Genomic DNA, 56,650 nt, shown 5'->3' on the forward strand with positions numbered 1-56,650 from the left:
ATTGGGGAAAACGGCCCCTTTCTATCCCGGCGGGCCGGCGCTTCAATCAAGTGACAAACAGTCCGTCGAGAGCCGACACAAGATCGGCCAAGGGAACGACGGCCGTGACCATCGCGAAATGCCGGCAAAACGAAATGCCAGCACAAGGCACCAAGGTGGCACGAGGGAACGGAGGAAGCGGATGTCGGTCTGGGAACGGCCGGGATCACGCCAAAGGGGGGAATAAAAATGAGCATTGCGCCACGACGCGCAACGGTTCGTGCCTGCGCGCCCGCGTCTCGCACGGTCTTCGGTCAATTCGCTCTGCGTCTCGGTACCGCTTCCGCGGTCGCGGCTCTCGTCACCGGGATCGGCGCCACGGCCTATGCCTATGATTTCGACGTCACGGACGAGATCAGCGGCTCCATCATCGTCTCGCTGTCGACCGGGGCGCAGATTCGCATGGCGGATCGCGATCCCCGGAATTACGGCTATTACAACCGTCCCGAAGCCGATCAGGGCACGACCGGCGGCCTGATTTCCGCCGGCAATGACGACGGCAACCTGAACTTCGACAAATACGACGTGATCAGCCAGATCAGCCAGGCCTCCGCCGAGCTGAGCCTGAAGTGGAAGAATTTCTTCCTCTTCACCCGCGGCGTCGCCTTCTACGATTCGATCGCCGCCAACAACGATCTCGCCGACTGGATGCCCGAGCAGCGGCGCTATACCTCGGGCCGTTATCCCGACGGCGCCGACAACAAGGCGGATTGGGACGCCAAGATCCTCGACTATTACATCGGCGGCAATTTCGATGTCTTCGACCGCAATCTGTCGGTGAAGGTCGGCAGCCAGATCCTGAACTGGGGCGAGGCGCTGTTCACCATCAACGGCATCTCGGTCATCAATCCGATCGACGCCAGCAAGATCCGCACCCCCGGCGCCGAGCTGAAGGACGCGCTGATCCCGGTGCCGATGATCTCGGCCAGTTACGAACTGGCCAGCGGCCTCTCGCTCGAAGGCTTCTACCAGCTCGACTTCGAGCCCTATCGGCTCGACGCCTGCGGCAGCTTCTTTTCCTTCACCGACAATTTCTGCGACGGGGTGAAATATTCCTCGAGCTTCACCGACCCGCAGGACAGCCGTTCCTATACCTCGGGCACGGGCATGAACCCGCGGGATTACGACGATCCCAACAGCGTGATGCTGGCCGCGAACGGCCCGATCCAGGTGCTCGACGATCCGGATGTGAACGACTGGGGCCTTGCCCTTCGCTACTTCTCGCCCGAGCTGAACAATACGGAATTCCAGCTCTATTACGTCAACTACACCTCGCGCCTGCCCTCGCTGAGGGCCGAGGCGCCGCAGCAATATGCCGACGGCACCGGCCAGCTCAATCTGGCGGCGCTGCCCGCCCCCCTGGTCGACGACCTGCTCGACAAGGTGGCGCAGGGCCAGCTGGACGCCCTCAGCTCGGCGATTTCGGCGCTGCTCGGCGGGCCGATCACCGATCTCGGCGGGGCGCTGACGGGACCGATCACGTCGCAGCTGGTCGACCCGCCCTATGGCACCGCGCCGCGTTCCGTCGTCCTCGAGAATCTCGAGCGCGGCAATCTCTACATGTATTATCCCGAAGACATCGACATGGTGGGCTTCGCGTTCAACACGACCTATGACCCGCTCGCCGTCGCGATCAATGCGGAAGTCAGCTACAAGCACGACGCGCCGGTGTGGATTTCGGAACCGGCCTTCCTCGCCGGGGTTTACGACGGCGCGGGCGGCGTGCCGATCGACCAGGCGACCAAGGCGCCGACCCCGCTCGGCATCCGCAATCCGGGCATCGCGCCGCTGCTCGACACCGATTTCCAGCAGTTCGACAATGATTTCCGCTCGGGACGCACCCTGAACCTCGACGAGCGTCACGACGTCTGGCAGGCGGCGATCCGCTTCACCCAGATCCGCGGCGGCACGGATTTCATCACCAGCCTGCTCGGTGCCAACCAGCTCTTCGCTCTCGTCGAATTCGGCGCGCTCTACATCGACCTGAACAAGGGCACGCAATATGCGTCCTATGGCCAGAACGGCTTCTCGGGCTTCCGCACCCGCTCGCTGTCGCTCGGTCCGGCCTCGGTCATCGACCCGATCGACGCCACCTCCCTCGGGCCCATGTTCCCGGAAACCGGCAAGGGCCCGACGCGCTGGTCCGGCGGCGTGCAGGGCCTGTTCTTCTGGGACTATCCCGACATCATGAGCGGCGTGACCATGACGCCGTCGATCGGCTTCTCGCACGGTCTGTTCGGCACCACCCCGGCGCCCAATCCGGGCTTCACCAAGTCGGTGACCTCGATGAACTTCGGCCTGAAGTTCGATTATCTGAACAGCTGGGCGCTCAACGTGAATTACTTCAAGAGCTGGGGCGGCGGCGGCGGCCCGGGCGGCGCCCGCAACGCCTATATCGACCGCGACTTCGTCGGTTTCAGCGTTTCCTACATCTTCTGATGGCGGGGCCGGCCGCGGTTTCATGGCGGCCGGCCTTTTCGCGCGGCGGTGTTTCGTTGAATTATCTGTCAGTTCGCGCTAGAAGCCAGAGACCAAAAGAAAAGATCAAGTCTGGGGAGAGCCTGATGTCCGATTCTCGCGTCCTGTTGCGCCGTCTGGTCGCGCCGGCTTTCCTGTTGGCGTCGCTCACGGGCGCGCCGGCCTTCGCGCAGGACAGCGCGGCCGGTGGGGACAATCTCGCGCCTTTCCCGGCGAAGATGGAGCCGATGGCCGCGGACACGCTGATCAATGCCGTGACCCCGGTCGGCGGCAAACTGGTCGCGGTCGGCGCCTGGGGCCATGTGCTGATCTCGGAAGACCAGGGCAAGACCTGGGTCCAGATGCAGACCCCGGTCAACGTCACCCTGACGTCGGTGCGTTTCGTCGATGACAAGCTCGGTTTCGCGACGGGTCATGACGCGGTCATCCTGCGCACGGAAGACGGCGGCAAGACCTGGGCCATCGTGCAATATGATCCGGCGGCGGAAACGCCCCTGTTCGACATTCACATGACCGACGCGCAGAACGGCTTCGCCGTCGGCGCCTATGCCCTGATGATGACCACCAGCGATGGTGGCAAGACCTGGGTGAAGAAGCCGCTCGGCGATCTCGATTTCCATCTGAACGCCATCGCCGCGGCCAAGGACGGCAAGCTCTGGATTTCGGGCGAGGCCGGCCATGTCTTCGTCACCGACGCGGCGCTGAGCCAGATTCAGGATATCGAGACCCCCTATTCGGGTTCGTTCTGGAACGTGCTGCCGCTGTCCGACGGCTCGGTCATCGCCATGGGGCTGCGCGGCAACATCTGGCGCACCACCGATCAGGGCGCGACCTGGACTCAGGCCGCGGTCGATACCATCGCCTCGATCCAGTCGGGCATCGAACTGAAGGACGGGCGCGTGGTCCTCGTCGGCCTCGAGGGCACGGTCCTCGTCTCCGCCGACAAGGGGGCCAGCTTCAAGCCGCTGAAGCGCGGCGAGCGCACGGCCCTGACCGCCGCCCTGCAGCTGGCCGACGGCAATGTCCTGCTGTTCGGTGAAAGCGGCGCCGACGGCAGCCTGTCGCTCGAAGCCCTGACCAACTGATCGGCCGGCCGGGTTCGCGCCCGGCCGCTAGACCCGCCGCATGGTGGCGTGGGTGATCAGCACTGACGCCCCGCCCTCGCCATAGAGCTTGTCGGTCGCCTTCTGCAGCAGACGGGTCAGGCGTGGCACGTCCAGCGATGACTTCATGTCCAGCTGATCGACATAGGGGTCGAGGCAGCGCAGGTAGGAATCCCGGACCAGGGGAATTTCCCGCGCGATCCGTTCGCGCAGCATCGCATCGCCGACATCGAGATTGGCGACCACGGTCATGATCGCCCGGACCTTGCCACGGCGCACGACGCTGAGATTGAATGGCGCCAAGATCACGACGTTGCCGATGACATCGACGCCGTCACGCGCCGCTTCGGCCCGCGCATGGCCACGTGCGATGACGGCGAAGGCGGCACCGAGGGCAAGGGAAAGGACGTGGCGGCGATGAAGGGGGCAGGACATGGCGGCCAGTATGGCGGGCGAAGGTTAACGGCTTCCTTGTGTGTCGCGGCGTTTCTGCCGCTGTCCGGTGCCGCCGCCAGCGAGGTCGGGGCGACCCTGTCCGTCGATCCGGCCCGCCTGCCGCTGCCCTATGCGACGCCCAGTGCCTATAACGCCCCGCGCGAGGTGGATTTGCCGGCGGGGGCCTTGCCGCAGGTGCCGCCCGGTTTTGTCGTCTCGGTCTTCGCGGATGGCTTCGACCATGCACGCGCGCTCGTCGTCGCGCCGGATGGTGCCGTGCTGCTGGCCCAGTCGCGGCCCGGTGTCGTCACCCGCCTCGTCGATGGCGACAAGGATGGCCGAGCCGAGGCACGGGGCGATATCGTCACCGGCCTCGACCTGCCTCATGGCCTTGCTTTCCAGGGCGACCAGCTCTTCGTGGGCGATGCCTATGGCGTCTGGCAGCTCGATTATGCCGGCGGGGCCGGAGGCAAGCCGCGGCGCATCACGGCGGAGGGCGCCTTCGGCGAGACCGGTGGCCACTGGACCCGCAACATCGCCTTTTCGGCCGATGGCGCCGATCTCTTCGTCGCCATCGGCAGCGAGAGCAATATCGCCGAAGAAGCGCCGCCCCGCGCCACCATCCAGCGTTTCGCCGCGCGGGGCGGCGCCGGCACGACCTTCGCCACGGGCCTGCGCAATCCGGTCGGTCTCGCGGTCAATCCGGTGACCGGCGTCCTGTGGACCGTGGTGAACGAGCGCGATGGCCTGGGCGACGAACTGGCGCCCGACTATCTCGCCTCGGTGGTCGAGGGCGGCTTCTACGGCTGGCCCTATGCCTATGTCGGCATTCCCGATCCCCGTTTTGGCGACCGGAGGCCCGATCTTGTCGCCGCCAGCCGGCTGCCCGAAGTCCTGTTCCGCAGCCATTCGGCGCCCCTCGGCCTCGTCTTCTACACCGGCACGGCCTTTCCGCCCGAATATCGGGGCGATGCCTTTATTGCCCTGCACGGCAGCTGGAACGCGGGCAGCCCACGCGGCTACCAGGTGGCGCGGGTCGATTTCGACAAGGGCGTGCCGGTCGCCAATGAATATCAGGTCTTCGTCGACGGTTTCCGCGGCGATACGGGCGAGGGCAAGCGGGCGGAAGTCTGGGGCCGGCCGGCGGGACTCGCCGTCGCCGCCGACGGCGCCCTTCTGGTCGCCGACGACGTCGCCAACGTCATCTGGCGCATCGCTTACGAGGGCAAGCCATGACGCCGTGGAAGCGCCTTGCCCGGCGCACGGTCTACGAGCGCCGGCCCTGGCTCGCGGTCCATGTCGACCGGCTGGAATTGCCCGGCGGCCGCATCGTCGAGGAATTCCACCAGGTCGAGGTCGCGCCCTATGTGATCGTCCTCGCCGAGACCCCGGCGGGCGAACTCGTGATGATGGAGCAATATCGCCATGGCGTCGGCGGCCTGTGCCTGTCGCTGCCCGGCGGCATGATCGACCCGGGCGAGGAGCCGGAGGTCGCCGCCCGCCGCGAGCTGCTGGAAGAAACCGGCTACCGCGCCGAGCACTTCCGCCTGGTGCAGACCTATGTCGCCATGGCCAACATGGGCGGCTGCACCGCCCATCTGTTCCACGCCGCCAACGCCGTGCCGGTGACGGCGCCCGATTCCGGCGATCTCGAGGAAGCGGAACTCCTCACCCTGTCGCGGGGGGACGTCCGGGCGGCGATCCAGGCCGGGCGCCTGCCCATCGCCAACATCCTGATGGCCGCCGGCCTGTGGCTGGCCGGGTTCTGAGACCCGTCACTTCATGAAGACGTGATTGCCGATCCGTACCGTCTTGTCGAGGTTCTTCGCCCAGCGCGGTTTCTTGCGGTACTGGAGAACGGAGTAGAAGGAATGGGCGCCGCCGGTCGGGTCCTTCACCGTGTCGGTCAGGACCGCTTCGGCCATGATGGCGGCGTTCTGCCAGCGCTGGGTGGTGCCGATCACGGTCGCGACATCCTTGCGGGCGACCTTGCGGGTCCAGCCGAACTGGCTCTTCTCATAGACGACGTCGCAGATGGTGGTGCCCGGCGGCCGGTCGTCCAGCCGGTTCAGGACGACATGGCCGACAGCGGCCAGGCCCTCGGCGCCTTCACCGCCCGCCTCATAGAACATGGCGGCGATCAGGCAGGCGCGGTCGTCGGAGGCGACGGCGGGGGCAAGCGTTGGCGGGGGCGGGACTTCGGCCACCACGGCGACGGGCGGCACATGGGCGGCGTCAGGCGCGGCGACGCAGCCGGCGACCGCCATGGCGGCGGCGATGATGACGATATGGCGCATTCCGGCCCTCCCTGTCGGCTTTACTGACAGGGAGGGGGGAGGGACGTCAACTGCTCAAAGCTTGGAGACGTCGCGGACGGCGCCCCGGGCGGCGCTGGTCACCATGGCGGCATAGGCCTTCAGCGCGGGCGTGACCTTGCGGGCGCGGGGGGCGGCCGGCTTCCAGGCGGCCGTGCCCTTCGCGTCCATGGCGGCGCGGCGGGCGGCCATCACCTCGTCCGACACGTCGACCCGGATGATCCGGTTCGGAATGTCGATGACGATGGTGTCGTCTTCCTCGATCAGGCCGATGGCGCCGCCTTCCGCCGCTTCCGGGCTGGCGTGGCCGATGGACAGGCCCGAGGTCCCGCCCGAGAAGCGGCCGTCGGTCAGCAGGGCGCAGGCCTTGCCGAGGCCCTTCGACTTCAGGAAGGTGGTCGGGTAGAGCATTTCCTGCATCCCCGGGCCACCGCGCGGGCCTTCATAGCGCACGATGACGACATCGCCCGCCTTCACCCTGTCGCCGAGAATGCCTTCGACCGCCGCGTCCTGGCTCTCGAAGATGCGGGCCGGGCCGGAGAAGGTCAGGATCGAGGCATCGACGCCCGCCGTCTTCACGATGCAGCCGTCGAGCGCGATGTTGCCATAGAGCACGGCAAGGCCGCCGTCCTTGGAGAAGGCATGGCCGACGTCGCGGATGACACCCGCCTCGCGGTCGAGATCGAGGTCGGGGAAGCGTTTGTCCTGGCTGAAGGCGACCTGGGTCGGCACGCCGCCGGGCGCCGCGCTGAACAGGGTGAGCACGTCTTCGGACGGCTGGCGCTTCACGTCCCATTTGTCGAGCGCCTTGCCGAGGCTGGAGGCATGGACGGTGCCGACGTCGCGGTGGATGAGGCCGCCGCGATCGAGTTCGCCCAGGATGCCCATGATGCCGCCGGCGCGGTGCACGTCCTCGATATGGACGTCCTGCTTGGCCGGGGCGACCTTGCAGATGTTGGGCACCTTGCGCGACAGGCGGTCGATGTCGAGCATGGTGAAATCGACCTCGGCTTCCTGCGCCGCGGCGAGGAGATGCAGCACGGTATTGGTCGAGCCGCCCATGGCGATGTCGAGGGTCATGGCGTTCTCGAACGCCTTGAAGGTCGCGATGGAGCGTGGCAGCACACGCTCGTCCTCGCCCTCGTAATAGGAGCGGGCGAGATCGACCACCAGCCGGCCGGCCCAGAGGAACAGCTCGCGCCGGTCGGCGTGGGTGGCGACGATGGTGCCGTTGCCGGGCAGCGACAGGCCGAGCGCCTCGGTCAGGCAGTTCATCGAATTGGCGGTGAACATGCCCGAGCAGGAGCCGCAGGTCGGGCAGGCCGAACGTTCCATCTCGAGGGACTCGGCGTCGGACACGGTGGGGTCGGCACCGGCGATCATGGCGTCGATCAGGTCGACCGCCAGCTCCTTGCCCTTCCACTTCACCTTGCCGGCCTCCATCGGCCCGCCCGAGACGAAGATGGTCGGGATGTTCAGGCGCATGGCGGCCATCAACATGCCCGGCGTGATCTTGTCGCAGTTGGAGATGCAGACGAGGGCGTCGGCGCAATGGGCGTTGACCATGTATTCGACCGAATCCGCGATGATGTCGCGCGACGGCAGGCTGTAGAGCATACCGTCGTGGCCCATGGCGATGCCGTCGTCGACCGCGATCGTGTTGAATTCCTTGGCGATGCCGCCGGCCTTCTCGACTTCCCGGGCGACCAGCTGGCCGAGGTCCTGCAGATGGACATGGCCCGGCACGAACTGGGTGAAGGAATTGGCGATGGCGATGATCGGCTTGCCGAAGTCCTTTTCCTTCACGCCGGTGGCCCGCCACAGGGCGCGGGCGCCGGCCATGTTGCGGCCGTGGGTCGAAGTCTGGGAGCGATAGGCGGGCATGGTGATCCCCTGGCGTATTTCTGTCGGTCGGAATGCAACACTTGGGCGCCTCGCGCAAGCGCGATCACCGAATTCCCGCCTTCTGCCCGTGTCGGGTCTCGACAGACGGTCAAAGCTGCCCTGTCATGAGGGGGTGATGCGCATGAGGGAGATTGCGGTGGAACATGAAGTCCCCCCGGACCCGCGCGACCTCGACCTCGAGGCGAGGATCGGGCGCCTCGCCCTGTGGCCGCTGGGCAGCGAGGATGGGCGCACGGTCACGCTGGGCGATGCCGTCGCCGCGCGCGGCGACGAGGTCGGCGCCATCTGCAGGCGCATCCTGCGTACCGACGGCGGCACGGCGGAGCTGGCCAATATCCTGCGCGGCGTCAGCCTCGACGGCGAGGCCTGCCCCGATCCCGAGGGGATCGCGCTGGCCATCCTGTCGTCCGTGCGCAACGGGCGCAGCGGCTACGAACGCCCGGCCAACCGGCTGGCGCTGGCGCTGATCCTCATTCCGGGGGCGATCGCGGGCCTCGGGCTCGCGGGGGGCGTCAGCCCCTATCTGCTGCTGCTGGTCGGCGCCGGCTGGATCGCCGGCTGGAGACTGCTGCGGCGGGTTTGATCCCCGCCGCGCGTGTCAGATCTTCTTGCCGAAGTACCTCATGCTCATGAGGAAGGCGAAGGCGAGGAACAGGAAACCTTCGACATAGGCGAGCTGATCGGTCGACTTGGCGGCCAGAAACACGCCGAACAGGGCGATCAGCAGGAAGGCGAGACCCATCAGCACCGGGGCGATCAGGCCGCCCCGGCCCTCGACGGCGTCGAGGTCGCTGGGGAGGGTGACATGGGAGAGGCTCATGCTGGAACTCCGGAAAATGATGGCCGGATGATAGCGGGCGGCGCGCGCCATGCCGTGATCTGGATCAAGTCCAGTTCACGGCGCGTCCATCAGCGCAGCCAGACCACCGGCCCACCGTCGTTGGCCGGGCTTTCCGCCTCGATCAGGGCCGCGCGGCCGGTCCAGGCGCCGTCGTCGCCGGGGCGATAGCCGGCCGGCCACAGGCGCCGCGCCGCGATCTCGCCGACCAGGATGTCGATCAGCGGCAGCGCGGTTTCGACCCCGGCGGCGTCGCGCAGCACCAGCACGGCCCCTGCCGGCCCTCCTTCCGCGGTCGCCCGCGCTTCGATCCCGGCCACGGTCAGGCCGGCGGCGCCGTCGGCGGGCGCGGGCAGGCGGGGATCGAACGGCCGGGCCTTGGGCGCGGTCAGCCAGGCCAGGGGCTCGCCCGTGCCCGCCAGCCCACCCGACCGTTCCAGCCGCGCCGCGGTCTGCTGCCGCTGACGCTCGAAACTGTTCAGCAGGCGGCGCTCCAGACCGCCGCCAGCCGGGGCGAGGGAGAGGCCGGCGCCGGTCACGTCGTACCAGACGCCGGTGAAATAGTTGGCCTCCTCATCGCTGCGCCAGCGGGTCGCCAGCAGCCGGCAACCGGGCGCGCCGTCAAGGCGGGGGGCGAAGATATCGGGGCCGAATTCGGCGATATCAAGGGTGGTCGCGGGCCGGGCGAAGGCGTCGCCGGGGCCGGCGAGCGTGACCTGCCAGGCCGAGACTCCGAGGCCGTTGGAGATGGATCTCAGCCGCGCCATCACGATGTCCCCCCGGCCGTCGCCGTCGACATCGCCGGTGAAGGCGCGGAAGTCGCCGGGGCCATACATGCCCGAAACCTGCGCCGGGCGGGCGGAAACCGTGCCGTCCTTGGCCTGCAGGTAGTCGATGGCATCGCCGTCGCCGTTCAGGCAGCCGCACAGGGCGGCCTCGCCGAGTCTCGTGCAGGCGGCGCTGTTCGGCGCGCAGAAGGCAGGCGACGCCGTTGGCGGCGTCGGCGTGGCCGCCGACTCGATACGGCAGGCGGCGACGGCTTCACCCCCCGCCAGCGCGAGGGCCAGAGCCAGAAAAACCAACGCCTTCATCAATTTCCCCCGAAGTGGCGCGACCAGTTTAGCCGCAGCAGCCGGAAAGGCGGTGATCCGCCTCACAACGGCGATTTGTCGCAAGCCGACTCCGCGCCTCGCGTTCCGGACGTGATCTGGATCAAGGCGGCTGATCACGCCTATGCCCAAATTCCGTCAAAGTTCGCAAGGTCGCCAATGAGGGGCAAGACCATGACCATATCAACTGCGTTGTCACCGGGCCGTGTGCCCGACGCACCCGTCGCCTACCGCGACGACGTCGTGCGCTGGTTCATGATCGCGGCCGTGTTCTGGGCCGTCGTCGGGATGCTCGTCGGCGTCATCATCGCCGCCCAGCTCACCTATCCCGCGCTGAACCTCGGCCTGCCGTGGACCAGCTTCGGGCGGCTGCGGCCGGTCCACACCTCGGGCGTCATCTTCGCCTTCGGCGGCTCGATGCTGATCGGCACCTCCTTCTACATCGTGCAGCGCACCTGCAAGGCACGGCTGTTCGGCGGCTTCGCCCCCGAATTCGTGTTCTGGGGCTACCAGGCCTTCATCGTGATGGCCGCGCTGTCCTATGTGCTGGGCGGGTCCCAGTCGAAGGAATATGCCGAACCCGAATGGTACCTCGACATCTGGCTGGCCGTCGTCTGGGTGACCTATCTCGTCGTCTTCGTCGGGACGATCATGAAGCGCAAGGAGCCGCACATCTATGTGTCGCTCTGGTACTTCCTCGCCTTCATCATCACGATCGCCGTGCTTCACATCGTGAACAACCTGGCGATCCCGGTCTCGTTCTTCGGCTCGAAGAGCTACTCGCTCTTCTCGGGCGTGCAGGACGCGATGACCCAGTGGTGGTACGGCCATAACGCGGTGGGCTTCTTCCTGACCGCCGGCTTCCTCGGCATGATGTACTATTTCGTGCCGAAGCAGGCCGAGCGGCCGATCTGGTCCTATCGCCTGTCGATCGTCTCGTTCTGGTCGCTGATCTTCGTCTACATCTGGGCCGGTCCGCACCACCTGCACTACACGGCGCTGCCCGACTGGGTGCAGACCCTGGGCATGACCTTCTCGATCATCCTGTGGATGCCGAGCTGGGCCTCGATGGTGAACGGCGTCATGACCGTCTCGGGTCGCTGGGACCGTCTGCGCACCGACCCCATCCTGCGCTTCATGATCGTCGCCGTCGCCTTCTACGGCATGTCGACCTTCGAAGGCCCGCTGATGTCGATCCGCGCGGTGAACGGCCTGTCGCACTACACCGACTGGACCGTCGGCCACGTGCACTCGGGCGCCCTCGGCTGGAACGCCTTCATTTCCTTCGGCGCGCTCTACTACCTGTTCCCCAAGCTGTGGGGCCGCAAGGCGATCTACAGCCAGTCGGCGATCCGCCTGCACTTCTGGCTCGGCACGATCGGCATCGTCCTCTACATCACCTCGATGTGGGCGTCGGGCATCATGCAGGGTCTGATGTGGCGTGCCTACGACAGCCTCGGCTTCCTGCAGTACAGCTTCGTCGAGACGGTCGCCGCCATGCATCCCTACTACGCGATCCGGACTGTCGGCGGCCTGTGCTTCCTGTCGGGCGTGCTGATCATGGCCTGGAACCTGTGGAAGACGGCGACGGCGGGTGAACCTGTCGAAGCCCAGCCCGCGACGCCTGCCCTGCAGCCGGCCGAGTGAGGAGCAAGACCATGGCAAACATCTATTCGATCCATGACGCCCTGCAGAAGCACTCCATCAAGCTGATGGTCGGCATCGTCGCGGCGGTTTCGGTCGGCGGTCTCGTCGAGATCGCCCCCCTGTTCCTGATCGAGAACACCATCGAGAAGGTGGAAGGGATGCGTCCCTACACCCCGCTGGAACTCGCCGGGCGCAACATCTACATCCGCGAGGGCTGCTACCTGTGCCACAGCCAGCAGATCCGTCCGTTCCGTGACGAGGTCGACCGCTATGGCCACTACAGCCTCGCCGCGGAGTCGATGTACGATCATCCGTTCCAGTGGGGCTCCAAGCGCACGGGTCCGGACCTTGCCCGCGTCGGCAACAAATATTCCGACGACTGGCAGGTCCGCCACCTGATCCACCCGCAGAGCGTGGTGCCTGAATCGGTCATGCCGTCCTATGCCTTCCTGGCGACGACCCCGATCAGTGGCGACGAGATCGCGGAACACCTGAAGACCCTGCGCCTGACCGGCGTGCCCTATACCGACGATCAGATCGCCAATGCGGCGGCCGACTTCGCGGCGCAGGGCAATGTCGATGGCGCCGGGGCGGAATTCGATGCCCGCTGGCCCAAGGCCGCTTCGCGCGACTTCGACGGCAACCCCGAACAGCTGACCGAGATGGACGCGCTCGTCGCCTATCTCCAGATGCTCGGCACGCTGGTCGATTTCCCGAAGATCGTGCCTGACGCCGACTTCAACCGCTAAGACCGGGGAGAAACGTCATGAATTACTATGACGCTCTGGTGTGGAGCCGGATCATCGGCATCCTCATCTTCTTTGGTCTCTTCATCACGTTCGTCCTCTGGTCCTACCGGCCCGGCGGCAAGCGCATCTATGACGCCGCGGCGCGCATTCCCTTCGAGGACGCGCCCGCCCATGGTGCGAAGGAGATCTGAAACATGGCCGAGAATCGCAAATACGAAGTCGACCCGGTCACGGGCAGTCCGATCCATCCCTATACCTGGGACGGCATCGGCGAACTCGAGACCCCGCCGCCGCGCTGGTGGGTGCTGACCTACGCGGTCTGCGTCCTGTTCGCCATCGCCTGGTGGGTGGCCTATCCGGCGTGGCCCTATATCGCGGGCTACACCAAGGGCGTGCTCGGTTACTCGACCCGCGCCGACGTCGCGGAACAGCTGGCGGCCGCCAAGGCGGCCCAGGCGCCGATGAACGACAAGCTGGCCAAGCTCGACTACGCCGCCATCGCGGCCGACCCCGAGCTGATGACCTTCGCCACAGCCGGCGGCAAGGCCCTGTTCGGCGAGAACTGCGCGCAGTGCCACGGCTCGGGTGCCGCCGGTAACGTCGGCTATCCCAACCTGCTCGACGACGACTGGCTGTGGGGTGGCGACTATGCCACGCTCGAAGCCACGATCATGCATGGCGTGCGCTCGACCGTCGACGCCGACACGCGCCAGTCGCAGATGCCCGCCTTCGGCAAGGATGGCATCCTGACCCGCGAGCAGGTCGACGATGTCGCCGCCTATGTCCTGTCGCTGGCCGGCACGGCGCCGGCCGACGCCGCCGCGGCGGAAAAGGGCAAGGCGGTCTTCGCCGACAACTGCGTCGCCTGCCACGGCGATGCCGGTCAGGGCCTGCGCGATTTCGGCGCACCCAAGCTGACCGACAGCATCTGGCTCTATAGTGGTGATCCCAAGGCCGTCGCGGCCCAGATCTGGAACCCGCGTCACGGCGTGATGCCCGCCTGGGCCGGCCGCCTCGATCCGCTCGCGATCAAGAAGCTGGTCATCTATGTGCATGGCCTTGGCGGCGGTGAGTAACGAAGAGTAGGAACGATGAGCACGACCGTGAACCCCCGTATGCCTCAGACGATCGACGAAGCCGATATCCCGGTCTGGTCGCATCGCCCGAAGGTGACACCCAAGAAGGTTAAGGGCCCGATCCGGAACCTGAAGTGGCTGGTCATGGCCGTGCTCCTCGGCATTTACTGGGGGGTGCCGTGGCTTCGCTTCGACCGCGGCCCCTTCGCGCCCGATCAGGCGATCCTGATCGACATGCCCGGGCGCAAGGCCTATTTCCTGTGGTTCGAAATCTGGCCGCAGGAAGTCTATATCGTCACCCTGCTGCTGATCGTGGCGGCCATCGGCCTCTTTGCCGTGACGGCCATGCTCGGCCGGGTCTGGTGCGGTTACACCTGTCCGCAGACCGTCTGGACCGATCTGTTCATGACCGTCGAGCGCTGGATCGAAGGCGATCGCGCCCAGCGCATCAAGCTGGACAAGGCGCCGTGGAGCGTCTCCAAACTCGGCAAGCGTCTGGCCAAGCACGCCGCCTGGCTGTTCATCGGCATGATGACCGGCGGCGCCTGGATTCTCTATTTCAACGACGCGCCGACGGTGGTGCCCGAATTCGTCACCGGGCAGGCCGGTTTCGCGGTCTATGCGACGGTCGGCTTCCTGACCTTCACCACCTGGCTGATGGCGGGCGTCGCGCGTGAAAACGTCTGCATGTACATGTGCCCCTATGCCCGCTTCCAGTCGGCCATGTTCGACCAGGATACGCTGGCGGTCACCTATCACACGGCCCGGGGCGAGAAGCGCGGCAAGCACAAGGCCAATGAAAGCTGGGAAGGCCGCGGTCACTGCATCGACTGCCGCCAGTGCGTCGAGGTCTGCCCGACCGGGGTCGACATCCGCGAAGGCCTGCAGATGGGCTGCATCTCCTGCGGTCTCTGCGTCGATGCCTGCAATTCGATCATGGACCGCGTGGGCCTGCCCCACGGCCTGATCGCCTATGACACCGAACGCAACGTCGAACTGATGGCGGCGGGCAAGCCGCGCAAGTGGAACTTCTTCCGCCTGCGCACCGTCGGCTATCTCGCCGTCTTCGCGGTCGCCGGCATGGGCGTGCTCTATGGTCTCGTCAGCCGGGCGCCGCTCGACGCCGCGGTGATCGCCGACCGCAACCCGCTCTATGTCCGGCTGTCGAACGGCGACCTGCGCAACGGCTTTACCGTGAAGGTGCTGAACAAGTCGACCAGCCCGCATACGGTGACGCTGTCGCTCACCGGCCTTGAAGGCGGCGAGATCGTCGTCCCCGGCCATGAGGGCGAGGCGGCGCCGTCGGTCGAGGTCGCGCCCGATGCGGTCGCCGCGATCCGCGCCTTCGTCAAGCTGGCGCCCGCCAACTGGAAGGGCGAGCCGATCGACTTCGAGTTCACGGTCACCGATCCGACCCGGGACCTCAGCGTCTCCGTGCCCACCCGCTTCGAAGGACCCACGAAATGACCATCGCCAGCGAGATCGTTTCCCGACGCGGCCTGACCGGCGGCAAGGTCGCCCTGATCCTCGCCGGGTTCTTCCTGACGATCACGGCGGTCGACGTCGTCATGATCACCTCGGCCCTCAACAGCCAGACCGGCCTCGTCGCCGAACATCCTTACGAGCGCGGCCTCGCCTTCAACGACATCCTCGCCCGCGAGGCGGCGCAGGATCGTCTGGGCTGGAAACTGGGTGTCGCGCTCGAGGGTGGCCGGCTGTCGGTCGCCATCGACGATGGCCAGGGACAACCCGTCGCGGCCGACCGGCTGGCGCTTCGCCTGCTGCGGACCAGCGACGCGCGCCTCGATCGCACCCTTGAAACCGTGCCGGCGGGCGAGGGGCGTTTCGAGGCCGAAATCGCCGGGGTCGAACCCGGCCTGTGGCAGGTCGCCGTCACCGTCTATCGTGGCGAGGACCGTCTCGACCGCGTCGAAACCCTGGTGATCCCATGAGCATCGCCGTCGACCATCCGCGCGCCATTCCCCCGGTCGAGACCAAGGGCGGGGTGAACAGCACCATGCTGGCGATCGACGGCATTCATTGTGCCGCCTGCGTCCAGCGCATCGAGCGGACCCTGGCGCAGGACCCGGACGTGGTTTCGGCTCGGGTGAATTTCACCACCCGCCGCCTCGCCCTGTCGTGGAAGGGCGCGCCCGAGCACGCGGTCGATTACATCGAGCGCCTGGACGACATGGGCTTCACCGCCCGGCCTTTCGATACCGGGGTGCTGAATTCGGCCGACGCCGCGAGCGACCGCAAGCTGATGCGGGCGATGGCGGTCGCGGGCTTCGCCGCCGGCAACGTGATGTGGCTGGCGATTTCGGTCTGGGCCGGCGTCTTCGCCGACATGGGGCCGGCCACCAAGGGCATGTTGCAATGGCTGCAGGCGCTGATCGCCCTGCCGGCCATCGCCTATTCGGGCATGACCTTCTACACGTCCGCCTGGAATGCCGTGCGCCGCGGCCATGTGAACATGGATGTGCCGATCTCGATCGGCGTCATCCTCGCTGCCGGCATGAGCGTCGTGCAGACCGTGATCGGCGCCGACGACGTCTATTACGATGCCGCGATCTCCCTCGTCTTCCTGCTGCTGGTCGGCCGCTTCCTCGACCAGCGGGCGCGGGGCCGGGCGCGCGAGGCGGCGGCGCATCTGCTGTCGCTGACCGTGACCGAGGTCACCCGCCTGACCGACGACGGAAGGGCCGAACTCGTCGATATCGAAAGGGTGCGCCCGGGCGATCATCTGCTGGTCGCCGCCGGTGCCCGCCTGCCGGTCGACGGCGTCGTTTTCGCCGGCCGTTCGGCCATCGACACCAGCACCCTGACCGGCGAGAGCGTGCCCGCGACCATCGGCGTCGGCGATCAGGTCTTCGCCGGCACGATCAACACCGGCAATGCCCTGACCGTGGAGGCCCGGGCCATCGGCGGCGATACGGTGCTGGCCGAAATCGTCCGCTGCATGGAATCGGCGGAACAGGGCCGCGCCCGTTTCGTCGTGCTGGCCGATCGCCTGGCCCGGCTCTATGCCCCCGTGGTGCATAGTCTCGCCGCCATCACCTTCGTCGGCTGGTGGCTGTGGCCGATGTCCGCGCCCTGGACCGAGGCGCTGCTCCATGCCGTCGCCGTCCTCATCATCACCTGCCCCTGCGCCCTCGCCATCGCCGTGCCGGCGGTGCAGGTCGCATCGTCCGGCCGACTGTTCCGCCGGGGTATCCTGCTCAAGAGCGCGACCGCGCTGGAGCGGCTCGCCGATATCGACACGATCATCTTCGACAAGACCGGGACGCTGACCGAAGGCCGGCCGGAACTGGTCGAGAACCGCGATCTGCCGGCCGCCGCGCTCGATCTCGCTTCCGGCCTCGCCGCCGCCTCGCGCCATCCGCTGGCCCAGGCGCTGCGCCGGGCCCGGCCCGATGCGCCGACGCAAGGCGGCGTGATCGAATTCCCTGGCGACGGGCTCGAGGCGACGGTGGACGGTCGCCTCATCCGCCTTGGCCGGCGTGGTTTCGCCGCGCCGGAAGCGCCTGAACACGACGATGGCGATGGCGAGATGTGGCTTGCCGGCTTCGGTCCCGCGGCCTTGCGTCTCGCCTTCCGCGACCGGCCCCGCGTCGACGCCGCCAGGGTGGTGGCCGAGTTGTCGCAGCGTTACCGTCTCGTCCTGCTCTCGGGCGACCGGCCGGCCGCTGTCGCGCAGCTCGCCGAGACACTGGGCATCAGGGATTGGCGCGCCGGTCAGCGCCCGGCCGACAAGGTCGCCATGATCGAAGGCCTGAAGGCCGAGGGCGGCAAGGTGCTGATGGTCGGCGACGGCATCAACGATGCCCCGTCGCTCGCCGCCGCCGATGCCTCGATGGCGCCGAGCGCGGCCGCCGACATCAGCCGCACCGCCGCCGACGTGCTGTTCCAGGGCGCGGGGCTCGCCGCCGTGCCGGCCACCCTGTCGGTTGCCCGGCGCTCGCAGGTGCTGGTGCGCGAAAACCTCGGGATTTCGCTGCTCTACAATGTCACACTGGTGCCGCTCGCGGTGCTTGGCGTGGTCACGCCGCTGCTGGCGGCGGTCGCCATGTCGGTCTCGTCGCTGACCGTCATTCTCAATGCGCTTCGCCTCGGCAAGGCCGGGCGCGAGGATCTGACCCGCGGAGGTGCGGCATGACCGTGATGATCTATCTGCTGCCGATCGCGCTGATGCTCGGTCTCGGCGGTCTCGCGGCCTTCTTCTGGGCGATGAAATCGGGCCAGTTCGACGATCTCGAAGGCGATGCCCAGCGCATCCTGTTCGACGACGAGGATCAGGTTCCCGGTCGTCAGGGCTGATCCCGCTCTTGTGCCCGCTGCCCGTGCCGGTTATTCCCAACCGGCACCGGTGGAGGCTTTGATGGCAATTGACGGGATGCGGGCATGAGCGGCCCGCTCGACGCTTATGCGGCCCTCGTGGCGGAAGGCACGGTCGAATCCGACCCCGCGCAGCGCCTCGCCATCGAGAAGCTCGAAATCCTGCACCAGCGTCTTGCCCTGTGGTCCCCGCCCGAGGCGCGGGCGGCGCGCGGCCTGTTCGGCTGGCTGACCGGCGCCCGCAAGAGTCACGAGGAGCCGCCCCAGGGCCTCTATCTCTATGGCGGGGTCGGGCGCGGCAAATCCATGCTGATGGACCTGTTCTTCCGCGGCGCCGCCGTCGAGAAGAAGCTGCGCGTGCATTTCCACGCCTTCATGCAGGACGTCCACGCCGCCATCAACGCCCATCGCCGGCTGACGGATGCCGAGCGGGCGAAACGGGGCGGCGACGATCCCATTCCCGTCGTCGCCCGGGACATCGCCGCCGAGGCCCGGTTGCTGTGCTTCGATGAATTCCAGGTGACCGATGTCGCCGACGCCATGATCCTGTCCCGCCTGTTCCATGTCCTGTGGCAGGAACAGGTGGTGGTGGTCGCGACCTCGAACCGCGCCCCGCGCGAGCTTTATCTGGGCGGGCTGAACCGGCCGCTGTTCCTGCCCTTCATCGACGAGCTGGAGGCAACGCTCGACGTCCTCCATCTCGACGGCGCGCGCGACTGGCGGATGCAGCGCCTCGCCGGCCATCCGGTCTATTTCAGCCCGCTCGGCCCCGAGGCGACCCGGGCCCTCGACGCGGCCTTCGCCGACCTGACCCGAGGCGCCGGCGCCGCGCCCTGCATCCTCGACGTGCAGGGCCGCAAGGTGACGATTCCTCACGCCGCCTATGGCGTCGCCCGAGCCCGTTTCGCCGACCTCTGCGCCGCCGCCCTTGGCCCCGCCGATTACCTGACGATCTCCCGCGCCTTCCACACCCTCGTGCTCGACGACGTGCCCAGCCTCACGCCCGAGAAGCGCAACGAGGCCAAGCGTTTCGTCACCCTGATCGACGCCCTCTACGAGGCGAAGACCAAACTCGTCGTCTCCGCCGCCGCCCCGCCCGAAACCCTCTATCCCGAAGGCGACGGCGCCTTCGAATTCGAGCGCACGGTCAGCCGCCTGAACGAGATGCAGTCGGACGAATATCTGGCGCTGGGCCATGGGGCGGGGTGAGAAATGTCGGTGCGATCATTTCGATTGTCGGAGTCATTCCTGAGCCGTCGATGCCGGATGCGGCCATGGGGGGCGGCACGCGCCGGCCTCCGGCTTCCGAAGGTCGTCCGATGATCGGATGATCTGCGGGATTCGATCATCCAATGGTCGAAACGAATGCCCGAGCCGGTCTTTGCGACCTTCGCCAACCTTGTGGAGTGCGGCAAATCGCGCTAGGTAACGGCCCCACGGGAGCCGGGAGGAACCAGGGGGTATGGCGCGTAACAAGATCGCCCTTATCGGTGGCGGTCAGATCGGGGGCACGATTGCCCTTCTTGCCGGTCTGAAGGAGCTGGGAGATGTCGTCATCAGCGACATTCTCGACGGCGTTCCTCAGGGCAAGGCGCTCGATATCGCCGAATCCTCGCCCATCCTCGGTTTCGACGCGGACTTGTCCGGTGGCCGGGGACATGCCCAGATCAAGGATGCCGATGTCGTCATCGTCACCGCGGGCGTCTCGCGCCGGCCGGGCATGAGCCGGGACGATCTCCTCGCCGTCAACGCCAAGGTCATGTGCGCCGCGGGCGCCGCCATCGGCAAATATGCGCCGAATGCCTTTGTCATCGTCATCACCAACCCGCTCGACGCCATGGTCTGGGCGCTGCAGAAGGCTTCGGGCCTGCCGCCGCGCAAGGTCGTCGGCATGGCGGGGGTGCTGGACAGTGCCCGGTTCCGCTGGTTCCTCGCCGAGGAATTCAAGGTTTCGGTCGAGGATGTCACGGCTTTCGTGCTGGGCGGCCACGGCGAAGCCCTGGTGCCGCTTTTCCGCTATTCGACCGTCGGCGGCATCCCGCTGCCCGATCTCGTGAAGCTGGGCTGGACCACGAAGGACCGGCTGGACGAGATCGCGCAGCGTGTCCGCGACCAGGGAACCGAGGTCGTCGACCTGCTGAAGGTCGGCAACGCTTCCCCCATCTACGCGCCCGCCGCGGCCGCGATCGAGATGGCGGACAGCTACCTCAAGGACAAGAAACGAATCCTGCCCTGTGCGGCCCATCTGTCGGGCCACTACGGGGTGAAAGACCTCTATGTCGGTGTACCGGTGGTGATCGGTGCGGCCGGCGTCGAGAAAGTGGTCGAAGTCACCCTCGGTCCGGCCGAGAAGACGGCTTTTCAGAAGTCCGTCGCCTCGGTCCGAACGCTCGTCGACGTCACCCGCAGGCTGGAGCCGTCTCTGGGCGGCCAAGCCATCGCGGCGGCGGCGGCGAAGAAGGTGAAATCGGCCGCGAAGAAGACGAAGTGAGTTGTCGGGCCATGCTGGTTGCGCGGTGCAATCTCGGTGTTATAACTGCGTCGCCGCGCATCCATCACCGCTTGACAGCGGCCCTCCCCGGAAGCCAACCCAGGATGCCCCATGAACATCCATGAATATCAGGCCAAGGCTCTCCTGGCCAAATACGGTGTCGCCGTGCCCAAGGGCGGCGTTGCCTACACCCCTGAAGAGGCCGAAAAGGTCGCCAAGGACCTGCCCGGCCCCGTGTGGGTCGTCAAGGCGCAGATCCACGCCGGCGGCCGCGGCAAGGCCGGCGGCGTCAAGGTCGTGAAGTCGATCGAGGACGTCAAGGCGGCTGCCGCCAAGATGCTGGGCATGACGCTCGTCACGCACCAGACCGGCCCCGAAGGCAAGGAAGTGAAGCGCGTCTACATCGAAGACGGCTCCAAGATCGCCCGCGAGCTTTATCTCGCCGCGCTCCTCGACCGCAAGACCGGCCGCATCGCCTTCATCGCCTCGACCGAAGGCGGCATGGACATCGAGACCGTGGCGCACGACACCCCGGAGAAGATCCTGGGCCTGCCGATCGACCCGGCCGCCGGCATCCAGGCCTACCACGGCCGCCGCATCGCCTATGCCCTGAAGCTTCAGGACAAGCAGGTCGGCGCCTGCGTGAAGCTGGTGCAGTCGATCTACAAGGCGATGAACGAGACCGACGCCGGTCTCCTCGAGATCAATCCGCTGGTCGTGACCGAAGCGGGTGACCTCATCGCCCTCGACTGCAAGATGAACTTCGACGACAACGCCCTGTTCCGTCACAAGGACATCCAGGAACTGCGCGATCCGGACGAAGAAGATCCGATGGAACGCGAGGCGGCCAAGCACGAGCTGTCCTATGTGAAGCTCGATGGCAACATCGGCTGCATGGTGAACGGCGCCGGTCTCGCCATGGCCACCATGGACATCATCAAGCTCTACGGCGGCGAGCCGGCGAACTTCCTCGATGTCGGCGGCGGCGCGACGCGCGAGCGTGTGACCGAGGCCTTCAAGATCATCCTGTCGGACCCGAACGTCGAGGGCATCCTCGTCAACATCTTCGGCGGCATCATGCGTTGCGACGTCATCGCCGAAGGCGTGATCGCGGCGGCCCGCGAAGTGTCGCTGTCGGTGCCGCTGGTGGTTCGCCTCGCCGGCACCAACGTCGAACTCGGCAAGAAGCTGCTGGCCGAGTCCGGTCTCCCCATCACCTCTGGCGACGATCTGGCCGACGCGGCCGCCAAGGTCGTCAAGGCCGTGAAGGAAGCTGCCTGATGTCCGTCCTCGTCAACAAAGACACCAAGGTCATCTGCCAGGGCTTCACCGGCGCGCAGGGCACCTTCCATTCCGAGCAGGCGGTCGCCTATGGCACCAAGATGGTCGGCGGCGTCACCCCGGGCAAGGGCGGCACCACCCACCTCGGCCTGCCGGTGTTCGACACCGTCTATGACGCGGTCGAGAAGACCGGCGCCAATGCTTCGGTGATCTACGTTCCGCCGCCGTTCGCGGCCGACGCGATCCTCGAGGCGATCAACGCCGAGATTCCGCTGATCGTCTGCATCACGGAAGGCATTCCGGTCCTCGACATGGTCAAGGTGAAGCGCGCCCTCCAGGGCTCGAAGAGCCGCCTGATCGGGCCGAACTGCCCCGGCGTCATCACCCCCGGCGAATGCAAGATCGGCATCATGCCCGGTCACATCCACCAGCGCGGCAAGGTCGGCATCGTGTCCCGTTCGGGCACGCTGACCTATGAGGCGGTGGCGCAGACCACGGCGGCCGGCCTTGGCCAGTCGACCTGCATCGGCATCGGCGGCGACCCGGTGAACGGCACGAACTTCGTCGATTCGCTCGAGATGTTCCTGGCCGATCCGGAAACCGAGTCGATCATCATGATCGGCGAAATCGGCGGCGACGCCGAGGTGATGGGCGCCGAGTTCCTGAAGGCCAACAAGGTGAAGAAGCCGACCGTCGGTTTCATCGCCGGCCGCACCGCCCCTCCGGGCCGCCGCATGGGTCATGCCGGCGCGGTCATCTCGGGCGGCAACGACACGGCCGACTTCAAGGTCGAGGCGCTGAAGGCCGCGGGCATCCGCGTCGCCGATTCGCCGGCGGCGCTGGGCACCACCCTCGTCGACCTGCTGCGCGGCTGATCGCGGTGGCCGGCTGCCATGCCGGCCCTGCAAGGCTGGAGGCGGCGCGCATCTTGCGCGCCGCCTCTGCGCATCTAGAGTAGTTGGCCCGCCATTGGTCGAAAGTGGCTATTAGCGGGTTGATTAAAGCAAGAGAACGACCAATTTTAGGGGCGCGCGACGTTACCCGGCATGCAATGTGCCGGCCGGTCGCACCAGGAAGATTTCCCGGCCCCGGATGACGGACCCTCGCGGTCGGCACCCGACGGGATCAGGCGTGGTACCCGGTGACGGATAGGGCGTCGCCGGCGGTTCAGGCAACGGCTTCGCGGCCAAGCAGAGAGAGCGGCCAGAAACGGTCGCGGCTTGACATCATGACGACCCAGCTCGACGAACTTTCGTTCCTCAATGGCGCCAACAGTGCGTTCATCGAGGATCTCCTTGCCCGTTTCCAGAAGGATCCCGCTTCGGTCGATCCCTCCTGGGCGCGCTATTTCGCGGCGATCGGCGACAGCCTCGCCGCGCCGACCGGCCCCAGCTGGCAGCGGCCCGACTGGCCGATCGTGAAGAACGGCCTCGAGGACGACGAGAAGCCGGCCGCCCCCAAGGGCAAGGCGAAACCGGAGGCGGCCCCTGCCGCGGCTCCCGCCGCCGGGCCGAGCCCCGCCGACATCCGCGCCGCCACCCTCGATTCGGTGCGCGCGCTGATGATGATCCGCGCCTATCGCATCCGCGGCCATCTGATCGCCAATCTCGATCCCCTCGGGCTCGAGCCGCCGAAGCACCATCCGGAGCTGGAGCCGGCGTCCTATGGCTTCACCGAAGCCGACATGGACCGGCCGATCTTCATCGACTTCGTGCTCGGCCTCGAAACCGCGACGGTGCGCGAGATCATCGACATCCTGCGCCGGACCTATTGCGGCAATGTCGGCGTCGAGTTCATGCATATCTCCGATCCGGCCGAGAAGTCCTGGATCCAGGAGCGCATCGAAGGCGCCCACAAGGAAATCTCCTTCACCGTCGAGGGCAAGAAGGCGATCTACAACAAGCTGGTCGAGGCCGAGGGCTTCGAACACTTCCTGAACAAGCGCTTCACCGGCACCAAGCGTTTCGGCCTCGACGGCGGCGAATCGCTGATCCCGGCGATGGAAGGCATCATCAAGCGCGCCGGCAACCTCGGCTGTAACGAGATCGTGCTCGGCATGGCCCACCGCGGCCGCCTGAACGTGCTCGCCAACGTCATGAGCAAGCCGTACATGGTGATCTTCTCCGAGTTCCAGGGCGGCACGGCCAATCCGGACGACGTGCAGGGCTCGGGCGACGTGAAGTATCACCTCGGCACCTCGTCCGACCGCGAATTCGACGGCAACAAGGTCCATCTGTCGCTGGCCGCCAACCCGTCGCATCTCGAGATCGTCGATCCCGTCGTCATCGGCAAGGCCCGCGCCAAGCAGTGGCAGAAGAACGACGTCGACCGCATCCAGGTCATGCCGATCCTGCTGCATGGCGACGCCGCCTTCGCCGGCCAGGGCGTGGTCGCGGAATGTTTCGGCCTGTCGGGCCTGCGCGGCTATCGCACCGGCGGCACGATCCACATCATCGTGAACAACCAGATCGGCTTCACCACCGCGCCGCATTTCTCGCGCTCCTCGCCCTATCCGTCGGACATGGCGAAGATGGTCGCGGCGCCGATCTTCCATGTGAATGGCGACGATCCGGAAGCGGTCTGCCATGTCGCCAAGGTCGCGACCGAATATCGCCAGAAGTTCCACAAGGACGTGGTGATCGACCTGTTCTGCTATCGCCGCTTCGGTCACAACGAGACCGACGAGCCGATGTTCACCCAGCCGCTGATGTATTCGAAGATCGCGGGCCATCCGGGCGTGCGCGAGCTTTACGGCCGCCGCCTCGTCGAGGAAGGCGTGATGACGGCGGCCGAGGTCGAGGCCGCGGTCAGCGACTTCTACGCCAAGCTCGATGCCGATCTCGAAGCCTCGAAGAGCTTCAAGTCCAACAAGGCGGACTGGCTCGAAGGCCGCTGGGCCGGCCTGACGGTCGCGCGCGGCGACGTCCGCCGCGGCGAGACTGACGAGTCGATGAAGACGCTGAAGGAAATCGGCGACGTTCTGACGACGATTCCCGAAGGCTTCTCGCCCCATCGCACCCTGCGCCGCGTGCTCGACGCCAAGCGCAAGATGTTCGACACGGGCGAGGGTTTCGACTGGGCGACCGCCGAGGCGCTGGCTTTCGGCACCCTGCTGAAGGAAGGCATCCATGTCCGCCTGTCCGGCCAGGACTCGGGCCGCGGCACCTTCTCGCAGCGCCACGCGGTCTGGATCGACCAGGCCAAGGAAGAGCGTTATCTGCCGCTGCAGAACCTCGGCCCCGATGCCTCGGCCTTCGAGGTTCACGACTCGATGCTGTCGGAAGCGGCGGTGCTCGGTTTCGAATACGGCTACTCGATGGCCGAGCCGAACGCCCTCGTGCTCTGGGAAGCGCAGTTCGGCGATTTCGCCAACGGTGCCCAGGTGGTGTTCGACCAGTTCATCTCGTCGGGCGAATCGAAGTGGCTGCGCATGTCGGGCCTCGTCGTCATGCTGCCGCATGGCTATGAAGGTCAGGGGCCGGAGCATTCATCGGCCCGTCTGGAGCGCTATCTCCAGCTCTGCGCCGAAGACAACATGCAGGTCGCGAACTGCACGACGCCGGCCAACTACTTCCACATCCTGCGCCGGCAGATTCACCGCAAGTTCCGCAAGCCGCTGATCATCATGACGCCGAAGTCGCTGCTGCGGCATCCGCGGGCGGTCTCGAAGCTCGAGGAAATGGGCCCCGGCACCTCGTTCCACCGGGTGCTGGAGGATGATTTCGATCCGGCGGGCGATTTCCCGAAGATCACCGGCGACTTCCGCCTGGCCAAGGACGGGGCGATCAAGCGCGTCGTGCTGTGCACCGGCAAGGTCTATTACGATCTCCTCGCCGAGCGCGAGAAGCAGGGCATCGACGACGTCTATATCGGCCGCGTCGAACAGCTCTATCCCTTCCCGGCCAAGACGCTAGTCAACCTCATCCAGCGTTTCCCCAAGGCGGATGTGGTCTGGTGCCAGGAAGAGCCCAAGAACATGGGCGCCTGGTTCCATGTCGAGCCGTGGCTGGAATGGGTGATCGGCAAGGCCAAGAGCAAGCCGGGCCGCGCCAAATACGCGGGCCGCAGCGCCGCCGCCTCGCCGGCGACCGGCCTCCTGCGCAAGCATCTGGAAGAACAGAACAAACTGGTCAACGACGCTCTGTCGGTCTGATCGAAACTTGGACTTCAGGAAGGCCGAAGAGGCAAGAGAATGACGATCGAACTGAAGGTGCCGACGCTCGGCGAAAGCGTGACCGAGGCGACCATCGGCAAGTGGTTCCGCAAGGTCGGCGAAGCCGTCAAGAAGGACGAGGCGCTGGTCGAGCTCGAGACCGACAAGGTCGCGGTCGAGGTCAACGCGCCCGCGACCGGCGTGCTGACGCGGATCGACGCCAAGGATGGCGACACCGTGACCATCGGCCAGATCCTCGGCGCGATCGAGGAAGGCGCGACGGCGACCGCTGCCGCCCCGGCGGCCAAGCCGGCCGCGGCGCCGGCCCCCGCCCCGGTGGCCGCGCCCGCGCCCGCCCCGGCCCCCGTCGCGGCCCCGGCCGCGGCTGGCGCCACCCCGGGCCCGGCGGCGCGCAAGCTGCTGTCCGAAGCCGGTCTCGATGTCGCCACCGTCCCGGCCTCGGGCCCCGGCGGCCGCGTGACCAAGGGCGATGTCATCGCCGCCATCGCCAACCCGCCTGTCGCGGCGCCCGCGCCCAAGGTGCTGCCGCCCCGCGCCGAAGACCCGCGCGAAGAGCGCGTGAAGATGACCCGGCTGCGCAAGCGCATCGCCGAGCGTCTGAAGGACGCGCAGAACACCGCGGCCATGCTGACCACCTTCAACGAGGTGGACATGACCGCGCTGATGGAAGCGCGCAACCAGTACAAGGACCTCTTCGAGAAGAAGCACGGCGTGAAGATGGGCTTCATGTCCTTCTTCGTGAAGGCGGCGGTGCAGGCGCTGAAGGAAGTGCCGGCGGTCAACGCCGAGATCTATGGCGACGAGATCGTCTACAAGAACTATTACGACATCTCGGTCGCGGTCTCCTCGCCCAGCGGTCTGGTGGTTCCGGTCGTGCGCGACGCCGACAAGCTCGGCTTCCATGAGATCGAGAAGGAAATCGCCCGTCTCGGCACCAAGGCCCGCGACGGCAAGCTGGCCATCGAGGACATGCAGGGCGGCACCTTCACCATCTCGAACGGCGGCGTCTTCGGTTCGCTGATGTCGACCCCGATCATCAATCCGCCCCAGTCGGCCATCCTCGGGATGCACAAGATCCAGGACCGGCCGATGGTGGTGAACAAGCAGATCGTCAGCCGGCCGATGATGTATCTTGCCGTGTCCTACGATCACCGCCTGATCGACGGCCGCGAGGCCGTGACCTTCCTCGTCCGCATCAAGGAAGCGATCGAGGATCCCTCGCGCCTGCTGTTCGGCGTCTGATCAGGCTGCGCCCGCCGTTCCTGCCAAGCTCGGAACGGTCATGGTATCTCCGGCCCCCACCCCGAGCTTGTCGAAGGGTGGGGGTTTGCATTTGAGGCAACGACGATGACCATCGAATTGAAAGTGCCGACCCTCGGCGAATCCATCACCGAAGCGACCGTGGGCGCCTGGTCGAAGAAGGTCGGCGAGAGCGTGAAGAAGGACGAAGTCCTCGTCTCGCTCGAGACCGACAAGGTCGCGGTCGAAGTCTCGGCCCCGGCCGCCGGCGTGCTCGCCGCGATTTCCGCCAAGGAAGGCGACACGGTGGTGATCGGTCAGGTCATCGGCGCGATCGACGAAAGCGGCAAGGCCGCCGCCGCCGCCCCGGCCGCCGCTGCCCCGGCCCCGGCGCCCACCCCGGCCCCGGCGCCCGCGCCCGCGCCGGCCCCCGCTCCCGCTCCCGCCGCCGGCCCCTCGGCCGTCGCTGTCACGGGCGAGGATGCCTATGACCTCGTCATCATCGGCGGTGGCCCGGCCGGTTACACGGCGGCGATCCGCGCCGGCCAGCTCGGCTTCAAGACCGCGATCGTCGAGAAGCGCGGCACCCTTGGCGGAACCTGCCTCAACGTCGGCTGCATCCCCTCGAAGGCGCTGCTGCACGCGACCGAGCTGTTCGACGAAGCGAGTCACGGCTTCGCCAAATTCGGCATCAAGGCGGAAGGCGTCTCGGTCGATCTCGACGCGATGATGGCCCACAAGTCCAAGGTCGTCGGCGAGCTGACCAAGGGCATCGAGTTCCTCATGAAGAAGAACAAGGTGACCTATATCGTCGGCGCCGCCCGCTTCGCCGGTCCCGACACCATCGACGTCGCGCTGAATGGCGGCGGCACCCGCACGATCAAGGCGGCGCGCACCATGATCGCCACCGGCTCGGACGTCTCGTCGCTGCCGGGCATCACCATCGACGAGAAGACGGTGGTCTCCTCGACGGGCGCCCTTTCGCTCGCCAAGGTGCCGGCCAAGCTGATCGTCATCGGCGGCGGCGTGATCGGCCTCGAACTCGGCTCGGTCTGGCGGCGCCTCGGCGCCGAGGTGACGGTGGTCGAATTCCTCGACCGTATCACCCCGGCGATGGACGGCGAGATTTCCAAGAATTTCCAGCGCATCCTGGGCAAGCAGGGCTTCGAGTTCATGCTGTCGCACAAGGTGACGGGCGTGAAGCCGACCAAGAAGGGCGCCACGGTCACCGTGGTCCCGGTCGCGGGCGGTGACGAGAAGGTGCTGGAGGCGGATATCGTCCTCGTCGCGGTCGGCCGGCGGCCCTATACCGACGGGCTCAACCTCGCGGCGGCGGGTGTCGCCACGACCGAGCGCGGCTTCATTCCGGTCGATGCCCATTACGCCACCAATGTCCCGCATATCTATGCGGTTGGCGATGTGATCGGCGGCCTGATGCTGGCCCACAAGGCGGAAGAAGAGGGCGTCGCCGCGGTCGAGATCATGGCCGGCCAGCACGGCCATGTGAATTACGACGCGATCCCCGGCGTCATCTACACCATGCCGGAAATCGCCAATGTCGGCCGCACGGAAGAGGAGCTGAAGAAGGCCGGCATCGCCTACAAGATCGGCAAGTTCCCCTTCACGGCCAATGCCCGCGCCAAGGCCAACGGCCAGACCGAAGGTTTCGTGAAGGTGATCGCCGACGCGGCGACCGACCGCATCCTGGGCGCCCATATCATCGGCGCCGACGCCGGCAACATGATCGCGGAAGTGGTCACCGCGATCGAGTTCGGTGGCGCGGCCGAGGACCTGGCCCGCACCAGCCACGCCCATCCGACCGAGATGGAAGCGATCCGCGAAGCCGCCCTTGGCGTCAACGGCGCCATCCGGCAGATGTGACGCGATGAACGACCGGCGATCCGACCAGAATGATGGCCAGGGCGCCGGTACGCCTGAGCGCGCGTCGGCGGAGGTGATCCCCTTCCGCCGGCCCGCGAAACCCGTGGCCGAGCGGAAATTCGGCAGCGGCGGCCCGGTGATCGGGCCGCGCAGCCGCATCGCCCACAAGCTGCGCATGGCGGAATCCGCCACTTACGGCGCCTTGTTCAGCCTCGTCGCGCTGACACTCGAGGCGCCGCTCTCGGCCTTGCCCTATATGGTGATCGCCCTCGCCCTCGGGGCCGGTGCGTGGTTCAGCCTGTCGACCCGGCGCGGTGCGATCGACAATGGCACGGTGGTGGTCACGGCGCTGGCGACCGCGCTGGCCGGCTGGCTGGCCTATGCCGCGATCAAGAGCGTGATCGGCGGCGGCGGCCTTCTGGCGATCTTCACCGGCTTCGCCAATGGCATGGCCTATGCCATGGTCGTCGGCTGGCCCGCGGCCATCGTGGCCGGCCTGATCACCCGCCAACTCTCGGCGCAGTGGCGGCCACAGGGGCGCCGTTGATCCGCGCGCTCTCCGCCCCTGGTTTCGGCCTGCTCGGCGCCGGGCTGCTCGGCCTCGCGCTGCGGCTCTTTCCGGGCCTTGCCCTCGCCCTGCAGGAAACCGTGCTGCCGGCGGTGCTTGGCACCTTCCTGGCGGCGACGCTCGTCTGGTATCTCGGCTTCGGCAAGGCGCCCGCGCCCTCGCCCGGTCGGGGCGCGGCGCTGGGCGCGCTCGCCGCCGTTCTCGCCAACCCCTTCGCCATCATCTTCATCTCCGCGAGTGCCGATGACCGTGGGGCGGAGGCGCTGGATATGACCGGCGTCATCGTCCTCGCCACCGTGGGCGCGGTCGAGACCGGCCCCATCTCCCTGCCCGTCGCGATCCTGACCGGCGCCTTCTATGCGCTGCTGCTCGGCCTTCTGGTCAAGGACCGGGCGAGCGGGAAGTAGATCGTATTTCTCCTCGGCGAGTTTGGAGTCATCCTGAAGCCCGTGTTATGGGGCAGGGGGGCTTCCATGCGACAGTCGTTCGGTCTTGCCGGTCTGGTGCTTTCCGCGATCTTGCTGGCGGGCATGGCGGCCCGGGCCGACGAGATCGGCCCGCTCGCGGGCAAACGCTTCGGCGCCGGCCCCAAGGTTGTCGTCGTCCTGCTGCATGGCGACGTATCGCGGGGCGGGCCGGCGGATTACCTCTACCCGGTGGCCGAGGGCATCGCCCAACGTCACCCGGGAGCCTCGGTCTACGCCGTGCTGCGGCCCGGTTACGAGGATGCGGCGGGGTTGGTCAGCCCGGGATCGAACAACGGCCGGCGGGATCACTATACGGAAGAGAACAACGATCTGGTGGCGGCGGCGCTTCAGGCGGTGAAGGTGCCGGGGGTACCGCTTGTCGTGCTCGGCCATTCGGGGGGCGCGGCGCAACTCGGCGTCGTCATCGCGCGCCATCCGGGTCTGGTCGACACGGCCATTCTGGCCGCCTGTCCCTGCGATATCCTGCGCTGGCGCGAAATGCAGGGCCGTCGGCCGTGGGACCTCAGCCAGTCGCCGCAAGCCTTCGCCGACGATGTCCCGGCCACCACCCATATCCGCGCCCTGACCGGGACGGCGGATGACAATACCGACCCGGTCCTCGCCGAAGATTATGTCGCCAGCCTGTCCGGGCGGGGCGTCGACGCTGTCTTCCAGCCCGTGCCCGGCGCCGGACATGATTTCAACGGCACCTTCGCCGCGGCGGCGGTCGCCGTGGTCGAGACTGAAATCGACAGGATCAGGTGATCGTCCCGGTCAGTCGTCGCGGCGCCGTTTTTCCGGCAATGCCATCAGCCCGTCAATAGGATGATGAAGATTTCGTCCGGCTCCAGCAAGTCATTCGCGGAAATTTTCACCGTGGATTCTTCAGACGGTACCTGGGCTTCCAGTATTGATTCGCCAAGGACGGTGCGGATGGAGAGTCTTTTGCTCGGCGTCTTCAGTTTTCCGTCAAATACAACGGGGTGCGCAATATTTCCGCTGCTTTCCATAACTTTTATGTTGGTTTCCCCGTCGAATTCACATTTGCAGCCAATTGCGATCGCTGAAGCCGTGAAGGACAGCAGGCCATTGTTCAGGGATGACGGAATTTCCCCACCGAAAGAATCCTCAATGATGATGAGGGAATTCGGTGGTGCCAGCCTTGCGGTCTTGATCATTGATCGGCCCTCGCCCTTGCCCACGCGGCGACCTTGACGTAGCCGCTACGTCCCGCCCCGCGCCCTTGGGTGGGCATCGGCATAGGCGGCGAGCAGGCGGGCGGTGTCGACGTCGGTATAGCGCTGGGTGGTGGACAGGCTGGCGTGGCCGAGCAATTCCTGGATGGTGCGCAAGTCGCCGCCAGCCCCCAGCAGGTGGGTGGCGAAGGAGTGGCGCAGGGCATGGGGCGTCGCATCCGCCGACAGGCCGAGGGCGCCGCGCAAACCCTCCATCGTCCGCTGGACGATGCGGGGCGACAGCGGTCCGCCCTTGGCGCCGAGGAACAGCGGCCCGTCCTTGGTCAGCGGATAGGGGCACTGGCGGACATAGGCGTCGACGGCTTCGCCGACCTGGGGCAGCACCGGGACGAGGCGCTGCTTGCCGCCCTTGCCGGTGATGCGCAGCGTCTCGCGTAAAGGCGCGTCGCGCCCGCGCAAGGACAGGGCTTCGGATATGCGCAGGCCACAGCCATAGAGCAGGGCGAGCACGGCCTCGTCCCGTGCGGCGATCCAGGGCTCAGCGGCCAGCGCGCCGGCCTCGTCGACCGCCGTCGTCGCGGCGGCGGCGCTGAGCGGGCGGGGCACGCCACGCGGCAGTTTGGGCGCCTTGGTCGCGAGGGCGGCGGCATTATGGCCAAGGCCCTTGCGGTCGAGATAGCGAAAGAAGCTGCGCAAAGACGACAAGCCGCGCGCGGCGGAGGCCGAGGCGATGCCGGCGGCGCGCCGCCTTGCCTGAAAGGCGCGGAAGTCCCGGGGGCCGAGGGCGGCAAGGGCGGCGAGATCGGGTAACGCGCCCAGATGATCGGTCAGGAAGCCGAGAAAGAAGCGCAGGTCACGGCCATAGGCATCGAGCGTATGGGCGGATGACCGGCGCTCGCCCTCGAGATGGCGCAGCCAGCCGGCGACAGCGGCGGCAAGGTCCGGGGCGGCCGGCAGCAAGGCTGCCGCCCCGGTGTCGGGACCGGGGCTCAGTGGTCCTGCCGCAGCCACAGCTGGATCAGCCGCTCGACCGCGAGGGCGAGGAAGCCGAGCAGCTCGCTGCCCTGACCGGCCTCGTATTTGGTGGCGTCGCGGCTGCCGAGGGCCAGCAGGCCCATGGGCATGTTGGGCCCAAGGTCGAGGCGGACCAGCGCCTGACTCTGCACCAGTTCCGCGGCCGGGCCGAAGATGCGCGGATCGCCGGGCGTTTCGGCCAGCAGGCTGATGTTGCGGCCAAGGCCCATGAAGGCGTCGATGGTGCCGGGCTCCAGCAGATGCAGGTTCTGCATCGCCGGCCGTTCCACCATGACCTCCTGGCTTTCGATGCCAAGCGCGGCGACGTCGATGCCGATGGCGCCCGCCAACTCCTGCGTGATCACATGGATCAGATGCTCGAAACTCGGCGCCTCGAGCAGGAGGAGGATGGCCTCATGCACCACCGCCTGGGCCGAGACATTGGCCCTGGCCGCCGTGATCACTTCCGACTGGAAGTGGCGCAGGCGGGCATTGTCGGTGCGCAGCCGCTCGACCTGGGCGCGCTGGAAATCGACCACCTTCACCCCGTCGGCGTCGGGCCTTCCGGGCAGGTTCAGATGTTCCAGCACATCGGCATTCTTGGTCAGGAAGCCGGGATGGGCGAGCAGATAGTCCCGCACCTCGGAAGCGGTCAGCCGCCGCCGGGGCAGGGGGGCATCGGGCCGGTCGGTGGTGGTCGCCATGGTCGCGCCGGTTACAGGATCGACTGGCCGGTCTTGGCCCAGTCGGCCAGGAAGGCGGCCAGGCCCTTGTCGGTCAGCGGGTGGCTGATCAGGGCGCGCAGCACCGAGGGCGGCACGGTCACGACGTCGGCGCCCATCTTGGCCGAGTCGATGACGTGGCGGGGGTGGCGGACCGAGGCGACCAGGATCTCGGTCGTCAGGGCTTCGTAATTGTCGTAGATCTGGCGGATCTCGGAGATGAGGCCCATGCCGTCGGTCGCGATATCGTCGAGCCGGCCGACGAAGGGCGAGATGAAGGCCGCGCCGGCCTTGGCCGCCAGCAGCGCCTGCGCCGGCGAGAAGCACAGGGTGACATTGACCAGGATGCCGTCGTCCGACAGGGTCTTGCAGGTCTTGAGGCCGTCCCAGGTCAGGGGCACCTTGACCGCGACGTTGTCGGCCAGTTTCGAGAGCTTGCGGCCCTCGGTCAGCATGGTTTCGAAATCGGTCGCCGTCACCTCGGCCGAAACCGGGCCGTCGACGATCTCGCAGATTTCTGCAACAACGTCGAGGAAGTTACGCCCGGTCTTGGCGACCAGGCTCGGGTTGGTGGTGACGCCGTCGACCATGCCGGTCGCCGCAAGATCCTTGATTTCGCGCACGTCGGCGGTGTCGATGAAGAACTTCATGAATCTGGTATCCGCTGAAATCGTTTCCGATGGGGAGCGCGCGCCGAATCAAGGCCCCGTCCGGCGCGGCGAGCCGATGACCCGTTATAGCGCATGAGCGGCCCGACACGCATCGCCGTTCTCGTCGCCCTGCCTTTCGCCGGGCCGCTGGACTATGCCTGCGCGGAAGTGTTGCCGCCGGGCACCTTCGTCGAGGTGCCGCTGGGGCCGCGCCGGGTGACCGGCGTTGTCTGGGACGGCGCGCCGGAAGGTCTCGTCCCGGCGGCGAGGCTGCGCGCGGTCGCCGCGGTGCTCGACTGGCCCCCGATGCGCGCGCCCTGCCGCCGTTTCCTCGACTGGATGGCGGCCTATACCATGAGCCCGCCGGGCATGGTCCTGCGCCACTTCATCAATGCCGCCAATAACGACAAACCGGCGCCCCTGACCGGCTATCGCCTGGCCGGCCGGGCGCCGGAGCGCCTGACCCCGGCGCGGCGCCTCGTCCTCGATCATCTGGCGGCGGAGGGGCCACAGGCCGCCGCCGCGATCCTGGCGGCGACGGGGGTGAGCGCGGGCGTGCTGCGCGGGCTTGTCGAGGCGGGCGCCCTGCTGCCCGTGGACCTCGACGCGGTCGAGGCCGCGCCCCGGCCAGAGCCGGATTTCGCCCTGCCGGCCCTTTCGCCCGACCAGTCGGTCGCGGCGGATGAAATGGCGGCGGCGGTCGCGGGCAGCAGCTACAAGGCCTTCCTGCTCGACGGTGTCACCGGCTCCGGCAAGACCGAGACTTATATGGAGGCGATCGCGGCGGCGCTGCGCCTTGGCCGGCAGATTGTCGTGCTGCTGCCGGAAATCGCCCTGACCGCCGGGGTGATCGAGCGTTTCGCCGCCCGTTTCGGCGCCCCGCCCGCGGTCTGGCATTCGGACCTGACGGCCAAGGCGCGGCGACGGGTCTGGCGCGGCGTCGCCGATGGCGCGGTTTCGCTCGTCGTCGGGGCGCGGTCGGCGCTGTTCCTGCCCTTTCGCGCCCTTGGCCTGATCGTCGTCGACGAGGAGCACGATCAGGGCTTCAAGCAGGACGAGGGTGTCGCCTATCACGGCCGCGACATGGCGGTGGTGCGCGCCAGCATCGAGGGCTGCCCGGTGGTGCTGGCCAGCGCGACCCCCAGCCTGGAGACCCTGGCCAATGTCGAGGCCGGGCGCTATGGCCATCTGGTCCTGCGCGAGCGTCACGGCGGCGCCAGCCTGCCCGATGTATCCATCCTCGACATGCGCCTGAACCCGCCGGAGCGGGGCAACTTCCTCTCCCCCGTGTTGACAAGGGCGATGGCCGAGACCCTGGCGCGGGGCGAGCAGACCCTGCTGTTCCTGAACCGCCGGGGCTATGCCCCGCTCACCCTGTGCCGGCACTGCGGCCACCGCATCGAATGCCCGAATTGTTCGGCCTGGCTGGTCGAACATCGCAACCGGCGCCAGCTGGAATGCCATCACTGCGGCCATGTCGTGCCGAAACCCCAGGCCTGCCCCGAATGCGGCGAGGAGGACAGTCTGGTCGCCTGCGGCCCGGGGGTGGAGCGGATCGACGAGGAGGTGGCGAATGTCCTGCCGCAGGCGCGGCGGCTGATTCTCGCTTCCGACACGCTGGGCGGGCCGCTGGCGCTGGCCGCCGCCTTCGACGCCATTTCCAACCGCGAGGTCGATGTGGTGATCGGCACCCAGATCGTCGCCAAGGGCCACCACTTTCCCTTCCTGACCCTGGTCGGCGTGGTCGATGCCGATCTTGGCCTCGATGGCGGCGACCTGCGGGCGGGGGAGCGCATCTTCCAGCTCACCACCCAGGTGGTCGGGCGCGCGGGGCGGGGTGAGCGCCCGGGCCGCGCCCTGATCCAGAGTTTCGATCCCGACGCGGGCGTCATCCGTGCCATCGCCCGCAGCGACCGCGACGGCTTCGTCGCCGCCGAACAGGCCGCGCGCAAGCGCCATGGCCTGCCGCCCTACGGCCGTCTGGTCGCCCTGATCCTGTCCGGCCCCGATCAGGCCGAGGTGATGACGGTCGGCCGGGCCATGGCGCGCAGCGCGCCCCGCGACATCGAAGGCTTCGACGTGCTGGGGCCGGCGCCGGCGCCCCTCTCGCTGCTGCGCGGGCGCTGGCGGGTGCGCCTTCTCGTTCGCGCGCCGCGCCGGCTGAACGTGCAGGCGGTGATGCGGCCCTGGCTCGACGCCGTGCCGGTCCCCGGCCGCGTGCGGCTGCAGATCGACGTCGATCCCTATCACTTCATGTAATAAGCAAATCGGAGCAGCCGCCATGACCCTCAATATTCGCGATGCCGGTCCTGCGGACGAGGCGGCCTGGCGCGGCCTCTGGGGCCAATATGTCGACTTCTATCGCGCCGCCGTGCCCGAGGCGGTGACCGCCACCACCTGGTCACGCATCCTCGATCCCCTGGTTCCGGTCTTCTGCCGTCTGGCCGAGGTCGAGGGCGAGATCGCCGGCTTCGCCGTCGGTGTCGTCCATGCCCGTACCTGGTCGATCGAACCGATTCTCTATCTCGAGGATCTGTACGTCGTCCCGCGTGTTCGCGGCCGCAACATCGGCCACGCCCTCATCGAGGATTTGATGGCCCTGTGCCGCCATCACGGCTGGGGCCAGCTGTACTGGCATACCGAAGGCGACAATGCCCGCGCCCGCCGGCTCTACGACCGTTTCGCGCCCGCGGATGGCTATGTCCGCTATCGGATCGCGCCGTGAGGGGCGGGCATTGAATCCGGGTCGGGATGACGTCACCCATCGCTTCCTTCTTGAAATCCGTCGCGTCCTCCCTTGGAATGCCTGTGGCGTTGTCGGACGGCGGCGCCTTGGTTCGCGCGGCGCGCAAATGGCGGTCTTCCCGTTAAGACCATGGTCGAAGAAGTGGCCTTTTTTTGGCCGCAAATTGCACCTTAGACCATTTTGACGCGGCCCTTACGGTTGCGGCGCATCAAGGCCTGTGGTACGAGACGCCTGCTTCAGCGGGCGGGGTTCGTGTGCGCGTCTTTCGCGCCCTCCTTCGTCTTGAGATTTCAACGGCTTAGAGGTGGCCCCCATGGGGCGGCTGCCCGGGGGCAAGGGTCTTGGCAACCTCATCTTCCATCGTTGCGCAGATTGGAGGCCGCTATGCCGGCGCCCTCTTCGAGCTGTCGCGGGAACGCGGCGTCCTCGAAGCCATCGAGGGCGATCTCGCGACGGTCTCGGCGCTGATCGCCGAATCCGCCGAGCTGTCGGCCTTCATGCGCAGCCCCCTGCGCAAGCGCGACGAGCAGTCGCGCGGGATGCAGGCGCTGCTGGCGCGGGCCGGGATCGGCCCCTTCGTGACCAATTTCGTGCTGCTGATGGCGAAGAACGGGCGCCTGTTCGCGCTGTCCGCCGCCATCTCGGCCTTCAAGGACCTGCTGGCGAAGTCGCGCGGCCAGGTGACGGCCCAGGTCGTCTCGGCCGAGCCGCTGAGCTTCGAGCAGGGCGAGAAGCTGAAATCCGAATTGTCTCGCCTCGTCGGCAAGACGGTATCGATCGACGCCAAGGTCGATCAAAGCCTCCTCGGCGGCCTGATCGTGCGCGTGGGTTCGCGCCAGATCGACGGCAGCCTCAAGACCAAGCTCGACCGCCTGGCGGTCGCCATGAAGGGGAATGCATAATGGACCTCCGGGCCGCAGAGATTTCCGCAGTCCTCAAGGACCAGATCGCCAATTTCGGCGCCGAAGCCGAAACCACCGAGGTCGGTCAGGTTCTTTCCGTCGGTGACGGTGTCGCCCGTGTTTACGGCCTCGACGGCGTCCAGGCCGGCGAAATGGTCGAATTCCCCGGCGGCATCAAGGGCATGGCGCTGAACCTCGAAACCGACAACGTCGGTATCGTGATCTTCGGCGATGACCGCGCCATCAAGGAAGGCGACGTCGTCAAGCGGACCGGCACCATCGTGGACGTGCCCGTGGGCCGTGGCCTGCTCGGCCGCGTGGTCGACGGTCTCGGCAATCCGATCGACGGCAAGGGTCCGCTCGTCGACGTCACCCGTTCGCGCGTCGAAGTGAAGGCCCCGGGCATCATTCCGCGTCAGGGCGTGCACGAGCCGATGCAGACCGGCCTGAAGGCGATCGACAGCCTGGTGCCCGTCGGCCGCGGCCAGCGCGAGCTGATCATCGGCGACCGCCAGACCGGCAAGACCGCCGTCGCGATCGACACCTTCATCAACCAGAAGCCGATCAACCAGGGCACGGACGAGTCGAAGAAGCTTTATTGCATCTACGTCGCCGTCGGCCAGAAGCGTTCGACCGTCGCCCAGATCGTGAAGATGCTGGAAGACAATGGCGCGCTGGAATATTCGATCGTGGTCGCCGCGACCGCGTCCGAGCCGGCCCCGCTGCAGTTCCTGGCGCCCTACACCGGCTGCACCATGGGCGAATTCTTCCGCGACAACGGGATGCACGCCCTGATCGTCTATGACGATCTGTCCAAGCAGGCCGTCGCCTATCGCCAGATGTCGCTGCTGCTGCGCCGTCCGCCGGGCCGCGAAGCCTATCCCGGCGACGTGTTCTATCTCCACAGCCGTCTGCTGGAACGCGCCGCCAAGATGTCGGACGCCAATGGCGCCGGCTCGCTGACCGCGCTGCCGGTCATCGAGACCCAGGCCGGCGACGTGTCCGCCTATATCCCGACCAACGTGATCTCGATCACCGACGGCCAGATCTTCCTCGAGACGAACCTGTTCTATCAGGGCATCCGTCCCGCCATCAACGTCGGCCTGTCCGTGTCCCGCGTGGGTTCGGCGGCGCAGATCAAGGCGATGAAGCAGGTCGCGGGCTCGATCAAGCTGGAACTCGCGCAGTATCGCGAAATGGCCGCCTTCGCCCAGTTCGGTTCGGACCTCGACGCCGCGACCCAGCGCCTGCTGAACCGCGGTGCCCGCCTGACCGAGCTGCTGAAGCAGCCGCAGTTCAACCCGCTCCCGGTCGAGGAGCAGGTCTGCTCGATCTTCTCGGGCGTGAAGGGCTATCTCGACAAGCTGCCGGTGGCCAAGGTCGGCGCCTTCGAGAAGGCGCTGCTCGACGAGCTCCGCACCAAACATGCCGACATCCTGGCGACGATCCGCACGGAAAAGGCCCTGTCGAAGGACACGGAAGCGAAGCTGGCGGCGGTGGCCGACGCCACTGCCAAGCGTTTCGCCTGATCCGCGCAGCGTAAGGGACAGCCGCGATGGCGAGCCTGAAGGACTTGAAGCTGCGCATCAACAGCGTCAAGTCGACTCAAAAGATCACCAAGGCCATGAAGATGGTCGCGGCGTCCAAACTGCGCCGTGCGCAGGAGGCCGCCGAGGCTGCCCGCCCCTATGCCGCGAGCATGGAGCAGGTGCTGGCCTCGCTGTCGGCGGGCATCACCCTGACCGAGGACATGCCGAAGCTGCTGACCGGCACGGGCAAGGACGACGTGCATCTGCTCGTCGTCGCCACGGCGGAACGCGGTCTCTGCGGCGGCTTCAACTCGTCGATCGTGCGTCTGGCGCGTCAGCGCATCCAGGCCCTGATCGCCGAAGGCAAGACGGTGAAGATCCTCTGTGTCGGCCGCAAGGGCCGCGACGCCCTGCGCCGCGACTATGCCAAGCTGATCATCGAGACGATCGAAGTGACCGGCGGCATCCGCAAGCAGGGTTTCCCCATCGCGGGCCGTATCGCGGACCGGCTCTTCGCCCTCTATGAGGCCGGCGAGTTCGATGTCGCGACCGTGTTCTATGCCCAGTTCAAGAGTGCGATCGCCCAGATCCCGACCGCCCAGCAGATCATTCCGGCCGCGCTGCCGGAAGGCGATGCCGGCGGCCCGGACCTGAAGGGTGCGATCTTCACCTTCGAGCCGGGTGAAGAGGAACTGCTCGAAGCCCTGCTGCCGCGTAACGTGGCGGTGCAGATCTATCGCGCGCTCCTCGAAAACGCGGCCTCGGAAGAAGGCTCGCGCATGAGCGCCATGGACAATGCGACCCGCAACGCGGGCGACATGATCAATCGTCTGACGCTGACCTACAACCGGACGCGTCAGGCTGCGATCACCAAGGAACTGATCGAAATTATCTCGGGCGCCGAGGCGCTCTGAGGCTGGAATAGGAAGAGGCGGAAATGGCAACGCAGGGACGCATTACCCAGGTCATCGGCGCGGTGGTGGACGTCGAGTTCGACGATCACCTGCCGGCGATCCTGAACGCGCTCGAGACCAACAACCAGGGCAACCGCCTGGTGCTGGAAGTCGCGCAGCACCTCGGTCAGTCCTCGGTGCGCTGCATCGCGATGGACACGACTGACGGTCTGGTGCGCGGTCTGCCGGTCACCGACACCGGCGCGGCGATCACCGTGCCGGTCGGCCCGGAAGTGCTCGGCCGCATCCTGAACGTGATCGGCGAGCCGATCGACGAGCGCGGCCCCATCGGCAACAAGCTGAGCGCGCCCATCCACGCGGTGGCCCCACCCTTCACCGAACAGTCGACCGAGAGCCAGGTTCTCGTCACCGGCATCAAGGTCGTCGATCTGCTCGCGCCTTATGCCCGCGGCGGCAAGATCGGCCTGTTCGGCGGCGCCGGCGTCGGCAAGACGGTGCTCATCCAGGAGCTGATCAACAATATCGCGAAGGCTCACGGCGGCTTCTCGGTCTTCGCCGGCGTCGGCGAGCGCACCCGCGAAGGTAACGACCTGTACCACGAATTCGTCGAAGCCAAGGTCATCGACCTCGAAGGCTCGGGCTCCAAGGTGGCCCTCGTCTACGGTCAGATGAACGAGCCGCCGGGCGCCCGCGCCCGCGTCGCCCTGACCGGCCTGACCATGGCGGAATATTTCCGCGACGAGCAGGGCCAGGACGTGCTGTTCTTCGTCGACAACATCTTCCGCTTCACCCAGGCGGGTTCGGAAGTGTCGGCGCTGCTCGGCCGTATTCCTTCGGCGGTGGGCTATCAGCCGACCCTCGCGACGGAAATGGGCAACCTGCAGGAGCGCATCACCACGACGTCGAAGGGCTCGATCACCTCGGTGCAGGCGATTTACGTGCCGGCCGACGACTTGACCGACCCGGCGCCCGCGACCTCCTTCGCCCACTTGGACGCGACGACCGTGCTGTCGCGCCAGATCGCCGAGCTGGGCATCTACCCGGCGGTGGACCCGCTCGACTCGACCTCGCGCATTCTCGATCCGCGCGTCGTCGGCCAGGAGCACTACGACACGGCCCGCAAGGTGCAGTCGATCCTGCAGCAGTACAAGTCGCTGCAGGACATCATCGCGATCCTGGGCATGGACGAGTTGTCGGAAGAAGACAAGCTGACCGTCGCCCGCGCCCGCAAGATCCAGCGCTTCCTGTCGCAGCCGTTCCATGTGGCGGAAATCTTCACCGGCGCCCCCGGCAAGCTCGTGGCCCTCGCGGACACCATCAAGGGCTTCAAGGCGATCGCCGCCGGTGAATACGACCACCTGCCGGAAGCCGCCTTCTACATGGTCGGCACCATCGAGGAAGCGGTCGAAAAGGCCAAGAAGCTGGCGGCCGAGGCCGCCTGAGGATAGGCAGAGACAATGGCCGACAAGGTACATTTCGAGCTGGTCAGTCCGGAGCGGCGCCTGTTCTCGGCCGATGTCGAGATGGTCGTCGTGCCGGGCAGCGAAGGCGACTTCGCTGTCCTGCCGGACCACGCCCCCTTCGTCGCCCTGCTGCGCGCGGGCGTCGTCGAGGTGCATGACGCCGGCAAGACCTCCGCCCGCCTCTTCGTGCGGGGCGGCTTCGCCCAGGTCACGCCCGCCGGCCTGACCGTCCTCGCCGAGGAAGCGATCGACCTCGCCGTGGCGACCAAGGACGTGCTCGCCGCACGCCTCGCCGACGCCGAAGCCAATCTCGCCGCGGCGGCCGACGATGCCCAGCGCATCCTGGCCGAATCCCAGGTCACGGCCTTCCGCCAGGTGCTGGAAGCCGCCTGACCGGCGATACAAACTTGCGATTGAAACGGCGGTCGGGCCTCCTGACCGCCGTTTTGCTATGCAACAGGGTGTCACTTGCGTGACACCGAAAGCTCTCCTATACCGGGGTTTCGATGAAATCCTGTGCTATCATGCGCGGGTTGCGTAAGTGACAGCAGGAGAGATCTGGCATGAGCCGTCACTGGGGATTGGACGATATCGGATGGGACAAGTTCGACCCGGCCAAGATCGACCCGGACATGGTCATGGCCGTGAAGACCGCCAGCCTCGTCGAGGCTAATTCCGAAGATTACGTCGCCTATCTGCTCAACGTCTTCCGCGCCGAAACCTGGCTGCACGAACCCATCCGCAAATGGGGGCGGGAAGAACGGCTGCATGGTCAGGCGCTGGCCGCCTGGGCCAGCAAGGCCGATCCGACCTTCAATTTCGAGGAGCGGCTGGCCCGTTTCCGCGAAGGCTACCGCCTGCCGCTCGACGTCACGGATTCCGTCCGGGGCTCACGCGCCGGCGAATTGCTGGCGCGTTGCGTCGTCGAATGCGGCACGTCCAGCTATTATTCGGCGATCCGCGACGCGACCGAGGAGCCGGCGCTGAAGCAGATCAGCCATCTGATCGCCGGTGACGAATTCCGTCATTTCAAGCTGTTCTACGACACGCTGAAAGCCTTCGATCCCAAGGACAGCCTCGGCCTTTTCGCCAAGCTGAAGGTCGCCATCGGCCGGGTGAACGAGACCGAGGACGACGAACTGGCCTACGCCTATCACTGCGCCAATTTCGCTCCCGACGCGCCCTACGAGCGTGAGAAATGCATGATGGCCTATAGTCGCCGGGCCTATCGCAATTACCGCTATGGCCATCTGGCGCGGGCGATCTCGATGATCCTGAAGGCGATCGGCCTTGCACCGCACGGCCTGCTTGCCCAGATCGCCCAGCGCGGCGCCTGGTGGCTGATGGCGAAGCGGAACCGCCGGCTGGAGCGCATGGCGGCCTGATCCGGGCACTGTGGGCCTCGAAGCAAGGTTTGACGAAACGGAATAGTGCGCCCGGCCTGCCGGGCGGACCATGGCACATCGCGTTTTCGAGGTTGCGCCATGTCAGATCGTGCTTTCCCCCAGCCGCAGGATGCCGCGGCCATTCCGCGCTATGCCGGCCTGCCGACCTTCATGCGCCTGCCGATGCTGACCGATCCGACGCAGGTCGACATCGCCCTGGTCGGCGTGCCCTTCGATGGGGGCACCACCAACCGGGCCGGCGCGCGCCACGGGCCGCGGGAAATGCGCAATGCCTCCGCCTTCATGCGCAAGATCCATCATGTGACCGGCGTCGCGCCCTATGACCGGGCACGGGTGGCCGATCTCGGCGATTCGCCGGTCAATCCCATCGACCTGATGGATTCGCTGCGCCTGATCACCGAATTCTTCGACGGCCTGAAGCAGGGCGGCTGCATCCCGATCACGGCGGGCGGCGATCATCTGATCTCGCTGCCGATCCTGCGCGCGCTGGCGGCCGACGGGCCGGTAGGCATGATCCATTTCGACGCCCATTCCGACACCAACGACCGCTATTTCGGCGACAATCTCTATACCCACGGCACGCCCTTCCGCCGCGCGGTCGAGGAGGGGCTGCTGGACCCCAAGCGCGTCGTCCAGATCGGCATCCGCGGCTCGATCTACGATCCCTCGGACCTCGACTTCGCCCGCGCCGCCGGCTTCCGCGTCATCTTCATCGAGGAATTCATCAAGCGGACCGCCGAGGACATCATCGCCGAGGCGCGGGATATCGTCGGCGCCGGCCGGACCTATGTCTCCTTCGATGTCGATTCGATCGACCCGGCCCAGGCGCCGGGCACCGGCACGCCGGAAATCGGCGGCTTCTCGACCTTCGAGGCCCAGCGCATGGTGCGCGGCCTCGCCGGGCTCGACATCATCGGCGCCGATGTGGTCGAGGTCTCGCCGCCCTTCGATGTCTCCAACATGACTTCGCTGCTCGGCGCGACCCTGATGTTCGAGCTGCTCTGCGTCATCGCCGCCGGCATCAAGGGCTGACCATGGCCAATGCTTACGACCGGGGGCGCCTCGATCTGCCGTTCACCGGCTTCTGCACCTTCGCCAAGGCGCCGATCTGTCCCGACTGGGATGCGATCGACGCAACTGTGGCGGTGCTGGGCGCGCCGCTCGACATGGGCACGCAGTGGCGGGCCGGGGCGCGCTTCGGGCCGCGGGCGATTCGCGAGGCTTCGACCCTGTTCTCCTTCGGCCATGACGGCGCCTATGATTTCGAGGACGACGTCACCTATCTGACGGCGGATCAGGGCCGCATCGTCGATATCGGCGACGCCGACATCGTGCACACCGACCAGATCCGCTCCCTCGCCAATATCGAGTTCGGCGTGCGCAAGATCCTGGCGGCCGGGGCGATTCCCGTCGTGCTGGGCGGCGATCACTCGGTGAACATCGGCTGCATCAATGCCTTCGAGGGCGAGGCGCCGTTCCATGTCGTCCATATCGACGCCCATCTCGATTTCGTCGACGAGCGCCACGGCGTCCGCTTCGGCCATGGCAATCCCTTGCGCCGCGCGGCGGAGAAACCCTGGGTCTCGGGCCTGACCCAGCTCGGCATCCGCAATGTCTCCTCGACCAACCGGCAGGGCTATGAGGATGCGCGGGCCATGGGCTCGGACATTCTCTCGGTGCGGCAGGTGCGGAAACTGGGGCTGGACGCGGTGATCGCGCGTATTCCCGCCGGCGCCCGCTATTATTTCACCATCGACATCGACGGTTTCGACCCGTCGATCGCGCCGGGCACCGGCACGCCCTCTCACGGTGGCTTCCTCTATTACGAGGTGCTGGAGTTGCTGGAGGCGCTGGCGAAGCGGGGGCAGGTGATCGGCATCGACCTGGTCGAGGTCGCGCCCGACTATGATCACACGGGCGGCACGGCGATCCTCGCCGCCCAGCTGTTGATGAATGTGATCGGCCGGGTGCTCCATCACCGAAGGTGATCGAGGGGACATGACGGCGCCGCCGCCATCCGTTAATTTGCCGTCCATGAATGTGGACAATATCGACCTGCGTCTGCTGCGCGTCTTTCACGCCCTCGCCGAGCACGGCGGTTTCGCTGGGGCGCAGGCGGAGCTGGGCCTGACGCCCTCCACCCTGTCGATCCATCTCTCCAACCTTGAACAGCGCCTCGGCATGGTGCTGTGCGAGCGCGGCCGGGGCGGCTTCCGCCTGACCGAGAAGGGCGAACACGTCCATGTCGCGACCAAGCGCATGTTCGCCGCCCTCGAAGATTTCCGGGCCGAGACGGCGGCGCTGCGCGGGATGCTGATGGGCGAACTCGCCATCGGCCTCGCCGATTCGACGGTGACCGATCCCCGCTCGCCCATCGCCGGCGCGATCCGCCGCTTCGAGTCGCGCCAGAACGACGTGCACCTGCGCCTGACGGTGGACCGGCCGGCCGGCCTCAACCATGCCCTGCTCGACGGGCGGCTGAACCTCGCGGTCGGCATTTTTCCCCATCATGTCGCCGGGGTGGACTACGAGACGCTCTATGCCGAACGCAGCCTGCTCTATTGCGGGGCTGGGCACGACTTCTTCGGGCGCGGTGGGATCGAGGCGGAAGAGGTCGGCAAGGCCCGCTTCGTCGGCCGGGCCTATAGTCTGGAGCGCGACCTCGACGCCATCGGCGCCGCCCGCCACAAGGCCAGCGTCGAGAACATGGAGGCCGAGGCCCATCTGATCCTGTCGGGCTGCTACATCGGCTTCCTGCCCGAGCATTTCGCCGCCGGTTTCGTCGCCGCCGGCCGGATGCAGGCGGTCGACGCGGAACGCTTCACCCTGATGTCCGATGTCGCCCTGGCCATGCCCTCGGCCGGCAAGCCCAACGCCGTCGTCCGCCTGTTCCGCGAAGAGCTTCGCAAGGCCAACGCGGAGGCGTGAACGAAAAGCCCTCTTCTCCGGGGAGGAGAGGAAGAAGAGGCCCCCCTCAGCCGGCGGTGAACTGCCGGTTCACGGCGCCGAGGATGGCCATGGCGGTTTCGACCGCGGTCTCGATCGGCGCGGCATAGCCGGAGCGGACCCAGCCCAGCGCGATCTGCACGACGGCGCCCACCAGACCGTCGGCGAAGAGTTCGAGATCGAGGCCGAGGTCGCGGGCCTTTTCCGTCGCATCGGGCGCGAAGCGCAGCACGGCGAAGGAAGCGGCGCGGATCGTGTCCCAATAGATGCGGTCGACCGCCGGGCTGACGCCGAGGATTTCGACGAGAAAGACCCGGGCCTCGTTCGGATTGTCGCGCAGCAGGGCGTAATAGGTCGTCAGCGTGGTGCGGGCGACGGTCGCCATGTCGTGGCGGGGCAGGGCCGTGATCGCCGCCGTGATCTCGCCGGTCAGCTGCTCCATCACCGCGAGATAGGCGGCGGCCAGCAGGGCCTCGCCATTCTCGAAACTCTCGTAGAAATAGCGCTCGGTCAGGCCGGCCTCGGCGCAGATCGCCTTCACCGTCGCGCCGTGATAGCCGACGGCGCCGTAAACCTTCATCGCCGCATCCAGCAGCTTCTGCCGCCGTTCGGCGCGGCGTTCCTCGTTGCTGGCGCCCTTGTAGGTCCGGCGCCTGTCCATGATCGCATCCATGAAATGGATATTGACATCGCTCGTTGTCAGATGCAATGTCGATATTGACATGAGGCGTTGTCAGATATGCGCCCGCCGGAGGAGATCACGATGACTGCAGCCCTGCGCCACCCGCTGGAAACCAAGCCCGACCATGACGTCGCCATCATCGGCACCGGCTTTTCCGGCATCGGCATGGCGATCGCGATGAAGAAGGCGGGCATGTCGGACTTCGTCGTCCTCGAGAAGGCGGACAAGATCGGCGGCACCTGGCGCGACAATCACTATCCGGGCTGCGCCTGCGACGTGCAGAGCCACCTCTATTCCTTCTCGTTCGAGCCCAATCCCGACTGGTCGCGCATGTATTCGCCCCAGCCGGAAATCCGCGCCTATATCGAGCGGACGGCGCAGAAATACGGCGTGACGCCCCACATCCGCTATGGCGTAACCCTGACCGGCGCCCATTTCGACGAGGATGCGGGCCTGTGGCGCCTGACCACGGCCGATGGCAAGACGATCACGGCGCGGGCCGTGGTTTCCGGCATGGGCGCCCTGTCGATCCCGGCCTATCCGAACATCAAGGGTCGCGAGAGCTTCAAGGGCAAGACCTTCCATTCGCAGAACTGGGACCACGCCTATGACCTGAAGGGCAAGCGGGTCGCGGTGATCGGCACCGGCGCCAGCGCCATCCAGTTCGTGCCGGCGATCGCGCCCCATGCCGGCAAGGTCTCGCTGTTCCAGCGCACCGCCCCCTGGGTGATGCCGAAGCCCGACCGCGCCATCGGCACGCTGGAGCGGGCGGCCAACCGCTACATCCCCGGCTTCCAGCGCGCCTTCCGCGAGGCGATCTACTGGTATCTGGAGGCCCGGGTGTTCGGCTTCGTCGTGAAGCCCAGTCTGATGACCAAGATGGAAGGCCTCGCCCGGCGCTATATCGCCAAGCAGATCAAGGACCCGGTGCTGCGCGCCAAGGTGACGCCCGATTACACCATCGGCTGCAAGCGCGTGCTGCTGTCCAACGACTATTACCAGGCGCTGGCCCGGCCGAATGTCGACGTGATCACCACGGGCATCCGCGAGATCACCGAGACCGGCGTCGTCACCGAGGACGGCCAGCTGCACGAGGTTGACGCCATCATCTATGGCACCGGCTTCAAGGCGACCGACATGCTTTCGGGCTTCTCGATCACCGGCCTCAAGGGCGAGGACCTGAACCGGCGCTGGAAGGAGACCGGGGCGCAGGCCTATCTCGGCACCACGGTGTCGGGCTTCCCCAATCTCTATTTCCTGATGGGGCCGAACACCGGCCTCGGCCATTCCTCGATGGTCTATATGATCGAGAGTCAGATCCATTATGTGATGGAAGCCCTGAAGCTGATGAAGGCCAGGGACTACAATCACCTCGACGTGAAGCCCGAGGTGCAGGCCGCCTTCAACAGGACGCTCGCCGGCAAGCTGGACGGCACGGTGTGGAACAATGGCGGCTGCCTGTCGTGGTACCGCGATGAACAGGGCCGCAACGTCACCCTGTGGCCGGACTTCACCTTCCGCTTCGGCCGGGCCACGGCGAGGCTTAACCCGGCCGACTACGAGGCGACGCCGGCTACGGCGATCGCGGCCCGGCGTGGCTCCCCGACCAGGGTGGCGGCGGAATAGCGCGCGTCACCCCTTGAAATTCTGTCCCGGCGGGGCAAGCTGAATCGCGTCATGTCGCGTCATCCTGCCCCGCCCCCATGTCCCTGACGGATCGAGACCCGGTCGAAGGTCTCGACCGCTGGCGCGCCCTCTTCGTCGCCATGAACCGGCGCGAAACCTGGCATCGCCGTATCACGGCCGGCATCGTCGGTGGTCTTTGGCTGCTTTACGGCGCCGGTGTCGTCCTGACCATGGATGCCAGCACGGGCGTCGGTGCCTTCCTTGGCGCCGCCGGGCTGCTGGTCGGTCTGATGCCGGCGATGCTGCTGACCGGCGGTCTGTTGCTTTCACGCGGCTGGCTGGCCCGGCGTGCCGCTCTCAACCTGCTGGGTCTGCGGCGAACCCCCGCTCGTGATGCCTTCGAGCCGCAGTTGCCGGTCGTCCAGGCGCTGGTCGCCGACATGGATCGTCTGACGTTCGAGACCGACGAGCGGAGACGTCTGGAAAGCCGCTTCGACCGGCTGGCCGGGGTGCTCGCCGCGCTCCAGCATCTCGGGGCGGAAAGCGACCGCGCCCATGCCCGCGAGCTTGCGGCGCAGGTCCCGGGGACTTTGCGTGAAATGACGGAAATCCGCCGTCGCGCCCTTGGCCGCAATATCGCCGGCAGCCTGCCCGCCAGCGTTTCGCCCAGCCTCCTCAGCGGCGACGGGGCGGCGGTGCCGGCGTTGGTCGTGCCTTCGCGCGACAGGCTGGAGGCGGTACTTGGCCGGGCCGGCCAGTCTGACAGCGCGGCAAGTCTCGCCGCCGCGCGCCGCGCCCGTGACAGCGCCGAACGCGCGCTGGCGGCCTTGCGCGGTGACATCGGGCTGACCTTGCGCACCCGCGACCTGCTCGACGGGTTGGCCGCAGAGCTCGAGGTGGCGCTCGGGCGGGAGGCATCGGGCACGACAGCGGATCCTGGGCTGCGTCTCGAGGTCGAGGAGCGCCTGATGAAGGCGCGTCGCGGCGAAGCCTGAGTTCAGGGCCGCGCGGCCATCATGTCGAGGAGGGCATGGGCGGGCATCGGACGGGCGAGACCGTAGCCCTGACCGTGATGGCAGCCGTGATCCCGGGTCCAGGCCGCTTCCGCTTCCGTCTCGATCCCTTCGGCGACCACGGTCAGGCGCATGGCGTGGGCGAGGTCGATGATCCGCTCCAGCAGGCAGGCGGTATCGGGATCGGCCAGCCGCATGACAAAGGAACGGTCGATCTTCACCTTGTCGAAGGGCAGGTCGCGCAACTGGTGCAAATTGGCGTAGCCCGTGCCGAAATCGTCGAGGGCAAAATGAATGCCGGCCCGGCGCAGCCTCTGAATGCTCTGGCGCGCCGCTTCCACTTCCGCCAGCAGGGCGCTTTCCGTGATTTCGATTTCCAGTCGATCCGGCGGCAGGCCGACGCTGTCGAGGATGGCCAGGATGCGTTGGGCGGTATCGGGGTCGTGAAGCTGCAGCGGTGACAGATTGACGGCGACCGGGACGGTCGGCGGCCAGCGCACGGCTTCCTCCGCGGCGCTGCGCAGGACCTGCCCGAAGAGATCGCCGATCAGCCCGAGGTCTTCGGCGATCGGAATGAAGACCGCTGGCGGTATCAGGCCATGGTCCGGTCGCTGCCAGCGGGCCAGGGCCTCGACACAGACCAGATGCCGGGACTGAAGGTCGAAGATCGGCTGAAAATGGGTGACGATCTCGCCCCGCGCGATGCCGCTGCGCAGTGCCCGCTCGGTTTCACGCTGCTCGTGCAGGGCCTGATGGTGCGTGGCGTCGAACAGGGCGTAGGTGTTGCGCCCGGCCGCCTTGGCCCGATAGAGGGCGCTTTCCGCCCGCTGCAACAGGATTTCGCCGCTTTCGCCGTCGCCAGGATAAAGCGCGATGCCGATGCTGACCGTCACCTTGGCCGATAGGCCGGTGCGGTGAATCGGCAGGCCGAGCACGCCCAGCGCGCGCCGGGCGAGGCGGATGATGTCGTCGTCGTCCCGCAGGGGGCCGGCCAGCAGGGCGAATTCGTCCCCGCCGATATGGGCGGCGCGGTCACTCGGGCCGCGGAGGCTGCGCAGCCGATCGGCGATCTGCTGCAGGACCTTGTCGCCGGCAGCCTGGCCCAGGCTGTCGTTCACCACCTTGAAATGGTCGATGTCGAGGATCATCACCACGAGGCGGCCGTCCTCAGGCGCGACGGCGGACAAACGCGCTGCGATATCCTCCTGAAATCCCTGCCGATTGGCGAGGCCGGTCAATGTATCGTAGCGGGCGAGGGCATGGGCCCGCGCTTCGGCTTTCCGATGTTCAGCCTGGGCCCGCCGCACGTCCTTGTTGCGCACGATCAGCACGGCCATCAAGGCGAAGGACAGCACGCTGAAGGTCGTGAAGATCTCGTCGATCTCCCAATGTTCGTGCGCCCGGCTCCACCGATAAAGCAGATCGAAGGCTCCGATGTGGGTGAGGACCGCCTGTGCGACCGCCGTGCCCGCGAAAATCAGGGCATAGATCGGACGAATTTTAAGGGCGGTGACGAATCGGGGTAGCAGCTTCATCGGTACCATCGCCAATTTCGGCGTATTGATTGGTTTGGGATACCGGTATGCCACTTCAGTGGCTTCCTTCCTCTGTCACATTCCACTTTCTGTCCCGCGAGGTAAAGCCGGGTAAAGCCTTAATTCGAGATTGACGTGGCTGGCTGCTGGCTTGCCGAAAGCCGCGCTCTCCGCTATCGTGCCTACAAAATGAATATAATTCAATTTGAGGAGGATGGCGTGGCGGACAATCTGGCGGCTAAACCGCTTCGGATCGGCTGTGCGTCGGGATTCTGGGGCGATTCCCTCGCGGGAACGGCGCAACTGATCGCGCGCGGCGGGCTCGATGTCCTCGTGTTCGACTGGCTGGCGGAAATCACCCTGTCGCTGCTCGCGCGGGTAAAGGCGAAGAAGCCGGAAGCCGGCTTCGTGCCCGATTTCATCGAGGCGATCGCGCCCCATCTCGCCGAAATCAAGCGGCAGGGAATCCGCATCGTCTCCAACGGCGGCGGCATGAATCCGGCGGGCTGCGCGGCGGCGCTGGCGGCCCGGGCCAGGGCGGCCGGCCTCGACTTCCGCATCGCCGTCGTCACCGGTGACGACCTGAAGCCGCAGGAGGCCGAATTCCGCAGCCAGGGCGTCCGGGAAATGTTCACCGGCGCGGCCCTGCCGGAAAAGCTGGTGACCGCCAATGCCTATATTGGCGCGCGCGGCATCGCCGCCGCCCTCGATGCCGGGGCGGAGATCGTGATTACCGGCCGCTGCGTCGATTCGGCGGTCACCCTTGGCCCGCTCGTCCATCATTTCGGCTGGGACTGGCAGGATGGCGACCGGCTGGCGCAGGGCTCGCTGGCCGGGCACCTGATCGAATGCGGCGTACAGGGCACGGGCGGCCTCTTCACCGACTGGCAGGCGGTACCGGGCTGGGACGACATGGGCTTTCCCATCGTCGAGGTTTCGGCCGACGGCAGCTTCATCCTGACCAAGCCGGCGGGGACCGGCGGGCTGATCGCCCCGCTCGCCGCCGCGGAGCAGCTGCTTTACGAGATCGGCGATCCGGCCGCCTATCTGCTGCCGGACGTGACCTGCGATTTCCGCGCCGTGCGCCTCGTCGCGGAGGGGCCCGACCGGGTGCGCGTGTCAGGCGCGCGCGGGCGCCCCGCCAGCGGCATGTTGAAGGTCAGCGCGACCTATGCCGACGGCTTCCGTACCGTCGGCACCGTCACCATCGGCGGCCGCGACGCTGTCGCCAAGGCCGAGCGGACGGGCGCGGCGATCATCGCGCGGGCCAGCCGGCTGATCGCCGAGGCCGGCCTGCCGCCCCTGCTCGAGACCTCGATCGAGGTGCTGGGCAGCGAGGCAACCTATGGCCCCCATGCCAGCGTCGCCGCCAAGTCGGTGCGCGAGGTCGTGCTGAAGATCGGTGCCCGGGCGGCGAAGGCCGAGAGCCTCGACCTCCTCGCCCGGGAGGTCGCGCCGGCGGCGACGGCGACGGCGCAGGGCCTGACCGGCCTCTATGCCGGCCGGCCGGCGGTGCAGCCGGTGTTCCGCAATTTCTCTTTCCTGTGGCCGGCGGTGAAAGTGCCGGCGACGGTGGCCCTGGGCGAGACCGCGTCCGAAGTGCCCAATCCGCCGCCCGTGCCGGCCGGACCGCCACTCTATGTCCCGGCGGTCGATGCCGCGACGGGGGGCGAGGTGGCGGTGCCGCTGATCGCTCTTGCCGTCGGCCGTTCGGGGGACAAGGGCGATATCGCCAATATCGGCGTCATCGCCCGCCGGCCGGATTATCTGCCCTATATCCGCGCGGCGCTGACGCCGACGGCGGTCGGCCAATGGTTCCGCCACCTGCGTCCGAGCAAGGTGGAACGGTTCGATTTGCCGGGCCTCGATGCGCTGAATTTCCTGCTGCACGACGCGCTGGGCGGCGGTGGCGTCGCGTCGATCCGGATCGACCCGCAGGGCAAGGCGCTGGCGCAGATGTTGATGGACATGCCGGTGGCGGTGCCGGTCGGCCTGGTGCCCGGCCATGAGGAGGAGCAGGGGTGATGGAGCGTTTCGGTTACAGCGACGATGAACTTCTGACCCTGCCGCTCAGCTATCGGGCCGATCTGCTGGCGGGCAGGGCCGCGCTCGTGTCCGGCGCCGGCACCGGCATCGGCAAGGCGATCGCCGTCACCCTGGGCCGGCTCGGCGCGCGGCTGGTGATCTGCGGCCGCAAGCCCGAAAAGCTGGAGGCGACGGAGGCCCTGCTGAAGCGGGCCGGGGCGGAGGTTCTGCCCCATGCCCTCTCGATCCGCGATCCGGAGGCGGTCGCGGGGCTTCTCGACGCGGCGAAGGCGCGTTTCGGCGGCATCGACATGCTGGTGAACAACGCGGGCGGCCAGTTCCCGCAGGCCGCCATCGACTTCTCGCCCAAGGGCTTCAACGCTGTCGTCGACACCAATCTGTCGGGCACCTGGTACATGATGCAGGCGGCGGCGCGCCAGTGGCGCGACCGGAGCGCGCCGGGGGCGATCGTCAACATCGTCGCCGTGGTCGGCCGGGGCATGCCCGGGGTCGCCCATACCTGCGCCGCCCGCGCCGGGGTCATCGCCCTGTCGAAGACGGTGGCCACCGAATGGGCGCCGCTCGGCATCCGCGTCAATTGCGTCGCGCCCGGCATCATCGCGACCGAAGGCATGAACGTCTATCCGGACGAAGCCCGCCGCGCGATGCCCGACACCAACCTGATGCGCCGCTTCGGCACCGCCCTCGATGTCGCCGAACTGGTCGTGCATCTGGCCGGCCCCGCCGGCAATTTCATCACCGGCGAAGTGGTCCATGTCGACGGCGGCAACCAGATCTGGGGCGATCAATGGACCATCCCCCGGCCCGACTGGTACACGACACCGCAAGAATCGCCCTTCCCCGGGCGGTAAACCTGCCGGGGTGACGAGGATGAGGAGGGGGGCCGCTCGTGGCGAGCCCCCATCGTCGTCGCGGCGCTCAGAACGCCTTCAGATTGCCGCGCAGGGTCTTCTCGCCATATTCGGTGCGGACGAGGCCGCGCCGCTGCAGGGCGGGGACGAGGCCGTCCGTCACCTCGTGGATGATGCGGCGGTTGACGCCGAGATGGGGCGTGGTGATCAGGAAACCGTCGCCGCCCACTTCCTCCATCACCTCGCCCATGCGGTCGGCCACCGTCTCGGGCGTGCCGATCAGCTCGACCGAGGAGACGAGGCCGCCCGAGGCTTCGGTGACCAGCTGGCGCAGGGTCTTGCCCGAGCCCCACTGCTGGAAGCTGTCGAGCGAGCCCTGTTCGCCATTGGTGGTCAGCTTGCCCGGCAGCGGCTTGTCGAGATCGAAGGCCTTGAAGTCGATGTCGGTGATCGACGAGATCAGGCACAGGTTCATCTCGATGAAGCTGGGGGCCGAGGCCATGCGGGCGTATTTCGCCTGCGCTTCCTCGACCGTTTCCGCGAGGGTCGGCGCGATCAGATAAAGGATCTTCACATCGTCCGGATCGCGGCCGGCGGCGGCGGCCCGCGCGCGGATGTCGTCGCGGAATTCCTTCATCGCCTTGGTGCCCTGGTTCACCGCGACCACGGCATCGGCATATTGCGCGGCGAAGGCGCGGCCCTTGGGCGAGGCGCCGGCCTGGATCAGCGCCGGCACGCCCTGGGGCGAGCGCACGCAGTTCAGGGGGCCGCGGCTCTTGAAGAAACGGCCCTCGTGATTGACCGTGTGGACCTTGCGGAAATCGGCATAGATGCCGTTTTCGCGGTCGCGCTTCACCGCGTCCGGCTCCCACGAGGTGAACAGCTTGATCACCAGATCGAGATATTCATGGGCCATGTCGTAGCGCAGCTCGCGCGGGGGCAGCTCGTCGAGGCCGAAGTTCTGCGCGGCGGCATTCTCGGCGCTGGTGACGATGTTCCAGCCGAAGCGGCCTTCCGCCAGGCTGTCGATGGTCGAGCACAGGCGGGCCAGCAGATAGGGCGGATAGCCGAGGGTCGACAGGGTGGCGACGATGCCGATCTTCGAGGTCGCGCCCGCGATCATGGCGGCGAGCGGGGCGGGATCGCCCTTGGGCACCATGCCGAGGCCGTGCTTCAGCACCGCTTCCGACGAGCCGCCGTAGATTTCCGAAATCGCCAGCTTGTCCTCGAACATGATGTAGTCGAAGCAGGCCCGCTCCAGTGCCTGGGCCATCTCGACATAGAACTTGCCGTTCCAGGGATCGCCGCCGTTCGAGAAGGGGCCATTCCATTCGTCGGTGGCGAAATTGGTGAACCAGCCGAGGTGGAAACGCTTTGCCATGGGACACTCCTTGCAACCGGGCGCAGATGCGAATTGGTTGAAGGAGAGACTGGCAGGGCGCAGTCACGGCGCCAACAGAAGTGCCCGATGGCACTATTCCGGGTGCCGGAACCGACAAGTCTGTTGTGCGGCGCCGCAAGCCGTTCATAGTGATGCTGCATTGCAAGAGCGGCGAGGGCGTCATGTTCCAGGAATATGCGGCACGCGGCCAGATGGAGCCGTGGCAGGACGCGGTCAGCAACGTGCTGTTCCCCGTCGATATCGCCAGCGACCAGCCGTCGGACTTCAATGGCCGGCTGCGCAGCTGGGATTTCGGCGATGTCTCGATTTCCTATATCGCCTCGGGGCCGGTGGCCTATCGGCGCGAGCGGCACCATGTCGCCGCCGACGAGGAAGAGATTCTGCTGCTCTCCTTCGCCACGCGCTCGGAATTCGCCTATTCGCAGGATGGTCTCGACCTCGTCTGTCGCCGTAACCAGTGCCTGGTCGAGCGCAGTCATCGGCCCTCGATCTTCACCCAGGCCGACGCGGTGAATGAAATGTGGGTGATGCGCGTGCCCCTGCGGACAGTGAAGGCCCGCCTCCGGGCTATCGACCTCGTGCCCGCGCTCGTCATCGACGCCGGGCAGGGCGCGGGCGGCTTGCTGCACGACATGGCGCGCCTCGCCCCGCACCGGGTGGCGACCGCGCGAGACAATGTGCGCACGACGGTCGGGCGCACCCTGATCGACCTTCTCGTCGTCGCGCTCGAGGATCAGGTGCGTTCCTTCGATCAGCGCCAGTCGTCGGTGCGTCAGGCGCATCTTGCCCGGATCGAGGCCCATATCCGCCGGCATCTGTCGGACCCCGGGCTCAGCGCCACCGGGATCGCCGCCGCCTGCGGCATCTCCGTGCGCTATCTGCACGATCTCTTCGCCGAGGAGGGGGGGCCCAGCCTGTTTCAATGGGTGCGGGAGCGGCGGCTGGAAGCGGCTCGCGCCCAGCTCGAGGAGCCGGGCCGGGGCGATGCCATCGCCGACATCGCGCTGCGCTGGGGCTTTGGCGATCAGGCGCAGTTCAGCCGCCATTTCCGCCGCCATTTCGGCGTCACCCCGCGCGAACATCGCACGGCGGCCCGCCTGCGCGCGGTCAAGGCCGGCTAGGAACGCCGGTTCTTCAGCTGGACGAGCCGGGCCAGCAGCAGCCCGGTCGCCAGCACGGAAGCGAGCGCGATAGCGAGGATGAGCCCGCCGGCGCCGAGCGCAAGCCCGAGGGCAAGCAGGTAGCCCGCGGGCACCATCACCGCGACATAGGCGAAGAGATGACTGGCGGTGGGCAACCAGGTATCGCCATAGCCGCGCAGGATATTGGCGACGACACGCTGCGCCCCGTCGATCAGCGAGAGAAAGCCGATGCCGGCGACGACGGGAGTGGTCACCGCCAGCAGATCGGCTTCCCCGGTGTAGAAGCCGGCGAAGACCCCGGGCAGCGCCAGGAAGGCGATCCCGACGACCAGCATGACCCCGGTATAGAGCAGGAGCGCGGTCGCCGCCGAACGGGCCATGGCGGCGGGATCGCCTCGTCCCCTCGCTTGCGACACGCGCACCGCCGCCGCCCCGCCGATGCCGACCGCGACCATGAACATCAGCATGTTCAGGTTGATCGAGATCGTATAGGCGGCGAGTTGCAGCGCCCCGGCCCAGCCGGCGAACAGGGTCATCGACGCGAAGGCACCGCTTTCGATGCCAAGACTTAAGCCCTCGGCATAGCCGATGCGGCGCTGGCGCCGGCCGTCGGCCCAGCGATGGTCGGACCAGCGCGGCCGGCCGAGGGCCTGGCGCCCGGGCATCAGGAGGAGGATATAGGCGAGGGCGCCGCCCGCGAGGGTGATGCGGGCGATCAGCGTCGCCAGGGTGACG

General features: G+C 67.1%; 52 protein-coding genes and 1 pseudogene (1 of these 53 only partly in view). 40 read left to right on the top strand and 13 right to left on the bottom strand.

Annotation, left to right across the window (positions count from 1 at the left end; all coding sequences use genetic code 11):
- The first annotated feature begins 228 nt into the window (after nt 1-228).
- Nucleotides 229-2,478: a DUF1302 domain-containing protein gene (locus DKG74_RS08960; RefSeq protein WP_109904868.1), complete on the top strand. Its 2,250-nt coding sequence runs from the start codon at nt 229-231 to the stop codon at nt 2,476-2,478.
- Nucleotides 2,479-2,603: 125 nt separating this feature from the next.
- On the top strand, nt 2,604-3,602 hold the full coding sequence (locus tag DKG74_RS08965; protein ID WP_165837606.1) for a WD40/YVTN/BNR-like repeat-containing protein: 999 nt from the start codon (nt 2,604-2,606) through the stop codon (nt 3,600-3,602).
- Nucleotides 3,603-3,629: 27 nt separating this feature from the next.
- On the opposite strand, the gene DKG74_RS08970 is transcribed toward DKG74_RS08965, so the two are convergent.
- Complete coding sequence (locus DKG74_RS08970; RefSeq protein WP_109904872.1) at nt 3,630-4,055, bottom strand: hypothetical protein; 426 nt, start codon at nt 4,053-4,055, stop codon at nt 3,630-3,632.
- Between the two features lie 36 nt (nt 4,056-4,091).
- Between DKG74_RS08970 and DKG74_RS08975 the strand changes: the two genes are divergently transcribed.
- The gene (locus DKG74_RS08975; protein ID WP_243404074.1) at nt 4,092-5,291 is read left to right on the top strand and encodes a PQQ-dependent sugar dehydrogenase; all 1,200 of its coding nucleotides are present in this window, start codon (nt 4,092-4,094) and stop codon (nt 5,289-5,291) included.
- Entirely contained in the window at nt 5,288-5,824 is a 537-nt protein-coding gene (locus DKG74_RS08980; protein ID WP_109904876.1) for an NUDIX hydrolase, read from the top strand. Before DKG74_RS08975 ends, DKG74_RS08980 begins: the two co-directional genes overlap by 4 nt.
- Nucleotides 5,825-5,830: 6 nt before the next feature.
- Here the strand turns inward: DKG74_RS08980 and DKG74_RS08985 are convergent, their stop codons facing one another.
- A complete protein-coding gene (locus DKG74_RS08985) occupies nt 5,831-6,352 on the bottom strand; it encodes a cell wall hydrolase (RefSeq protein ID WP_109904878.1) in 522 nt (173 codons plus the stop codon).
- A gap of 54 nt (nt 6,353-6,406) precedes the next feature.
- Entirely contained in the window at nt 6,407-8,254 is a 1,848-nt protein-coding gene (gene ilvD, locus DKG74_RS08990) for a dihydroxy-acid dehydratase (protein ID WP_109904880.1), read from the bottom strand.
- A gap of 142 nt (nt 8,255-8,396) precedes the next feature.
- Here ilvD and DKG74_RS08995 point away from each other — a divergent pair, with 142 nt between their 5' ends.
- On the top strand, nt 8,397-8,858 hold the full coding sequence (locus DKG74_RS08995) for a hypothetical protein (RefSeq protein ID WP_133251549.1): 462 nt from the start codon (nt 8,397-8,399) through the stop codon (nt 8,856-8,858).
- Nucleotides 8,859-8,873: 15 nt separating this feature from the next.
- On the opposite strand, the gene DKG74_RS09000 is transcribed toward DKG74_RS08995, so the two are convergent.
- Both DKG74_RS09000 and DKG74_RS09005 read right to left on the bottom strand, forming a co-directional pair.
- Nucleotides 8,874-9,095, bottom strand: coding sequence for a hypothetical protein (locus DKG74_RS09000; RefSeq protein WP_133251550.1), 222 nt, complete (start codon nt 9,093-9,095; stop codon nt 8,874-8,876).
- A gap of 89 nt (nt 9,096-9,184) precedes the next feature.
- On the bottom strand, nt 9,185-10,204 hold the full coding sequence (locus DKG74_RS09005; RefSeq protein ID WP_109904886.1) for a hypothetical protein: 1,020 nt from the start codon (nt 10,202-10,204) through the stop codon (nt 9,185-9,187).
- 192 nt (nt 10,205-10,396) lie between these two features.
- Here DKG74_RS09005 and ccoN point away from each other — a divergent pair, with 192 nt between their 5' ends.
- The 19 genes and pseudogenes from ccoN to DKG74_RS09095 all read left to right on the top strand — a co-directional run bounded on the left by ccoN (nt 10,397) and on the right by DKG74_RS09095 (nt 30,895).
- Complete coding sequence (ccoN, locus tag DKG74_RS09010; protein ID WP_243404075.1) at nt 10,397-11,869, top strand: cytochrome-c oxidase, cbb3-type subunit I; 1,473 nt, start codon at nt 10,397-10,399, stop codon at nt 11,867-11,869.
- 11 nt (nt 11,870-11,880) lie between these two features.
- Nucleotides 11,881-12,618 carry a cytochrome-c oxidase, cbb3-type subunit II gene (gene ccoO / locus DKG74_RS09015; RefSeq protein WP_109904890.1) on the top strand — a complete coding sequence of 246 codons (738 nt, stop codon included), beginning with the start codon at nt 11,881-11,883 and terminating at the stop codon, nt 12,616-12,618.
- Nucleotides 12,619-12,635: 17 nt separating this feature from the next.
- Nucleotides 12,636-12,809, top strand: a complete 174-nt coding sequence (locus DKG74_RS09020) for a cbb3-type cytochrome oxidase subunit 3 (protein WP_109904892.1) — start codon at nt 12,636-12,638, stop codon at nt 12,807-12,809.
- A gap of 3 nt (nt 12,810-12,812) precedes the next feature.
- The gene (gene ccoP, locus DKG74_RS09025; protein ID WP_109904894.1) at nt 12,813-13,694 is read left to right on the top strand and encodes a cytochrome-c oxidase, cbb3-type subunit III; all 882 of its coding nucleotides are present in this window, start codon (nt 12,813-12,815) and stop codon (nt 13,692-13,694) included.
- 15 nt (nt 13,695-13,709) lie between these two features.
- Nucleotides 13,710-15,161, top strand: a complete 1,452-nt coding sequence (gene ccoG, locus DKG74_RS09030) for a cytochrome c oxidase accessory protein CcoG (protein ID WP_109904896.1) — start codon at nt 13,710-13,712, stop codon at nt 15,159-15,161.
- The gene (locus DKG74_RS09035; RefSeq protein WP_109904898.1) at nt 15,158-15,646 is read left to right on the top strand and encodes a FixH family protein; all 489 of its coding nucleotides are present in this window, start codon (nt 15,158-15,160) and stop codon (nt 15,644-15,646) included. Before ccoG ends, DKG74_RS09035 begins: the two co-directional genes overlap by 4 nt.
- Nucleotides 15,643-17,850: a heavy metal translocating P-type ATPase gene (locus DKG74_RS09040; protein ID WP_109904900.1), complete on the top strand. Its 2,208-nt coding sequence runs from the start codon at nt 15,643-15,645 to the stop codon at nt 17,848-17,850. Before DKG74_RS09035 ends, DKG74_RS09040 begins: the two co-directional genes overlap by 4 nt.
- Nucleotides 17,847-18,011, top strand: coding sequence for a cbb3-type cytochrome oxidase assembly protein CcoS (gene ccoS / locus DKG74_RS09045; protein WP_109904902.1), 165 nt, complete (start codon nt 17,847-17,849; stop codon nt 18,009-18,011). The genes DKG74_RS09040 and ccoS overlap by 4 nt, the downstream gene beginning before the upstream one ends.
- Nucleotides 18,012-18,095: 84 nt before the next feature.
- Entirely contained in the window at nt 18,096-19,238 is a 1,143-nt protein-coding gene (zapE, locus tag DKG74_RS09050; protein WP_109904904.1) for a cell division protein ZapE, read from the top strand.
- A 253-nt stretch (nt 19,239-19,491) separates the two neighbouring features.
- Nucleotides 19,492-20,520: a malate dehydrogenase gene (gene mdh, locus DKG74_RS09055; protein ID WP_109904906.1), complete on the top strand. Its 1,029-nt coding sequence runs from the start codon at nt 19,492-19,494 to the stop codon at nt 20,518-20,520.
- Between the two features lie 111 nt (nt 20,521-20,631).
- Nucleotides 20,632-21,801, top strand: a complete 1,170-nt coding sequence (sucC, locus tag DKG74_RS09060) for an ADP-forming succinate--CoA ligase subunit beta (protein ID WP_109904908.1) — start codon at nt 20,632-20,634, stop codon at nt 21,799-21,801.
- Nucleotides 21,801-22,676, top strand: coding sequence for a succinate--CoA ligase subunit alpha (gene sucD / locus DKG74_RS09065; protein ID WP_109904910.1), 876 nt, complete (start codon nt 21,801-21,803; stop codon nt 22,674-22,676). Before sucC ends, sucD begins: the two co-directional genes overlap by 1 nt.
- Nucleotides 22,677-23,029: 353 nt before the next feature.
- On the top strand, nt 23,030-25,954 hold the full coding sequence (locus tag DKG74_RS09070) for a 2-oxoglutarate dehydrogenase E1 component (protein ID WP_109904912.1): 2,925 nt from the start codon (nt 23,030-23,032) through the stop codon (nt 25,952-25,954).
- A gap of 39 nt (nt 25,955-25,993) precedes the next feature.
- On the top strand, nt 25,994-27,217 hold the full coding sequence (odhB, locus tag DKG74_RS09075; RefSeq protein WP_109904914.1) for a 2-oxoglutarate dehydrogenase complex dihydrolipoyllysine-residue succinyltransferase: 1,224 nt from the start codon (nt 25,994-25,996) through the stop codon (nt 27,215-27,217).
- A 105-nt stretch (nt 27,218-27,322) separates the two neighbouring features.
- Nucleotides 27,323-27,538 (top strand): annotated as a pseudogene (locus DKG74_RS22505) (biotin/lipoyl-containing protein); the annotation flags it as partial.
- A gap of 174 nt (nt 27,539-27,712) precedes the next feature.
- A complete protein-coding gene (gene lpdA, locus DKG74_RS09080) occupies nt 27,713-29,095 on the top strand; it encodes a dihydrolipoyl dehydrogenase (RefSeq protein ID WP_423841695.1) in 1,383 nt (460 codons plus the stop codon).
- A gap of 4 nt (nt 29,096-29,099) precedes the next feature.
- Nucleotides 29,100-29,642 carry a hypothetical protein gene (locus DKG74_RS09085; RefSeq protein WP_109904918.1) on the top strand — a complete coding sequence of 181 codons (543 nt, stop codon included), beginning with the start codon at nt 29,100-29,102 and terminating at the stop codon, nt 29,640-29,642.
- On the top strand, nt 29,639-30,070 hold the full coding sequence (locus DKG74_RS09090; RefSeq protein WP_109904920.1) for a hypothetical protein: 432 nt from the start codon (nt 29,639-29,641) through the stop codon (nt 30,068-30,070). The genes DKG74_RS09085 and DKG74_RS09090 overlap by 4 nt, the downstream gene beginning before the upstream one ends.
- A 66-nt stretch (nt 30,071-30,136) precedes the next feature.
- Complete coding sequence (locus DKG74_RS09095) at nt 30,137-30,895, top strand: alpha/beta hydrolase family protein (RefSeq protein WP_109904922.1); 759 nt, start codon at nt 30,137-30,139, stop codon at nt 30,893-30,895.
- Between the two features lie 44 nt (nt 30,896-30,939).
- Here DKG74_RS09095 and DKG74_RS09100 read toward each other — a convergent pair whose 3' ends face one another.
- From DKG74_RS09100 to fsa, 4 genes are read right to left on the bottom strand one after another with little or no spacing between them, the layout of a single operon-like run.
- Nucleotides 30,940-31,308, bottom strand: a complete 369-nt coding sequence (locus tag DKG74_RS09100) for a hypothetical protein (protein ID WP_109904924.1) — start codon at nt 31,306-31,308, stop codon at nt 30,940-30,942.
- A gap of 45 nt (nt 31,309-31,353) precedes the next feature.
- Nucleotides 31,354-32,286: a tyrosine recombinase XerC gene (locus DKG74_RS09105; RefSeq protein ID WP_109904926.1), complete on the bottom strand. Its 933-nt coding sequence runs from the start codon at nt 32,284-32,286 to the stop codon at nt 31,354-31,356.
- 29 nt (nt 32,287-32,315) lie between these two features.
- Nucleotides 32,316-33,044 carry a DUF484 family protein gene (locus DKG74_RS09110; RefSeq protein ID WP_109904928.1) on the bottom strand — a complete coding sequence of 243 codons (729 nt, stop codon included), beginning with the start codon at nt 33,042-33,044 and terminating at the stop codon, nt 32,316-32,318.
- 11 nt (nt 33,045-33,055) lie between these two features.
- Complete coding sequence (gene fsa / locus DKG74_RS09115) at nt 33,056-33,712, bottom strand: fructose-6-phosphate aldolase (protein ID WP_109904930.1); 657 nt, start codon at nt 33,710-33,712, stop codon at nt 33,056-33,058.
- 93 nt (nt 33,713-33,805) lie between these two features.
- Between fsa and DKG74_RS09120 the strand changes: the two genes are divergently transcribed.
- The 11 genes from DKG74_RS09120 (at nt 33,806) to DKG74_RS09170 (ending at nt 45,600) form a co-directional block, all read left to right on the top strand.
- Nucleotides 33,806-35,971: a primosomal protein N' gene (locus DKG74_RS09120; protein ID WP_109904932.1), complete on the top strand. Its 2,166-nt coding sequence runs from the start codon at nt 33,806-33,808 to the stop codon at nt 35,969-35,971.
- A 22-nt stretch (nt 35,972-35,993) separates the two neighbouring features.
- The gene (locus DKG74_RS09125; RefSeq protein ID WP_109904934.1) at nt 35,994-36,437 is read left to right on the top strand and encodes a GNAT family N-acetyltransferase; all 444 of its coding nucleotides are present in this window, start codon (nt 35,994-35,996) and stop codon (nt 36,435-36,437) included.
- A 362-nt stretch (nt 36,438-36,799) separates the two neighbouring features.
- A complete protein-coding gene (locus tag DKG74_RS09130; RefSeq protein WP_243404076.1) occupies nt 36,800-37,360 on the top strand; it encodes a F0F1 ATP synthase subunit delta in 561 nt (186 codons plus the stop codon).
- Nucleotides 37,360-38,889, top strand: a complete 1,530-nt coding sequence (gene atpA, locus DKG74_RS09135) for a F0F1 ATP synthase subunit alpha (RefSeq protein ID WP_109904936.1) — start codon at nt 37,360-37,362, stop codon at nt 38,887-38,889. The genes DKG74_RS09130 and atpA overlap by 1 nt, the downstream gene beginning before the upstream one ends.
- Before the next feature lie 26 nt (nt 38,890-38,915).
- Nucleotides 38,916-39,803, top strand: a complete 888-nt coding sequence (locus DKG74_RS09140; protein WP_109904938.1) for a F0F1 ATP synthase subunit gamma — start codon at nt 38,916-38,918, stop codon at nt 39,801-39,803.
- 23 nt (nt 39,804-39,826) lie between these two features.
- Nucleotides 39,827-41,245, top strand: a complete 1,419-nt coding sequence (atpD, locus tag DKG74_RS09145; protein ID WP_109904940.1) for a F0F1 ATP synthase subunit beta — start codon at nt 39,827-39,829, stop codon at nt 41,243-41,245.
- Nucleotides 41,246-41,260: 15 nt separating this feature from the next.
- The gene (locus DKG74_RS09150) at nt 41,261-41,659 is read left to right on the top strand and encodes a F0F1 ATP synthase subunit epsilon (protein ID WP_109904942.1); all 399 of its coding nucleotides are present in this window, start codon (nt 41,261-41,263) and stop codon (nt 41,657-41,659) included.
- 170 nt (nt 41,660-41,829) lie between these two features.
- Complete coding sequence (locus DKG74_RS09155) at nt 41,830-42,651, top strand: ferritin-like domain-containing protein (protein WP_109904944.1); 822 nt, start codon at nt 41,830-41,832, stop codon at nt 42,649-42,651.
- A 99-nt stretch (nt 42,652-42,750) separates the two neighbouring features.
- Nucleotides 42,751-43,704 (top strand): agmatinase, encoded by a 954-nt coding sequence (speB, locus tag DKG74_RS09160; protein WP_109904946.1) that lies wholly within the window; start codon nt 42,751-42,753, stop codon nt 43,702-43,704.
- Nucleotides 43,705-43,706: 2 nt separating this feature from the next.
- On the top strand, nt 43,707-44,660 hold the full coding sequence (gene speB / locus DKG74_RS09165; protein WP_109904948.1) for an agmatinase: 954 nt from the start codon (nt 43,707-43,709) through the stop codon (nt 44,658-44,660).
- A gap of 46 nt (nt 44,661-44,706) precedes the next feature.
- On the top strand, nt 44,707-45,600 hold the full coding sequence (locus tag DKG74_RS09170) for a LysR family transcriptional regulator (RefSeq protein ID WP_165837607.1): 894 nt from the start codon (nt 44,707-44,709) through the stop codon (nt 45,598-45,600).
- A gap of 46 nt (nt 45,601-45,646) precedes the next feature.
- Here the strand turns inward: DKG74_RS09170 and DKG74_RS09175 are convergent, their stop codons facing one another.
- Nucleotides 45,647-46,279 carry a TetR/AcrR family transcriptional regulator gene (locus DKG74_RS09175; protein ID WP_207779302.1) on the bottom strand — a complete coding sequence of 211 codons (633 nt, stop codon included), beginning with the start codon at nt 46,277-46,279 and terminating at the stop codon, nt 45,647-45,649.
- Between the two features lie 102 nt (nt 46,280-46,381).
- Here DKG74_RS09175 and DKG74_RS09180 point away from each other — a divergent pair, with 102 nt between their 5' ends.
- A complete protein-coding gene (locus DKG74_RS09180) occupies nt 46,382-47,926 on the top strand; it encodes a flavin-containing monooxygenase (protein WP_207779303.1) in 1,545 nt (514 codons plus the stop codon).
- Between the two features lie 77 nt (nt 47,927-48,003).
- Nucleotides 48,004-48,921, top strand: a complete 918-nt coding sequence (locus tag DKG74_RS09185; RefSeq protein ID WP_109904954.1) for a hypothetical protein — start codon at nt 48,004-48,006, stop codon at nt 48,919-48,921.
- 2 nt (nt 48,922-48,923) lie between these two features.
- Here the strand turns inward: DKG74_RS09185 and DKG74_RS09190 are convergent, their stop codons facing one another.
- The gene (locus DKG74_RS09190) at nt 48,924-50,474 is read right to left on the bottom strand and encodes a putative bifunctional diguanylate cyclase/phosphodiesterase (RefSeq protein WP_165837608.1); all 1,551 of its coding nucleotides are present in this window, start codon (nt 50,472-50,474) and stop codon (nt 48,924-48,926) included.
- Nucleotides 50,475-50,693: 219 nt separating this feature from the next.
- Between DKG74_RS09190 and DKG74_RS09195 the strand changes: the two genes are divergently transcribed.
- Nucleotides 50,694-52,499 carry an acyclic terpene utilization AtuA family protein gene (locus DKG74_RS09195; RefSeq protein ID WP_207779304.1) on the top strand — a complete coding sequence of 602 codons (1,806 nt, stop codon included), beginning with the start codon at nt 50,694-50,696 and terminating at the stop codon, nt 52,497-52,499.
- Nucleotides 52,499-53,371 carry an SDR family oxidoreductase gene (locus tag DKG74_RS09200; protein WP_109904958.1) on the top strand — a complete coding sequence of 291 codons (873 nt, stop codon included), beginning with the start codon at nt 52,499-52,501 and terminating at the stop codon, nt 53,369-53,371. The genes DKG74_RS09195 and DKG74_RS09200 overlap by 1 nt, the downstream gene beginning before the upstream one ends.
- A 67-nt stretch (nt 53,372-53,438) precedes the next feature.
- Here DKG74_RS09200 and DKG74_RS09205 read toward each other — a convergent pair whose 3' ends face one another.
- Nucleotides 53,439-54,752, bottom strand: a complete 1,314-nt coding sequence (locus DKG74_RS09205) for an NtaA/DmoA family FMN-dependent monooxygenase (protein WP_109904960.1) — start codon at nt 54,750-54,752, stop codon at nt 53,439-53,441.
- A 182-nt stretch (nt 54,753-54,934) separates the two neighbouring features.
- Here DKG74_RS09205 and DKG74_RS09210 point away from each other — a divergent pair, with 182 nt between their 5' ends.
- Entirely contained in the window at nt 54,935-55,894 is a 960-nt protein-coding gene (locus DKG74_RS09210) for an AraC family transcriptional regulator (RefSeq protein ID WP_165837609.1), read from the top strand.
- Here the strand turns inward: DKG74_RS09210 and DKG74_RS09215 are convergent.
- Nucleotides 55,891-56,650 carry the 3' portion of an MATE family efflux transporter gene (locus DKG74_RS09215; RefSeq protein ID WP_109904964.1) on the bottom strand. It continues 626 nt past the right edge of the window, so 760 of the gene's 1,386 nt are visible here — the last part of the coding sequence; its start codon lies beyond the right edge, outside the window; the stop codon is at nt 55,891-55,893. The two genes, DKG74_RS09210 and DKG74_RS09215, sit on opposite strands and share 4 nt — an antisense overlap.

The sequence above is a fragment of the Zavarzinia aquatilis genome, assembly GCF_003173035.1.
Lineage (GTDB): Bacteria > Pseudomonadota > Alphaproteobacteria > Zavarziniales > Zavarziniaceae > Zavarzinia > Zavarzinia aquatilis.

Excerpts from the sequence above, each read along its gene's own strand:
- odhB (WP_109904914.1), top strand. The coding sequence starts at position 25,994 with ATGACGATCGAACTGAAGGTGCCGACGCTCGGCGAAAGCGTGACCGAG.
- DKG74_RS09190 (WP_165837608.1), bottom strand. The coding sequence starts at position 50,474 with ATGAAGCTGCTACCCCGATTCGTCACCGCCCTTAAAATTCGTCCGATC.
- ccoO (WP_109904890.1), top strand. The coding sequence starts at position 11,881 with ATGGCAAACATCTATTCGATCCATGACGCCCTGCAGAAGCACTCCATC.
- zapE (WP_109904904.1), top strand. The coding sequence starts at position 18,096 with ATGAGCGGCCCGCTCGACGCTTATGCGGCCCTCGTGGCGGAAGGCACG.
- DKG74_RS08985 (WP_109904878.1), bottom strand. The coding sequence starts at position 6,352 with ATGCGCCATATCGTCATCATCGCCGCCGCCATGGCGGTCGCCGGCTGC.
- DKG74_RS09100 (WP_109904924.1), bottom strand. The coding sequence starts at position 31,308 with ATGATCAAGACCGCAAGGCTGGCACCACCGAATTCCCTCATCATCATT.
- DKG74_RS08980 (WP_109904876.1), top strand. The coding sequence starts at position 5,288 with ATGACGCCGTGGAAGCGCCTTGCCCGGCGCACGGTCTACGAGCGCCGG.
- DKG74_RS08995 (WP_133251549.1), top strand. The coding sequence starts at position 8,397 with ATGAGGGAGATTGCGGTGGAACATGAAGTCCCCCCGGACCCGCGCGAC.
- DKG74_RS09200 (WP_109904958.1), top strand. The coding sequence starts at position 52,499 with ATGGAGCGTTTCGGTTACAGCGACGATGAACTTCTGACCCTGCCGCTC.
- ccoN (WP_243404075.1), top strand. The coding sequence starts at position 10,397 with ATGACCATATCAACTGCGTTGTCACCGGGCCGTGTGCCCGACGCACCC.
- sucD (WP_109904910.1), top strand. The coding sequence starts at position 21,801 with ATGTCCGTCCTCGTCAACAAAGACACCAAGGTCATCTGCCAGGGCTTC.
- DKG74_RS09120 (WP_109904932.1), top strand. The coding sequence starts at position 33,806 with ATGAGCGGCCCGACACGCATCGCCGTTCTCGTCGCCCTGCCTTTCGCC.
- DKG74_RS09125 (WP_109904934.1), top strand. The coding sequence starts at position 35,994 with ATGACCCTCAATATTCGCGATGCCGGTCCTGCGGACGAGGCGGCCTGG.
- ilvD (WP_109904880.1), bottom strand. The coding sequence starts at position 8,254 with ATGCCCGCCTATCGCTCCCAGACTTCGACCCACGGCCGCAACATGGCC.
- DKG74_RS08970 (WP_109904872.1), bottom strand. The coding sequence starts at position 4,055 with ATGTCCTGCCCCCTTCATCGCCGCCACGTCCTTTCCCTTGCCCTCGGT.
- DKG74_RS09035 (WP_109904898.1), top strand. The coding sequence starts at position 15,158 with ATGACCATCGCCAGCGAGATCGTTTCCCGACGCGGCCTGACCGGCGGC.
- atpA (WP_109904936.1), top strand. The coding sequence starts at position 37,360 with ATGGACCTCCGGGCCGCAGAGATTTCCGCAGTCCTCAAGGACCAGATC.
- DKG74_RS09210 (WP_165837609.1), top strand. The coding sequence starts at position 54,935 with ATGTTCCAGGAATATGCGGCACGCGGCCAGATGGAGCCGTGGCAGGAC.
- DKG74_RS09180 (WP_207779303.1), top strand. The coding sequence starts at position 46,382 with ATGACTGCAGCCCTGCGCCACCCGCTGGAAACCAAGCCCGACCATGAC.
- DKG74_RS09110 (WP_109904928.1), bottom strand. The coding sequence starts at position 33,044 with ATGGCGACCACCACCGACCGGCCCGATGCCCCCCTGCCCCGGCGGCGG.
- DKG74_RS09005 (WP_109904886.1), bottom strand. The coding sequence starts at position 10,204 with ATGAAGGCGTTGGTTTTTCTGGCTCTGGCCCTCGCGCTGGCGGGGGGT.
- DKG74_RS09000 (WP_133251550.1), bottom strand. The coding sequence starts at position 9,095 with ATGAGCCTCTCCCATGTCACCCTCCCCAGCGACCTCGACGCCGTCGAG.
- DKG74_RS09020 (WP_109904892.1), top strand. The coding sequence starts at position 12,636 with ATGAATTACTATGACGCTCTGGTGTGGAGCCGGATCATCGGCATCCTC.
- ccoG (WP_109904896.1), top strand. The coding sequence starts at position 13,710 with ATGAGCACGACCGTGAACCCCCGTATGCCTCAGACGATCGACGAAGCC.
- mdh (WP_109904906.1), top strand. The coding sequence starts at position 19,492 with ATGGCGCGTAACAAGATCGCCCTTATCGGTGGCGGTCAGATCGGGGGC.
- speB (WP_109904946.1), top strand. The coding sequence starts at position 42,751 with ATGTCAGATCGTGCTTTCCCCCAGCCGCAGGATGCCGCGGCCATTCCG.
- atpD (WP_109904940.1), top strand. The coding sequence starts at position 39,827 with ATGGCAACGCAGGGACGCATTACCCAGGTCATCGGCGCGGTGGTGGAC.
- ccoP (WP_109904894.1), top strand. The coding sequence starts at position 12,813 with ATGGCCGAGAATCGCAAATACGAAGTCGACCCGGTCACGGGCAGTCCG.
- ccoS (WP_109904902.1), top strand. The coding sequence starts at position 17,847 with ATGACCGTGATGATCTATCTGCTGCCGATCGCGCTGATGCTCGGTCTC.
- DKG74_RS09085 (WP_109904918.1), top strand. The coding sequence starts at position 29,100 with ATGAACGACCGGCGATCCGACCAGAATGATGGCCAGGGCGCCGGTACG.
- fsa (WP_109904930.1), bottom strand. The coding sequence starts at position 33,712 with ATGAAGTTCTTCATCGACACCGCCGACGTGCGCGAAATCAAGGATCTT.
- DKG74_RS09185 (WP_109904954.1), top strand. The coding sequence starts at position 48,004 with ATGTCCCTGACGGATCGAGACCCGGTCGAAGGTCTCGACCGCTGGCGC.
- speB (WP_109904948.1), top strand. The coding sequence starts at position 43,707 with ATGGCCAATGCTTACGACCGGGGGCGCCTCGATCTGCCGTTCACCGGC.
- DKG74_RS09070 (WP_109904912.1), top strand. The coding sequence starts at position 23,030 with ATGACGACCCAGCTCGACGAACTTTCGTTCCTCAATGGCGCCAACAGT.
- DKG74_RS09155 (WP_109904944.1), top strand. The coding sequence starts at position 41,830 with ATGAGCCGTCACTGGGGATTGGACGATATCGGATGGGACAAGTTCGAC.
- sucC (WP_109904908.1), top strand. The coding sequence starts at position 20,632 with ATGAACATCCATGAATATCAGGCCAAGGCTCTCCTGGCCAAATACGGT.
- DKG74_RS09140 (WP_109904938.1), top strand. The coding sequence starts at position 38,916 with ATGGCGAGCCTGAAGGACTTGAAGCTGCGCATCAACAGCGTCAAGTCG.
- DKG74_RS09170 (WP_165837607.1), top strand. The coding sequence starts at position 44,707 with ATGAATGTGGACAATATCGACCTGCGTCTGCTGCGCGTCTTTCACGCC.
- DKG74_RS09205 (WP_109904960.1), bottom strand. The coding sequence starts at position 54,752 with ATGGCAAAGCGTTTCCACCTCGGCTGGTTCACCAATTTCGCCACCGAC.
- DKG74_RS08965 (WP_165837606.1), top strand. The coding sequence starts at position 2,604 with ATGTCCGATTCTCGCGTCCTGTTGCGCCGTCTGGTCGCGCCGGCTTTC.
- DKG74_RS08960 (WP_109904868.1), top strand. The coding sequence starts at position 229 with ATGAGCATTGCGCCACGACGCGCAACGGTTCGTGCCTGCGCGCCCGCG.
- DKG74_RS09175 (WP_207779302.1), bottom strand. The coding sequence starts at position 46,279 with ATGGACAGGCGCCGGACCTACAAGGGCGCCAGCAACGAGGAACGCCGC.
- DKG74_RS09040 (WP_109904900.1), top strand. The coding sequence starts at position 15,643 with ATGAGCATCGCCGTCGACCATCCGCGCGCCATTCCCCCGGTCGAGACC.
- DKG74_RS09095 (WP_109904922.1), top strand. The coding sequence starts at position 30,137 with ATGCGACAGTCGTTCGGTCTTGCCGGTCTGGTGCTTTCCGCGATCTTG.
- DKG74_RS09150 (WP_109904942.1), top strand. The coding sequence starts at position 41,261 with ATGGCCGACAAGGTACATTTCGAGCTGGTCAGTCCGGAGCGGCGCCTG.